At 33.3% G+C, this 57,671-nt stretch carries 40 protein-coding genes and 4 tRNA genes (2 of these 44 cut by a window edge); 7 read left to right on the top strand and 37 right to left on the bottom strand.

All coding sequences use genetic code 11. The features are described from left to right. The 17 genes from rpoC to J9309_RS06735 form a co-directional block, all read right to left on the bottom strand. Positions 1 to 4,053: the 5' portion of a DNA-directed RNA polymerase subunit beta' gene (rpoC, locus tag J9309_RS06815; RefSeq protein ID WP_230475158.1), read on the bottom strand. Its footprint begins 222 nt before the window's first position; the window shows 4,053 of its 4,275 coding nt (coding positions 1–4,053); it begins with the start codon at positions 4,051 to 4,053; its stop codon lies off the left edge, out of view. Between the two features lie 61 nt (positions 4,054 to 4,114). Then, positions 4,115 to 7,957 (bottom strand): DNA-directed RNA polymerase subunit beta, encoded by a 3,843-nt coding sequence (gene rpoB / locus J9309_RS06810; RefSeq protein ID WP_230477829.1) that lies wholly within the window; start codon positions 7,955 to 7,957, stop codon positions 4,115 to 4,117. A gap of 101 nt (positions 7,958 to 8,058) precedes the next feature. Beyond that, positions 8,059 to 8,424, bottom strand: a complete 366-nt coding sequence (gene rplL / locus J9309_RS06805) for a 50S ribosomal protein L7/L12 (protein WP_230477828.1) — start codon at positions 8,422 to 8,424, stop codon at positions 8,059 to 8,061. A gap of 39 nt (positions 8,425 to 8,463) precedes the next feature. Next, positions 8,464 to 8,991: a 50S ribosomal protein L10 gene (rplJ, locus tag J9309_RS06800; protein ID WP_230477827.1), complete on the bottom strand. Its 528-nt coding sequence runs from the start codon at positions 8,989 to 8,991 to the stop codon at positions 8,464 to 8,466. 12 nt (positions 8,992 to 9,003) lie between these two features. After that, positions 9,004 to 9,699, bottom strand: coding sequence for a 50S ribosomal protein L1 (rplA, locus tag J9309_RS06795; RefSeq protein WP_230477826.1), 696 nt, complete (start codon positions 9,697 to 9,699; stop codon positions 9,004 to 9,006). Between the two features lie 16 nt (positions 9,700 to 9,715). Further along, positions 9,716 to 10,156 carry a 50S ribosomal protein L11 gene (gene rplK / locus J9309_RS06790; protein ID WP_230477825.1) on the bottom strand — a complete coding sequence of 147 codons (441 nt, stop codon included), beginning with the start codon at positions 10,154 to 10,156 and terminating at the stop codon, positions 9,716 to 9,718. Positions 10,157 to 10,227: 71 nt separating this feature from the next. Beyond that, positions 10,228 to 10,776, bottom strand: a complete 549-nt coding sequence (nusG, locus tag J9309_RS06785; protein WP_230477824.1) for a transcription termination/antitermination protein NusG — start codon at positions 10,774 to 10,776, stop codon at positions 10,228 to 10,230. 38 nt (positions 10,777 to 10,814) lie between these two features. After that, positions 10,815 to 11,003, bottom strand: a complete 189-nt coding sequence (gene secE, locus J9309_RS06780; protein ID WP_230477823.1) for a preprotein translocase subunit SecE — start codon at positions 11,001 to 11,003, stop codon at positions 10,815 to 10,817. A gap of 16 nt (positions 11,004 to 11,019) precedes the next feature. After that, a tRNA-Trp gene (locus J9309_RS06775) sits at positions 11,020 to 11,090 on the bottom strand. A 65-nt stretch (positions 11,091 to 11,155) separates the two neighbouring features. After that, complete coding sequence (gene tuf / locus J9309_RS06770) at positions 11,156 to 12,343, bottom strand: elongation factor Tu (protein WP_230477822.1); 1,188 nt, start codon at positions 12,341 to 12,343, stop codon at positions 11,156 to 11,158. Between the two features lie 154 nt (positions 12,344 to 12,497). After that, positions 12,498 to 12,570: transfer RNA gene (locus J9309_RS06765), tRNA-Gly, on the bottom strand. Positions 12,571 to 12,648: 78 nt separating this feature from the next. Beyond that, positions 12,649 to 12,729: transfer RNA gene (locus J9309_RS06760), tRNA-Tyr, on the bottom strand. Positions 12,730 to 12,757: 28 nt separating this feature from the next. Continuing rightward, a tRNA-Thr gene (locus J9309_RS06755) sits at positions 12,758 to 12,831 on the bottom strand. Positions 12,832 to 12,967: 136 nt separating this feature from the next. Next, positions 12,968 to 13,267 (bottom strand): ribosome hibernation-promoting factor, HPF/YfiA family, encoded by a 300-nt coding sequence (gene hpf, locus J9309_RS06750; protein ID WP_230477821.1) that lies wholly within the window; start codon positions 13,265 to 13,267, stop codon positions 12,968 to 12,970. A gap of 2 nt (positions 13,268 to 13,269) precedes the next feature. Continuing rightward, positions 13,270 to 14,169 (bottom strand): tyrosine-type recombinase/integrase, encoded by a 900-nt coding sequence (locus J9309_RS06745; RefSeq protein ID WP_230477820.1) that lies wholly within the window; start codon positions 14,167 to 14,169, stop codon positions 13,270 to 13,272. 84 nt (positions 14,170 to 14,253) lie between these two features. Beyond that, positions 14,254 to 14,448, bottom strand: a complete 195-nt coding sequence (rpsU, locus tag J9309_RS06740; RefSeq protein WP_230477819.1) for a 30S ribosomal protein S21 — start codon at positions 14,446 to 14,448, stop codon at positions 14,254 to 14,256. A 68-nt stretch (positions 14,449 to 14,516) separates the two neighbouring features. Continuing rightward, positions 14,517 to 15,659, bottom strand: a complete 1,143-nt coding sequence (locus J9309_RS06735) for an acyl-CoA dehydrogenase family protein (protein ID WP_230477818.1) — start codon at positions 15,657 to 15,659, stop codon at positions 14,517 to 14,519. Between the two features lie 261 nt (positions 15,660 to 15,920). On the opposite strand from J9309_RS06735, the gene J9309_RS06730 reads away from it, so the two are divergent. Then, complete coding sequence (locus J9309_RS06730) at positions 15,921 to 16,556, top strand: OmpW/AlkL family protein (protein ID WP_230477817.1); 636 nt, start codon at positions 15,921 to 15,923, stop codon at positions 16,554 to 16,556. Positions 16,557 to 16,626: 70 nt separating this feature from the next. Here J9309_RS06730 and J9309_RS06725 read toward each other — a convergent pair whose 3' ends face one another. After that, positions 16,627 to 17,535, bottom strand: a complete 909-nt coding sequence (locus J9309_RS06725) for a cation diffusion facilitator family transporter (protein WP_230477816.1) — start codon at positions 17,533 to 17,535, stop codon at positions 16,627 to 16,629. 47 nt (positions 17,536 to 17,582) lie between these two features. Further along, the gene (gene pruA, locus J9309_RS06720) at positions 17,583 to 19,211 is read right to left on the bottom strand and encodes an L-glutamate gamma-semialdehyde dehydrogenase (RefSeq protein ID WP_230477815.1); all 1,629 of its coding nucleotides are present in this window, start codon (positions 19,209 to 19,211) and stop codon (positions 17,583 to 17,585) included. Between the two features lie 114 nt (positions 19,212 to 19,325). Here pruA and J9309_RS06715 point away from each other — a divergent pair, with 114 nt between their 5' ends. Beyond that, positions 19,326 to 19,781 (top strand): hypothetical protein, encoded by a 456-nt coding sequence (locus J9309_RS06715; protein ID WP_230477814.1) that lies wholly within the window; start codon positions 19,326 to 19,328, stop codon positions 19,779 to 19,781. A gap of 40 nt (positions 19,782 to 19,821) precedes the next feature. Here the strand turns inward: J9309_RS06715 and J9309_RS06710 are convergent, their stop codons facing one another. The 4 genes from J9309_RS06710 to J9309_RS06695 all read right to left on the bottom strand — a co-directional run bounded on the left by J9309_RS06710 (position 19,822) and on the right by J9309_RS06695 (position 27,163). Then, positions 19,822 to 22,356 carry a hypothetical protein gene (locus tag J9309_RS06710; RefSeq protein WP_230477813.1) on the bottom strand — a complete coding sequence of 845 codons (2,535 nt, stop codon included), beginning with the start codon at positions 22,354 to 22,356 and terminating at the stop codon, positions 19,822 to 19,824. Then, complete coding sequence (locus J9309_RS06705) at positions 22,356 to 23,342, bottom strand: hypothetical protein (protein ID WP_230477812.1); 987 nt, start codon at positions 23,340 to 23,342, stop codon at positions 22,356 to 22,358. The genes J9309_RS06710 and J9309_RS06705 overlap by 1 nt, the downstream gene beginning before the upstream one ends. Positions 23,343 to 23,391: 49 nt before the next feature. After that, complete coding sequence (locus J9309_RS06700) at positions 23,392 to 24,657, bottom strand: type IX secretion system plug protein (RefSeq protein WP_230477811.1); 1,266 nt, start codon at positions 24,655 to 24,657, stop codon at positions 23,392 to 23,394. An 88-nt stretch (positions 24,658 to 24,745) separates the two neighbouring features. Further along, complete coding sequence (locus tag J9309_RS06695; protein WP_230477810.1) at positions 24,746 to 27,163, bottom strand: alpha-ketoacid dehydrogenase subunit alpha/beta; 2,418 nt, start codon at positions 27,161 to 27,163, stop codon at positions 24,746 to 24,748. Positions 27,164 to 27,280: 117 nt separating this feature from the next. Between J9309_RS06695 and J9309_RS06690 the strand changes: the two genes are divergently transcribed. After that, positions 27,281 to 30,022 (top strand): M16 family metallopeptidase, encoded by a 2,742-nt coding sequence (locus J9309_RS06690; RefSeq protein WP_230477809.1) that lies wholly within the window; start codon positions 27,281 to 27,283, stop codon positions 30,020 to 30,022. Positions 30,023 to 30,138: 116 nt separating this feature from the next. Next, on the top strand, positions 30,139 to 31,089 hold the full coding sequence (locus J9309_RS06685; RefSeq protein WP_230477808.1) for a hypothetical protein: 951 nt from the start codon (positions 30,139 to 30,141) through the stop codon (positions 31,087 to 31,089). Positions 31,090 to 31,148: 59 nt separating this feature from the next. Here J9309_RS06685 and J9309_RS06680 read toward each other — a convergent pair whose 3' ends face one another. The 11 genes from J9309_RS06680 to J9309_RS06630 all read right to left on the bottom strand — a co-directional run bounded on the left by J9309_RS06680 (position 31,149) and on the right by J9309_RS06630 (position 49,467). After that, the gene (locus tag J9309_RS06680) at positions 31,149 to 32,744 is read right to left on the bottom strand and encodes a class I SAM-dependent methyltransferase (protein ID WP_230477807.1); all 1,596 of its coding nucleotides are present in this window, start codon (positions 32,742 to 32,744) and stop codon (positions 31,149 to 31,151) included. Positions 32,745 to 32,895: 151 nt separating this feature from the next. Next, complete coding sequence (locus tag J9309_RS06675) at positions 32,896 to 33,417, bottom strand: PepSY-like domain-containing protein (RefSeq protein WP_230477806.1); 522 nt, start codon at positions 33,415 to 33,417, stop codon at positions 32,896 to 32,898. Positions 33,418 to 33,509: 92 nt separating this feature from the next. Next, entirely contained in the window at positions 33,510 to 34,892 is a 1,383-nt protein-coding gene (locus J9309_RS06670) for an alpha-amylase family glycosyl hydrolase (RefSeq protein WP_230477805.1), read from the bottom strand. A 17-nt stretch (positions 34,893 to 34,909) separates the two neighbouring features. Next, entirely contained in the window at positions 34,910 to 36,565 is a 1,656-nt protein-coding gene (locus J9309_RS06665; protein ID WP_230477804.1) for an alpha-amylase family glycosyl hydrolase, read from the bottom strand. A gap of 22 nt (positions 36,566 to 36,587) precedes the next feature. Further along, a complete protein-coding gene (locus tag J9309_RS06660) occupies positions 36,588 to 38,957 on the bottom strand; it encodes a glycoside hydrolase family 31 protein (RefSeq protein WP_230477803.1) in 2,370 nt (789 codons plus the stop codon). Between the two features lie 293 nt (positions 38,958 to 39,250). Then, on the bottom strand, positions 39,251 to 41,356 hold the full coding sequence (locus J9309_RS06655; RefSeq protein ID WP_230477802.1) for a glycoside hydrolase family 97 protein: 2,106 nt from the start codon (positions 41,354 to 41,356) through the stop codon (positions 39,251 to 39,253). 356 nt (positions 41,357 to 41,712) lie between these two features. Beyond that, on the bottom strand, positions 41,713 to 43,569 hold the full coding sequence (locus J9309_RS06650; RefSeq protein ID WP_230477801.1) for a glycoside hydrolase family 13 protein: 1,857 nt from the start codon (positions 43,567 to 43,569) through the stop codon (positions 41,713 to 41,715). Between the two features lie 387 nt (positions 43,570 to 43,956). Beyond that, on the bottom strand, positions 43,957 to 46,251 hold the full coding sequence (locus J9309_RS06645) for a glycoside hydrolase family 65 protein (protein ID WP_230477800.1): 2,295 nt from the start codon (positions 46,249 to 46,251) through the stop codon (positions 43,957 to 43,959). Between the two features lie 29 nt (positions 46,252 to 46,280). After that, positions 46,281 to 46,937, bottom strand: a complete 657-nt coding sequence (gene pgmB, locus J9309_RS06640; protein WP_230477799.1) for a beta-phosphoglucomutase — start codon at positions 46,935 to 46,937, stop codon at positions 46,281 to 46,283. A gap of 5 nt (positions 46,938 to 46,942) precedes the next feature. Continuing rightward, the gene (locus J9309_RS06635; RefSeq protein ID WP_230477798.1) at positions 46,943 to 48,289 is read right to left on the bottom strand and encodes an MFS transporter; all 1,347 of its coding nucleotides are present in this window, start codon (positions 48,287 to 48,289) and stop codon (positions 46,943 to 46,945) included. A 158-nt stretch (positions 48,290 to 48,447) separates the two neighbouring features. Continuing rightward, positions 48,448 to 49,467, bottom strand: coding sequence for a LacI family DNA-binding transcriptional regulator (locus J9309_RS06630; RefSeq protein WP_230477797.1), 1,020 nt, complete (start codon positions 49,465 to 49,467; stop codon positions 48,448 to 48,450). 223 nt (positions 49,468 to 49,690) lie between these two features. Between J9309_RS06630 and J9309_RS06625 the strand changes: the two genes are divergently transcribed. From J9309_RS06625 to J9309_RS06615, 3 genes are read left to right on the top strand one after another with little or no spacing between them, the layout of a single operon-like run. After that, positions 49,691 to 52,609, top strand: coding sequence for a SusC/RagA family TonB-linked outer membrane protein (locus J9309_RS06625; protein ID WP_230477796.1), 2,919 nt, complete (start codon positions 49,691 to 49,693; stop codon positions 52,607 to 52,609). Between the two features lie 11 nt (positions 52,610 to 52,620). Beyond that, positions 52,621 to 54,240, top strand: a complete 1,620-nt coding sequence (locus J9309_RS06620) for a RagB/SusD family nutrient uptake outer membrane protein (protein WP_230477795.1) — start codon at positions 52,621 to 52,623, stop codon at positions 54,238 to 54,240. Between the two features lies 1 nt (position 54,241). Beyond that, on the top strand, positions 54,242 to 55,297 hold the full coding sequence (locus tag J9309_RS06615; protein ID WP_230477794.1) for a SusE domain-containing protein: 1,056 nt from the start codon (positions 54,242 to 54,244) through the stop codon (positions 55,295 to 55,297). Between the two features lie 334 nt (positions 55,298 to 55,631). Here the strand turns inward: J9309_RS06615 and J9309_RS06610 are convergent, their stop codons facing one another. The 3 genes from J9309_RS06610 to pnuC all read right to left on the bottom strand — a co-directional run. After that, the gene (locus J9309_RS06610) at positions 55,632 to 56,351 is read right to left on the bottom strand and encodes an LOG family protein (protein ID WP_230477793.1); all 720 of its coding nucleotides are present in this window, start codon (positions 56,349 to 56,351) and stop codon (positions 55,632 to 55,634) included. Positions 56,352 to 56,416: 65 nt separating this feature from the next. Continuing rightward, positions 56,417 to 57,112 carry a Bax inhibitor-1/YccA family protein gene (locus tag J9309_RS06605; protein WP_230477792.1) on the bottom strand — a complete coding sequence of 232 codons (696 nt, stop codon included), beginning with the start codon at positions 57,110 to 57,112 and terminating at the stop codon, positions 56,417 to 56,419. Positions 57,113 to 57,132: 20 nt separating this feature from the next. Further along, on the bottom strand, positions 57,133 to 57,671 hold the 3' portion of the coding sequence (pnuC, locus tag J9309_RS06600) for a nicotinamide riboside transporter PnuC (protein ID WP_230477791.1). The gene runs 133 nt beyond the window's last position; only the last 539 of its 672 coding nucleotides appear in the window; the start codon falls outside the window, past its right edge — the gene reads right to left on this strand; its stop codon occupies positions 57,133 to 57,135.

The raw sequence follows: 57,671 nt of genomic DNA, 5'->3' as shown, positions 1-57,671 counted from the left end.
TAACGATGCTCTTGTAATACCTTGTAAAACTGCCTGCGCTGTAGCTGGCATAGCTTCACGTGCTGTTACTAAGTTTTTATCTTCACGTTTTAATTTAGAGTTTTCATCACGTAACTCACGTGCTGTGATGATTTGACCTGCATGTAATTCTGTAGAATCACCTGCATCTTCAACAACCTTCATACCGAATAAACGATCATTTTCAATCATGAAGTCATCTTTATGCTCTAAACTATCTTCTAAGAAACGAGAATCTCCTGAGTCAACAATTCTAACCTTACGTAACATTTGACGTACGATGATTTCGAAGTGTTTATCGTCGATTTTTACCCCTTGTAAACGGTAAACATCTTGGATTTCATTTACTAAGTATTCTTGAACTGCTGTAGGCCCTTTAATTCTTAAAATATCCTCTGGAGTAATTGCTCCATCAGATAATGGTTCACCCGCACGGATAAAGTCATTTTCTTGAACTAAGATTTGAGCAGATAATTTTACTAAGTAACGACGAATTTCTCCGTTTTTAGATTCTACAATAATCTCACGGTTACCACGCTTAATTTTACCAAAAGTTACCACACCATCCATCTCACAAACTACTGATGGGTTAGATGGATTACGAGCTTCTAATAACTCTGTAATACGAGGTAAACCTCCTGTAATATCCCCTGTTTTAGCAGATTTACGAGGGATCTTAACTAATACTTTACCAGCTTTAATTTTGTCACCGTCATTAACCATTAAGTGGGCTCCAACTGGTAAGTTGTAAGTTTTTTCCTCTCCATCTGACGTGATAACACGTAACGCAGGAACTAATTTTTTATTACGTGATTCAGAAATTACTTTTTCTTGGAAACCTGTTTGCTCATCGATTTCAATTTGGAATGTAATACCTTGCTCTAATTGTTCGTATTCAATACGTCCAGTAGATTCAGCAACGATTACCCCATTATATGAATCCCAGCTACCGATTTCTTGACCTTTAGTAACTTTACTTCCGTTTTCTACTAATAAGATTGTACCATAAGCAATATTAGTTGTTTGACGAACATTTCCTGCTGCATCAATTAACTTCATCTCTGTAGAACGAGAAACTACAATATCAACGATATTTCCATCCTCAGTTTCAGATTTAACTGTACGTAAATCATCAAATTCTACTGTACCATCTACTTTAGCATTTAAAGTATTTTGCTCAGAAACGTTTCCGGCAGTACCCCCAACGTGGAAAGTACGTAACGTTAACTGTGTACCTGGCTCACCAATAGACTGTGCTGCAACAACACCAACAGACTCACCTCGTTGAACTAATTTACCAGTAGCTAAGTTACGTCCGTAACATTTAGCACAAATACCAGTTTTAGCCTCACAAGTTAATGGAGAACGAACTTCAACTACTTCAATTCCTGCTGCTTCAATCGCATCAGCAATTTCTTCCGTAATTAATTGTCCACCATCAGCAATTAATTCACCATTTTCTGGGTTAAATACTTCTTGTAAAGATGTACGACCTAAGATACGATCAGAAATTCTTTCAACGATTTCTTCTTTTTTCTTAAGTGCTGTAACTTCTAATCCTCTTAAAGTACCACAGTCTTCAGACATTACGATAACGTCTTGTGCAACGTCAACTAAACGACGAGTTAAATACCCGGCATCGGCAGTTTTTAAGGCAGTATCGGCAAGACCTTTACGCGCCCCGTGCGAAGAAATAAAGTACTCTAAAATTGATAAACCTTCACGGAAGTTAGAGATAATTGGATTTTCAATGATGTCCCCTCCTGATGAACCAGCTTTTTGAGGTTTCGCCATTAATCCACGCATACCTGATAACTGACGAATTTGCTCTTTAGATCCACGTGCTCCAGAATCAAGCATCATGAATACAGAGTTAAATCCTTGTTGGTCTTCAGTCATACGCTTCATTACAATTTCAGTTAAAGTTGCGTTTGTTGTTGTCCAAACGTCAATAACTTGATTGTAACGCTCATTATTTGTAATAAGACCCATGTTATAGTTCATCTTGATGTTTTCTACTTGAGAAATTGCACCAGAGATAAGGTCTTTCTTTTGTTCTGGAATTAAGATATCACCTAAAGAGAATGATAAACCACCTTCAAAGGCATTACGGTATCCTAGACCTTTCATATCGTCTAAGAACGCAGCTGTTGTAGGGAAATCAGTAATCTTGATGATTTTATTAATAATAGTACGTAACGATTTTTTCGTTAATACCTCATTAATATATCCTACCTGTTTTGGTACGATTTGGTTAAATAAAACACGTCCAACAGAAGTTTCGATAATTTTAGAAACTAACTCTTCTCCTTCACGAACGATTGTTTTAACTTTAATCGGTGCATTTAAGTCAATTGCTTTTTCGTTGTAAGCAATTTGAACTTCCTCATCAGAATAGAATGTTAATCCTTCACCTTTAACTTTTACTTCCTCTGTAGAATAACGGATTTTAGTCATGTAATATAGACCAAGAACCATATCCTGAGAAGGTACAGTAATAGGAGAACCATTAGCAGGATTTAAGATGTTTTGAGAAGCTAACATTAATAATTGCGCTTCTAAAACAGCCTCAGGTCCTAATGGTAAGTGAACGGCCATCTGGTCACCATCGAAATCGGCATTGAAGGCAGTACACACTAATGGATGTAAACGAATCGCTTTACCTTCGATTAATTTCGGTTGGAATGCTTGGATACCTAAACGGTGTAACGTAGGGGCACGGTTTAATAAAACTGGGTGACCTTTAATTACATTTTCTAAAATATCCCAAACAACTGGCTCTTTTCTATCGATAATTTTCTTAGCAGACTTAACTGTTTTAACAATTCCACGCTCGATTAATTTACGAACAACGAATGGTTTGTATAATTCAGCTGCCATATCTTTAGGTAACCCACACTCGTGTAATTTTAAAGTCGGTCCAACAACAATTACAGAACGAGCAGAATAATCTACACGTTTCCCTAATAAGTTTTGACGGAAACGACCTTGTTTACCTTTTAATGAATCAGATAATGATTTTAACGGACGGTTACCATCAGCTTTAACAGCAGATGCTTTACGTGTGTTATCGAATAATGAATCAACTGCCTCTTGTAACATACGTTTTTCATTACGTAAGATTACTTCTGGCGCTTTGATCTCCATTAATCGTTTTAAACGATTGTTACGGATAATTACACGACGGTATAAATCATTTAAATCTGACGTTGCAAAACGACCACCATCTAATGGAACTAATGGGCGTAATTCTGGTGGAATAACCGGAATAACACGCATTACCATCCACTCTGGACGATTTACGTGGTGCATATTTGATTCACGTAACGACTCAACAACTTGTAAACGTTTTAACGCTTCAGTACGACGTTGTTTAGAAGTTTCGTGATGTGCTTTGTGTCTTAATTCGTAAGATAAAGAATCTAAATCTACGCGAGATAATAAATCCTCAAGAGCTTCAGCTCCCATTTTCGCTACAAACTTATTAGGATCTGAATCTTCTAAATATTGATTCTCGATTGGAAGAGTTTCTAAGATGTCTAAGTACTCTTCTTCAGATAAGAAATCTAATTTATTTAATTCTTCACCTTCTGGTCCTTTTGCGATACCTGGTTGGATAACTACATATCTTTCATAGTAAATTACCATATCTAATTTCTTAGATGGTAATCCTAGGATGTAACCAATTTTATTAGGAAGTGAACGGAAATACCAAATGTGTGCAATTGGAACAACTAAGTTAATGTGTCCAATACGCTCACGACGAACTTTCTTTTCTGTAACTTCAACCCCACAACGGTCACAAACAATACCTTTATAACGGATTCTTTTATATTTTCCGCAGGCACATTCGTAATCCTTTACAGGTCCAAAGATACGCTCACAGAATAAACCGTCACGCTCTGGTTTGTGCGTTCTATAGTTAATCGTTTCAGGTTTTAAAACTTCACCTTTAGATTCTTGAAGAATCGATTCTGGAGAAGCTAACCCAATACGAATTTTTGAGAATTGACTTGTTTTGTTTTTTGTTGACATATAGAAATGTATCTAACAATTATATTATAGTAACGAAAATGGAGAATAATAGGTTACCCTATTATTCTTCCAAGTTTATGTCTAATCCAAGACCTTGTAACTCATGTAACAATACGTTAAATGATTCTGGAATACCAGGTTCTGGCATTGGTTCTCCTTTTACGATTGCTTCGTAAGTTTTAGCACGTCCGATAACATCATCCGATTTTACCGTTAAGATTTCACGTAAGATATTAGCAGCACCGAATGCTTCTAATGCCCAAACCTCCATCTCTCCGAAACGTTGACCTCCGAATTGTGCTTTACCTCCTAATGGTTGCTGAGTAATTAAAGAGTATGGTCCGATAGAACGCGCGTGCATTTTATCATCTACCATGTGTCCTAATTTCAGCATATAAATTACACCAACTGTTGCTTTCTGAGCGAATCGCTCACCTGTATTACCGTCGTATAAGTACGTTGTACCAAAACGTGGTAATCCAGCTTCTTCAGTTAATTCATCGATTTGTTCTGCAGTTGCACCATCGAAGATAGGTGTAGCGAACTTACGACCTAATTTCATACCAGCCCATCCTAATACCGTTTCATAAATCTGACCGATATTCATACGAGAAGGTACCCCTAATGGGTTAAGTACAATGTTTACTGGTGTTCCGTCTTCTAAGAAAGGCATATCTTCATCACGAACGATACGAGCAACAATACCTTTGTTACCGTGACGTCCGGCCATTTTATCCCCTACTTTTAATTTACGTTTCTTAGCGATGTAAATTTTCGCTAACTTAACAATTCCTGCTGGTAACTCATCACCAACTGAAATTGTGAAACGCTCACGGTTTAATGCACCTTGTAAGTCGTTGTATTTAATTTTATAGTTGTGTAATAACTCTTTTACTAATTCATTCTTATCTTCATCAGTCGTCCACATAGTTTCAGCACCTGATAAGTTTAAGAATTCATCAACACTAGATAAGATTTTTTGAGTGTATTTAACTCCTTTCTTGATAACTTCTTCATTCAAGTCGTTGTATACACCTTGAGATGTTTTACCGTTTAATAAAACGTAAAGTTTTTCTAGTAAAATCTCTTTTAATTCATTGAATTTAACATCGTATTCAGCTTCGATGCTATCAATAATTGCTTTATCTTGAGAGCGTTTACGCTTATCTTTAATACTACGAGAGAATAATTTCTTATCGATAACAACACCACGTAATGATGGAGATGCTTTTAATGAAGCGTCTTTTACATCACCTGCTTTGTCACCAAAGATCGCACGTAATAATTTTTCTTCTGGAGTTGGATCTGATTCACCTTTTGGAGTAATCTTACCAATTAAGATATCACCAGGTTTAACTTCAGCACCGATACGGATCATACCGTTTTCGTCTAAGTCTTTAGTAGCCTCTTCAGAAACGTTAGGAATATCAGAAGTTAATTCTTCCATACCTAATTTAGTATCACGTACATCTAATGAATATTCATCGATGTGGATAGAAGTAAACCAGTCCTCACGAACAGCTTTTTCAGAGATTACAATGGCATCCTCGAAGTTGTACCCTTGCCAAGGCATGAAGGCAACAACCATGTTACGACCAATTGCTAATTCTCCATTTTCAGTAGCATAACCTTCAGATAATACTTGACCTTTTTCTACTCTATCTCCAACTTTTACAATTGGTTTTAATGTGATAGTAGTACCTTGATTCGTTTTACGGAATTTAGTTAAATGGTAAGTTTTTTCTGCAACGTCAAAACTAACTAACTCTTCGTCTTCAGAACGATCGTATTTTACAACAATTTTGTTTGCATCAACGTAAGTTACAATTCCTTCACGTTCAGCATTGTTTAAGATACGAGAATCTTTAGCTACTTGTTTCTCTAAACCTGTACCAACAATAGGCGCTTGAGGTTGTAATAATGGAACAGCCTGACGCATCATGTTAGATCCCATTAACGCACGGTTGGCATCATCGTGCTCTAAGAATGGAATTAAAGATGCAGAAATAGAAGCGATCTGGTTTGGAGCAACGTCCATTAAATCTACTTCTGATGGCTCTACAACTGGGTAATCACTGTCTTCACGAGCAGTAACACGTTCAGTTAAGATTTGTCCGTTATCAGCGATATCAACGTTTGCTTGAGCAATTACTTTTTCTTCTTCCTCTTCAGCAGATAAATAGATTGGTTCTGATTCTAAATCAACAACACCATTTTCTACTTTGTGGTAAGGAGTTTCAATGAAACCTAAGTTATTTACTTTAGCAAATACACATAAAGATGAAATTAAACCAATGTTTGGTCCCTCTGGAGTTTCGATTGGACATAAACGACCATAGTGTGTATGGTGAACGTCACGTACCTCGAATCCAGCTCTCTCACGAGATAAACCTCCTGGTCCTAATGCCGATAAACGACGTTTGTGAGTAATCTCTGATAATGGATTTGTTTGGTCCATGAACTGAGATAACTGATTCGTACCAAAGAAAGAGTTAATAACAGATGATAATGTTTTCGCATTGATCAAGTCAATTGGCGTAAACACTTCATTGTCACGAACATTCATTCTTTCGCGGATAGTTCTAGCCATACGAGCTAAACCTACACCAAATTGAGAAGCCATTTGCTCACCAACTGTACGAACACGACGGTTTGATAAGTGGTCGATATCATCAACCTCTGCTTTAGAGTTGATTAATTCAATCAAATATTTAATGATAGAGATAATATCCTCTTTCGTTAATACTTGAATTTCTTCCGAAATATTTAAACCTAATTTTTTATTTAATCGGTAACGACCTACTTCACCTAATGAGTAACGTTGATCAGAGAAGAATAATTTTTCAATGATTCCACGTGCTGTCTCCTCATCTGGTGGCTCAGCGTTACGTAATTGTCTATAGATATACTCTACTGCCTCTTTTTCAGTATTAGTAGGGTCTTTTTGTAAAGTATTGTGGATAATGCTGTAATCAGCAGAATTAATATCCTCTTTGTGTAATAAGATTGTTTTAACCCCTGAATCAACGATTTGATCAATGTGATCTTTTTCGATGATAGTTTCACGATCTAAAATAATCTCATTACGCTCAATAGATACTACTTCACCAGTATCTTCATCTACGAAATCTTCATGCCATGTGTTTAATACACGAGCAGCTAACTTACGTCCAATCGCTTTCTTTAAGTTTGCTTTATTAACTTTAACTTCTTCAGCTAAGTCGAAAATCTCTAAGATGTCTTTATCTCTTTCGTAACCGATTGCACGTAATAACGTCGTAAGAGGTAATTTTTTCTTACGATCGATGTATGCATACATTACGCTGTTGATGTCTGTAGCAAATTCAATCCATGATCCTTTGAATGGGATGATACGAGAAGAATATAACTTCGTACCATTAGCATGAAAAGATTGACCGAAGAAAACACCTGGAGAACGGTGTAATTGCGAAACGATTACACGTTCTGCACCGTTGATGATAAACGATCCTGAAGGAGACATGTAAGGAATAGTTCCTAAGTATACGTCTTGTACTACAGTTTCGAAATCTTCGTGCTCATCATCTGTACAGTAAAGTTTTAGACGAGCTTTTAACGGCACGCTGTAAGTTAATCCTCTTTCAATACACTCATCAATAGTGTAACGAGGTGGATCTACGAAGTAGTCCAAAAATTCTAAAACAAACTGATTGCGAGTATCCGTAATTGGGAAATTCTCAGCAAATGTTCTATAAAGACCCTCGTTTCCACGTTGGTCAGGTCTTGTTTCCAACTGGAAAAAATCTTCGAAAGATTTAATCTGTATGTCAAGGAAATCAGGGAACTGAGCTACTGCTTTTGCAGATGAAAAACTCAATCTTTGCTTTTTCTCAGTCGAGTTGTTTGTTGTTGCTTTAGTGGCCAATTTCGAATGAATTTTGGTTTATATAATGACTTTATGCGTAAAAAGGTTAAGACCTTTCACTAGCTGTGAAGGCCCTAACCTATATCTTGTTTGAAGTAAAATTACTTTAATTCAACTACTGCACCAGCTTCTTCAAGCTGTTTCTTTAAAGCTTCAGCTTCATCTTTAGAAACTGCTTCTTTAACTACTGCTGGAGTAGAATCAACTAAATCTTTAGCTTCTTTTAATCCTTTACCAGTTAATTCTTTAACTAATTTAACAACTCCTAATTTAGAAGCTCCTGCCTCTTTTAAGATTACGTCAAATTCTGATTGCTCCTCTGCAGCTTCACCTCCAGCAGCAGCAACAACAACTGCAGCAGCAGCTGGTTCGATTCCGTACTCGTCTTTTAAGATTGTAGATAATTCGTTAACTTCTAAAACTGTTAAGTTTACTAACTCTTCAGCTAATTTTTTTAAATCTGCCATTTTGTTTTTTTTTACTTTATTATAATATATGAGTGCGTCTTATTCAGCTGTAGCTTCTTCAGTAGCTTCAGCAGTTGATGCATTTTCTTTGTTCTCTAATTGAGAAACAACTGTCTTGATTGGAGACTGAAGTAACATGATGATATCTGCGATTAATTCTTCACGAGATTTCAATGCTACTAATTGAGGTAATTTATCATCACCTACATATACATTATCTTCAATCCATGCACCTTTTAATAATGGTTTTTCAGCTTTTTTTCTGAAAGTATCGATTACTTTAGCAGGAGCGTTTCCTACTTCAGCAGTCATTAATGCAGTGTTACCTTTTAAAGATCCATAAAGTTCTTCGAAGTTTTTGTCTTCGATGTTCTCCATAGCTTTCTTTAATAAAGTGTTTTTTACAACGCGTAAAGAAACATTGCTTTTAAAGCAAGCTCTTCTTAATTCAGTAGAATTAACAGCGTTTAAACCTTCGATATCTGCTAAATAAATGATTTTAGAAGAATTTAATACACCTTGTAATTCTTCAATCATTGATGCTTTATCTTGTTTTGTCATTGCCATAGTCTACTAATTTTAAGCGTTTACACTTTTTGGATCAACTGGAACACCTACTGATTGAGTTGTAGAAAGCGTAATGCTTTTTACGTAAGTACCTTTTGCAGCAGTTGGTTTTAATTTAATTAAAGTTTGAACTAATTCGTTCGCATTTTCTTTAATTTTATCAGCATCGAAAGATACTTTACCAATACCTGCGTGGATAATTCCGTAACGGTCTACTTTGAAATCAATCTTACCTGCTTTTACTTCAGCGACAGCTTTACCTACTTCTAAAGTAACGGTACCTGATTTTGGGTTTGGCATTAAACCACGAGGTCCTAAAACACGTCCTAATGGTCCTAATTTACCCATAACAGCTGGCATTGTAACGATAACGTCAACATCTGTCCAACCTTCTTTAATTTTTTGTAAATATTCGTCTAATCCAACATAATCAGCACCTGCAGCTTTAGCTTCTGCTTCTTTATCTGGAGTAACTAATGCTAAAACTTTAACATCTTTACCAGTTCCGTGAGGTAATGAAACTACACCACGAACCATTTGGTTTGCTTTCTTAGGATCTACTCCTAAACGAACAGCGATATCTACTGATGCATCAAACTTTGCGTAGTTAACTTCTTTTACTAATGAAGATGCATCTTCAATTGAGTATAATTTGTTTTTTTCTACTTTAGCTTGTGCTTCCTTTTGTCTTCTTGTCAACTTTGCCATGTCTAAATGTTTTTAATTATTCTGGAGCTTGACCACCTTTTACAGTTATACCCATAGAACGTGCAGTTCCAGCAATCATTTTCATTGCAGACTCAACAGTAAAACAGTTCATATCTGCTAACTTGTCCTCAGCAATAGTTTTTACTTGATCCCAAGTAACAGTACCAACTTTTTGACGGTTTGGAACACCAGAAGCTTTCTTTAAATTCGCAGCATCCATTAACTGCACTGCAGCTGGAGGAGTTTTAATTACGAAATCAAATGATTTATCTTGATACACAGTAATAACAACAGGTAAAACTGCTCCTTGTTTGTCTTGTGTACGTCCGTTAAATTGTTTACAAAACTCCATAATGTTAACACCAGCAGCACCTAATGCAGGACCTACTGGAGGTGAAGGATTTGCTTGTCCTCCTTTAACTTGAAGTTTTACAACTTTTTCAATTTTTTTTGCCATTTTTTTTATCTTAAAATTAAGCGTTATGTGGAAGCAGCCTAAATTTATTCTACTTTAAATTTGTTGATTGATTAAACAATCTTCTCAACTTGGTTGAAGTTTAACTCTAAAGGTGTTTTTCGTCCGAAGATTAAAACCATAACCTCTAATTTGCGTTTATCTTCAATAATTTTCTCAACAGTTCCGTTGAATCCATTGAAAGCACCATCAATTACCTTAACGGTTTCACCAATGATATACTGTGCCATGTAAGAGTTATCCACGTTTACAGCTAATTCATCAGCAATACCTAACATACGGTTCACCTCTGATTGTCTCATTGGAACAGGATCACCACCTTTAGTTGCACTTAAGAAACTAATAACACCTGCTATGTTTTTAATCACGTGAGGCACCTCTCCTTGAAGAGCTGCTTCTATCATTACATAACCAGGAAAGTGTACTTTCTCCTTTTGATATTTTTTACCGTTTCTAGTTTGAATCACTTTTTCCATAGGAACTACAATTTGTCCTATATAATCATTCAAATTTTGGTATTGAATTTCTCTTTCAATATAATCTTTAACCTTAAGCTCTTGACCAGCTACAGTTTTGATTACATACCATTTTTTATCACTCATGATTCTTCTATTACTGAACGGGTAATTTGTTTAAACAATTAAAATGCGCTATAAACAACATCTAATAGCTTAGCAAAAGATGTATCTACCGCATACAAAAATATAGCTAACAAAACTGTAGCTATTGCAACAATTAATGTATCTTGTTGTAGTTTAGAGAATGTTGGCCATGTTACATTGTCTTTAAACTCCACATAAGATTCTTTAATGTAATTTACGATTTTCATATCGTTGTGAAATTAGCACGGGCACAAGGATTCGAACCCTGATCAACGGTTTTGGAGACCGCTATTCTACCATTGAACTATGCCCGTAGAATAAAAAGAGTGGTAGTCTTTGGAAGACTACCACGTCTTCTGATTATATTTTAAAACTATAATTAGTCTAAGATTTCAGTTACCTGACCAGCACCAACTGTACGTCCACCTTCACGGATTGCGAAACGTAAACCTTCGTTTAATGCGATTGGTTGTAATAATTCAACTGTAATAGTTAAGTTATCTCCTGGTAATACCATCTCAACACCTTCTGGTAAAGAGATTTCTCCTGTTACGTCAGTTGTACGTACGTAGAACTGTGGACGGTAACGGTTGTGGAATGGAGTGTGACGACCACCTTCTTCTTTAGTTAAGATATAAACCTCAGCTTTGAATTTTTTGTGTGGAGTTACAGATCCAGCTTTAGCGATAACCATACCACGACGGATAGATTCTTTATCAATACCTCTTAATAAGATACCAACGTTATCACCAGCTTCACCACGATCTAAGATTTTACGGAACATCTCAACCCCAGTTACAGTAGAAGTTAATTTTTCTTCTCCCATACCTACGATATCAACACCATCACCTGTATTAATAACCCCAGCTTCGATACGTCCTGTAGCAACAGTACCACGACCTGTAATTGAGAATACATCTTCGATTGGCATTAAGAATGGTTTGTCAGAGTCACGAACTGGCTCTTCAATCCACTCATCAACAGAGTTCATTAAGTTTAATACAGTTTCAACCCACTGAGGCTCACCGTTTAAAGCTCCTAAAGCAGATCCTTGGATAACTGGAGTGTTATCTCCGTCATACTCGTAAGAAGATAATAAATCTCTTACTTCCATATCAACTAACTCTAATAACTCAGCATCGTCAACCATATCAACTTTGTTTAAGAAAACAACGATACGAGGAACGTTTACCTGGCGACATAATAAGATGTGCTCACGAGTTTGAGGCATTGGACCATCAGTAGCAGCAACTACTAAGATACCACCATCCATTTGAGCAGCTCCTGTAACCATGTTCTTTACGTAATCCGCGTGACCTGGACAGTCAACGTGAGCGTAGTGACGGTTAGCAGTTTCATATTCTACGTGAGACGTGTTAATTGTAATACCACGCTCTTTCTCCTCTGGAGCATTATCGATTTGATCGAAAGCTTTTGCTTCTGAATAACCAGCATCAGCTAATACTTTAGTAATCGCTGCAGTCAAAGTTGTTTTACCGTGGTCAACGTGACCAATAGTACCAATATTTAAGTGCGGCTTATTACGGTTGAAAGTTTCCTTTGCCATTTTACTTTTTTATTAATTTCTATTGTTATACTTAAAATAAATATTATATCTAAAATGATATTTAAACATCAGGCTTTAGATAAAGTATTTCACTTTGAAGAGCTCATGATAAAATTCATTTACCTGCAAGCGCTCAACTTTGTATAAAAAGTTGAGCGGGAAACGGGACTCGAACCCGCAACATTCAGCTTGGAAGGCTGACGCTCTACCAATTGAGCTATTCCCGCATACTTCATTTAAAGCTTTGCAAATTTAATCATTAATTTAAATCTACAAAACCTTTTTAGATTAAAATTAAGTTAATGTGGGGAGAGCAGGATTCGAACCTGCGAAGGTTACCCAACGGATTTACAGTCCGTCCTCGTTGGCCGCTTGAGTATCTCCCCAGTTTTATTACTTAATTTTTAATTACCGAGCCGATAGAGGGATTCGAACCCACGACCTGCTGATTACAAATCAGCTGCTCTGGCCAACTGAGCTATATCGGCAATTATCTGTTATTTCAAAAGAACAGTCCATTAAACTAGACGTTGTGTTTCTTTGTTTAACGGACTGCAAATTTACGCTGATTTTTGAATAAACCAAATTTATCGTAAAATAATTTAGATTTTTTTTTGAATCTTATTATCTATCGCTAACCTTTTCTTTTTTACGAACAATTAGCTTTTTTAATGTATCTACCGATAAATCAATACATTCCTCAAATGATTGACCACATTTCTTCACGACAATATCATCACCTGGTACTTCTAAAATAATATCAACACATTTATCATTTTTATCTGATGTGTTCTCCACTTTCATGGTTACATGTGCAGAAATAATCTTATCTGATAAGGTTTCTAACTTTGATAATTTCTTTCCTAAATACTCTTCTAAACCTGGTTTAAAATCGAAGCCTACTGCTTGTACATTAATTGTCATAGTTACTCTTTTTTTTGCTCACGTGGATGAGCTTGATTAAACACTTTTTTAAGATTCTCTATGCTCCCATGTGTATAAACCTGAGTCGACGACAAACTTGAATGCCCTAATAAATCTTTTACAGCATTCAGATCCGCACCGGAATCTAACATATGAGTTGCAAAAGAGTGCCTCAACATATGAGGACTTTTTTTATGTTTTACACTTATTAAACTAAGATAGTATTTTACTTTGGAATAAACAAGAGTGTCGTACAATGGTTTATCCTTTAATGTAACAAATAAATAGGGTGTAGAAGTTAAATTAAACTTTATTTTTTCTTGTTTGAAGATTTCAATCTCTTGTAATAAGTATTTAGATATAGGAACTAAACGCTCTTTATTCCTCTTACCTAAGACTTTGATAGATAATTGAATTGGATCTATATCTGACTCTTTCAAATTAATTAATTCTGCGCGTCGAATTCCTGTTTGATATAATAAATCTATCATTAAACGATCACGAACTCCATCAAAATCTTTTGTAAAATATTCTTCTGTATCCAACAAAGTACCTATTTCTTGCTCAGTAAAAGGAACAACAACTTCCTTTTTACGCTTCATCGAATGCACTTGCTCTATCGGATTGATAATTAATACTTTTTCTTTAATTAAATATTTATAAAAACTGCGAAGTGTGCTAAGTTTTCTATTGATTGTTTTTTCAGATTTATCCAACTGAGATAAATACATTACAAATGATCGTATATGCGTTTTTTTCGCAAGATGAATTTGTTCACTTTGCTCTTCTTGCGCATAAAATGTAGTAAAATCCTGTAAATCTTTTTGATAGCTCGTTATTGTAAGAGAAGAATAGTTCTTTTCGAGCGCTAAGTAATCTAAGAATCGTTGAGTATAAACCATAAAAAAACCTATTTATCAAAGATAAAACTTTAACAAATAGGTTTACAGAAAATCTGAGGATTTCCTATTTTATTTTGAAAACAATTAAGCTTCTTCGTTAGCTAATAAAGATTGTTTGTAGATAGCTCTACTCATCTTAATTCTATTTGTAACAGAAGGCTTTGTAAATTGCTGACGTGCTCTTAATTGACGTACAACACCTGTTTTATCAAATTTTCTTTTGTATTTTTTAAGAGCTCTTTCAATTGACTCTCCGTCTTTTACTGGTATAATCAACATAATTTTATCTATTTCTTTTTAAGATTGCAAATATACAACTCTTTAATAATTAAACAAATCCTTTTTAATTAATCTTTTAAAATATTTCGTCCAATTACTAATTTTTGGATTTCAGTAGTTCCCTCACCAATTGTACATAACTTAGAATCACGGTAGAATTTCTCTACTGGGAAATCTTTTGTATATCCGTATCCTCCAAATACTTGTACAGCATCATTCGCTACTTTAACACACACTTCTGATGCGTAATATTTCGCCATAGCACCTTCTGTTGCCATTGGTAAATGATTATTTTTAAGGTAAGATGCTTTTCTGATTAATAATTCAGATGCTTCAATTTCTGTAGCCATTTCAGCTAATTTGAAGTTAACAGCTTGGAAATTCGCAATTGCTTGACCAAATTGGTGACGCTCTTGCGCATACTTTAATGCTGCTTTATATGCACCTTTAGCGATACCTAATGATAATGCCGCAATTGAAATACGTCCTCCGTCTAAGATTTTAAGCGCTTGTTTAAACCCTTCTCCTACTTCACCTAAACGATTTGCATCAGAAACACGAACATTATCAAAGATTAACTCTGCTGTTTCTGAAGCACGCATTCCTAATTTATTTTCTTTTTTACCTGAAGTAAAACCTGGCGTACCTTTCTCAATTACAAAAGCAGTTGCATTATTTTTTGCACCTTTCTCTCCTGTACGAGTCATAACAACAGCAATATCTCCTGAAATTGCGTGTGTAATAAAGTTTTTTGCACCATTAATTACCCATTCGTCCCCATCTTTTACAGCAGTTGTAGACATACCTCCTGCATCTGATCCTGTATTATGCTCAGTTAATCCCCAAGCTCCAATCCATTCAGCAGTTGCTAATTTTGGTAACCATCTTTGTTTTTGTTCTTCGTTTCCGAAAGTCAAAATATGATTTGTACATAATGAATTATGCGCTGCAACAGAAAGACCAATAGATGGATCTACTTGAGAAATTTCATCTACAATAGTAACATATTCATCATAAGATAATCCACTTCCTCCATATTCCTCAGGTACAACGATTCCCATGAATCCCATTTTACCTAATTCTTTAAAGCATTCAACTGGAAAAGTTTGAGCTTCGTCCCACTCCATAATATTTGGACGAATGTATTGTTCTGCAAATTCTCTTGCAGATTGTGCTATTAATTTTAAATTTTCGTTTTCTAAATAATCCATTCTTTTGTTTGGTTTGAATAGTACCAAATTTAACAAAATATAATCAACTGCAAAATTAACAGATTATGTAAAATTTTCATCACAATATATTAGAGTTATTTTTAATGAGTTAAAATAACTGACTATCAACGCATTGAATATAATAATCATTTTAAATCTAAACAATGTTAAGTATCATTTATGTTTATGATTTATGACATTTTAATTCGGATGTTTTTATCCGAGATTTGAATCATAATAATTTTACTAAAAATACACAACATGAAAAAATATTTAATCTTAGCGACATTATTGGGATCAGTAGCAACATTTGCACAAAATGCTGGTGAATTACATATGAGAGTTAGAGCTACTGGAGTTGTTCCGATGGAAGATGCTACGATAGGTGCGATTGGTGGAAATGTATCTGTTACAAATAATTTAATTCCAGAAGTTGATTTTACTTATTACTTCACTAAAAATGTAGCAGCTGAATTAATTTTAGGAACATCAAAACATGAAGTTGTTGCTACAAATACAACTTTAGGAAACGTAGATTTAGGACGAGTTATGTTGTTACCTCCAACTTTAAATTTACAATACCACTTCTACCCTACTCAAAAATTAAAACCTTATGTTGGTTTAAGTGCTAATTATACAGTTTTCTACAACGAAGGACAAGGTAAAGGACGTAATGCAGCTGTAACTGATGTTGCTTATGATAACGCCTTTGGATATGGATTTCAATTTGGATTAGATTACAAAATCACTGATAAAATGTATTGGAACGTAGATGTAAAGAAATTATACTTAAATACTGATGTTACAGTAGCAACAGCTTTAGATGTAACAGTACCTGCGGATGTAGATTTAAATCCATGGTTAATTAGTACAGGTATTGGATTTAAATTATTCTAAAAAGAATTCCATTTTTATTTCTAAATATATATAACAAAAAAAGAGAACTTTCAATTCTGGAGTTCTCTTTTTATTTTTTAAAGTTTCTATTATATTCTTCGATTGAAACAAAATCTGGTTCGATGTGTACCAATACATCTTGTACTTGAGGAATAGATTCCATTACACGATCTTTTATTAAATGGCTTATTGCATGACCTTCTGCTACCGTAAGATTACCACCAACAACTGCATGCATATCTACAAAATAAACCATTCCTGATTTTCGAATTACACATTTCTCAACCGCTTTAACGCCAGGAACTTTTCGTGCAATCACTTTTATATCTTCATTTTCTTGACCGTAAAGATCTTCATCCATCATTTCACCTAAAGCTGGTCTCAAAATCTTATAAGCGTTATAAATGATCAATCCAGAAGCTAACAAGGCTGTAATATCATCTGCAATTTCCCATCCTTCGCCCATCACCAAAGAAACAGAAATACCAACAAAAGCCATCAAAGAGGTAATTGCATCCGAACGATGATGCCAAGCATCTGCTTTTAAAGCTGAACTATTCGTTTCTCTACTTTTTTTCATCACATACTGAAATGAAATTTCTTTGAAAAGAATAATTCCACCAAGGATTAGTAAAGTAAAATGTTTCGGACTTTCGTGAGGTGTAAAAATATTATTAAAACTCTCATAAGCTATAACACAAGCAGCTATAATCAGGGAAAGAACAACTAAGAAAGTAATTAAAGCCTCCGCTTTTCCATGTCCGTAGGGATGATTATCGTCCGCTGGACGAGAAGAGTATTTTAACCCTAAAAAAACTAAAATTGAAGAAAATACATCCGTTGTAGATTCAATTCCATCTGCTATCAATGCGTATGAATTACCGAAATAGCCTCCTAAAAATTTTATAGCAGCTAAAGAAGCATTTCCCAGAATACTAAATATAGATGCGTTTATAGCTTTTTCAGAATTTTTACTCATTATCAAAAAAAATAGCCCTACAAATGTAGGGCTACAAATATACGTAATTATTTCGCTAAGAATGGGTATCGATAATCTTTTGCAGGTACTAAAGTTTCCTTAACAGTACGAACAGAAACCCAACGTAATAAGTTCATTGCTGAACCTGCTTTGTCATTAGTTCCTGATGCACGAGCACCACCAAATGGTTGTTGTCCTACAACAGCACCAGTTGGTTTATCATTAATATAGAAGTTACCAGCCGCATTTTCTAATGCTTTGTAAGCAATTTCAACAGCTGAACGTTCTTGTGCGAAGATAGATCCTGTTAATGCATAAGCTGATGTTTCGTCAACTAATTTTAAAGTTTCTTCGAATTTATTTTCATCGTAAACGTAGATTGATAAAACTGGTCCAAAAATCTCATCTGTCATCGATTCGTAAGTTGGATTTGTAGTAACGATCACTGTTGGATCAATAAAATAACCAACTGAATCATCGTATGTACCACCAGCTATAACTTCAGCTTCAGAAGATTCTTTTGCTCTTTCAATAAATCCAGTGATTTTTTTGAATGAATAAGCATCGATAACTGCAGTTACAAAATTCGTTGGATCTTCTGGAGTTCCTACTTTAATTGTAGCTAACATTTCTTTCATTTGTTTCTCAACTTCAGGCCAAATGTTTGAAGGGATGTAAGCACGAGATGCAGCAGAACATTTTTGTCCTTGGTACTCGAATGCTCCACGAACTAAACCTACAGCTACTTCAGTTGGACAAGCAGATTTGTGAGCTACCACGAAATCTTTACCTCCTGTTTCACCTACTACGCGTGGATATGTTTTGTGAATATCTACATTATTTCCGATTTGTTTCCATAAATGTTTGAAAACATGTGTTGATCCTGTAAAGTGTAATCCTGCAAAATCTGGATGAGAAATACACGTATTAGCAGTTTCTGCTGGATCTGCTAAAACCATATTAATTACACCGTCTGGTAAACCAGCTTTTTTGAAGATTTCCATTGTTACTTGTGCAGAATAAACTTGTTTATCTGATGGTTTCCAAACCACAACATTCCCCATTAAAGCCATACAAGATGGTAAATTTCCTGCGATTGCAGTAAAATTGAAAGGTGTAATTGCGAAAGTAAAACCTTCTAATGGACGGTATTCTACTTTATTCCAAACTCCAGGAGAAGAAATTGGTTGATCTGCATAAATTTCAGTCATGAATTTCACGTTGAAACGTAAAAAGTCAATTAACTCACATGCTGCATCAATCTCTGCTTGCATCGCATTCTTTGATTGACCAATCATTGTTGCTGCATTTAATTTTGCACGGTAAGGACCAGCAATTAAATCAGCCGCTTTTAAGAAAATTGCTGCACGATCTTCCCAAGCCATCTTTGCCCAAGATGATCTAGCTGCTAAAGCTGTATCAATAGCTTTTTGTACATCAGCCTGAGTTCCTTCGTGGTAGTAACCTACAACTTTTTGGTGATCATGTGGTGGACGAATTTCTTTCTTTACTCCACTATAAATCTCTTCAGAACCGATGTATTGAGGCACTTCAATAACCTCATTATACATTTGTTTGTATGTTTCTAATAATTGTGCTCTTTCTGGTGTTCCAGGTGCATACGATTTTACCTCTTCATTAACAACAGAAGGAATTTGAGCAAATGATTTAGCCATTTTTAATACTAATTATGGGTTTGTTTGTATTATTATTTGATGTATCAAAATTAGTAAAAATAAATGGATTACATTTGATACTTTAATGTTAATGTATAATTATACGTTTAAGCGATGAAGTACATCTTTTATTTAATTCCTATACTATTAATTTTTAGTTGTTCGATGGATAATAAAGCTTATCATCTACGAATGGAATCGTTGCAGAAAACAGAAAACAAATATCAATTAACTGTTTCGACTGAAGTTAATTTAGATGAAATTAAAAATAAACATCAATTTAATCATCAAGAATTTATTGGTTCATTAAAAAATCGTGATTTTAAAGATAAAAGCATTATTATAGTTGGAAATTTTGATACTAAAAATCAAAAAATCATAGATAAAAGATTTTATTATACGGTTGATTTAATGATTACCAATCGTGATGAACAACTTGATTTAACCAATCAATTAACAGAAAAAGATACAATTTCTGGTTTTTTACAACTTTCATATGATATGGGGAGAACATATCCCACAAAAAATATTGATTTACCAGCTAGAATATTTATTGAAGCTTCTAAATAAAAAAAGTCCTCGTTCGAGGACTTTTTTATTTTATCATATTTTAAAGATTAACATAAGTATCAAAATATTTACAATTTGATTTTACTTCTTTGTAAACTTTTGTATTTACCAAAGACTTTAATTGATTAAAATACGTTCGATGATTTTTAACTTTATAAGCGATAAATTTTGGTTCGTCATAAGGAACATACCAACTATCATCCGTTAAATAATTGCTTGCATAAGTATAAAATTTTCCTTGATCAGCTTTTGCAGCAGTAAACAAAATCTGTGCTTTCAATTCAGGATCTTTCACTTTTGCTAACGCTGCTTTGGCATAATCTAAACTCAAATCAAAATTATTAATGTACTGCGCATTCATCGTATAATTTTTATAATAGTTTACAAAAATCAAATTCCCAGCTTTGTTTTCGTCTTTAGCTTCAATAAAATTATGGAATTTTGGACCATTCCAATTGTTTCTATCAAACGAAAGTAATTCTCTAAAATATCCTAAAGAAGTCGTATTATAATAGAAATTCGCCAATAAATAATTTGCCTTCACTCCTTTTTCATCATTCTTTTTAGCCAAATCTGATAACTGAATTAATATATCAGTTAACTGAAGTTTATTCATTTCTTTCGGAATAAAATTAAATTCGTTCACATAAGGTTTGGCAATCACTTGAATTTCTGAACAAGTAAAACATTCTATTCTATTGTAGCCAAAAACTCCGTTCGAAATATGACTGTACCAGTTATATGGATTTGTATCTTCATCCGAATAATATCCTACTTCTTCAAAGTTAAAATCTTGTGGCAACTTCTTGAATTCAGCTTTCGCTAAATCAAATTTTCTTTCTTTTAGATATAATGTTCCTTTATAATTCGCAATAAAATCAGCCAATTTAAATTTAGATTTCTGATAAGTTGATTGATACGTTGTTGAATTATATTGAAAGAAATTAATATTAGAAACTAAATATTGTTCAAAACTATTTTTGTTTGATTTTTTATCAAATTCATCAATAGAATTTAATAAATCCCAATTAACATTCGATGCAAGATCATAAATTGTGTTATGCAACAAGAATGCTTTTGCTTTATCGCCTTGTAAAAAATAACGATTGGCTAAAATATCTTTCGCAACGTCTTTAAATCTATCTTTTAATATTTGTTCGTCTGTAAAAATTTTTTCACCGTATTCATATTCGGCTGGATAAATCAATTCTGACATTAATATATCACCATATTTTGTCATAATTGTACGTTCAAAAGCGGGTGTAATTTTATCTTGCTGATTCAAATCAATCAACATTTCAATCATTTTTTTGTGTAAAACAAAATCAGATTGTTTACTATTAACTTTTGATAAATACGAATTTGCTTCTTTAAAATTTTTATTAAAAGTTGATAAATAAGCCACCGAAAGATTCCAAAAATCTTTTTCGTTTGTTTTATTCGCTTGTTCTTTTCCTAAAGAAATGGCTTCCAAAATAAAATTCGCAGGTAAATCAGATCCATAATCATATTGTGATAAAGCGGGTAATTTCATTGGTTTGATATTAGATTCGTTCCAATTACTACCGTTTGCATATTGATTTAAATAATGTCTTTCTACCAAATTAATTGCACGCGCATATAAAACCTTCGCTTGTTCAGCATTAGCATCTAACTTTAAAATTTGACGCATGGCAGCCAACGGATTATTAAAATCTTTATAACCAATTAGTAAATATAAATCGAGCTTTTCTTGATTGGTTTTCGCATTATTCAACAATTGTTCATAATCCAAATCTTGAGTCACTTTCATCGAATTGAAAGCACTTTCTTTTCGGTTTTTAGTATGAGAAAAAACTTCGAAAAAATCATAATTTGCTTGTATAAAATTACCAACCGCTCGTTCGGCTCCAGCTTTCTGATCCAAAGCATAATAATACATCACCGATTTCTGATTTAACGGCACAACGTATTTATTAAACAAATTAATAGCCTCGATGTATTGATTAGAATAATGCGCAAATCGAACCATTTGATACGCATAACGCATTTTTAAAGCAGGATCTGATTCCGCTTTATAACTACGTTCCAAAACATTCATCACTTTTAAATTGTCTAATTGCGATGCATTTTTTCCACTACGATCAACGTAACTCCACGAATCACCAGTATCAATATAATTGTGATTCATGTAAGGTTCTAAATATTTCGCGTACGATAAATATAAAAGTGATTGTTTGTGTTTTTTGATAAAATCTGCATTCGCAAACTTTAATTTAGAATCAGAAGTTTTACCTGATTTCACTAATTGATCAATCGAAGATTTAGTTGTTTTATAAACTAAATAATAAGCGTCATCATAATCGATTCCTAAATATTTTGACCAATCTTCAATTTTTTCATCCTTAATATTAACATCTGATGTGTCGTAAAAAGGACTATCCATTATCATTAAAAATGGCTGATATTCTGGTGAGTGAACAATGGACTGGTTAAATAAATTATAATAAGTATAATCTTCACTATAATCTGCGCATGCAAATCCTTGAAGATTAAATCCAAAAACTGCTGCTAGAGTTATCAATACTTTTTTCATTACTTTAGGTTATTAAGGTTATAGTTTTGAGTAAATTTTTCGTCTAAATGATAAAAAATTATGCGGTAATCATCTTTCAATTTTGAATCCAAAAATGACTTTGTTTCTATTAAAACATCTTCTGAAATGGTTTCTACTTTAATTTTGAAACCTTTACTTAAATAAAATTTTTCCAGAAAGAAATCATCTGTTACCTCATATATTCCGTTTCCTTTGTTGATAACAGGTTTACCAATTAAATCATCTTCCGAAAAAGAATTAATCAATTTTATTTTCCCCAGATGATTAGTTACAATCGCCCACGAATAAATGGGTAAAGCAACATCTAGTTGGATTGGATAATCATTTAAATTTTGCAAATAATCTTTAGCTAAATCTAAATCTAAAATCGAATTTTTATCCTGCACTTCACTTGGATTTTCTGTTGCGTAACACATTAAAACCATTTTATCTAAAGGCGGAACTCCTTCTCTTTCTTTAAATTTTACTTGATGTAATCGTAAAGTTGCTGAAAGTTTTTTATTGGAAATCTTCTTTAATTCTTCTAAAAATAAAAAATAATTGGCTTTGGTTGATTTTGTCCAATCGCAATCAATTTGAATTTCTGAAAAAGATTTTAATTCACTTGATAAAGCAATTTCATTAATCAACTTATTTACATTAGATGCTAATTTTTTAACTTCATCAGATGATAATCCTTGGAAAGTTCGATTTGTGATAAAAACAGTAGGAATATAATTAACAGCTAATTCTGAAGATTTGAAATTCTTTATTGTTCCGATCGGATTTGGATTATTTTCTTTCTTATCCACATCAAAAAATCGGATATAAATGTTCTCGACTTCTAAATTTTGAACAAGATTTTTTTCCGTTTCATTAACGCTAAAATTTGATCGCCAGTAATAAAAATCAATCGGATGATTTCTATCTTTAGAACAACTAAAAAGAAATAATGATAGTAAAAAGGTATAGATTGGATTTTTCATGATATAAATTTAAAATAAAAAACCTGATCAAGTTGATCAGGTTAACTATTTAATTTCTTGTGTTTACTTCTCCATATCCCATTAAGATATCGTAACGGCCACCCCAAGGTCGATAATAAAATAAACCTTGATACATATTTTCTGTTTGCCAAAAACTACCACTTACATAACTAGGTTCAACGCGCTTTGTCTTTGTATTTACAACAACGTATTGATAATTATAATATCCTTGTTTTAGAAAATATTCATTTTCCCAAAGTTGAGAATCTTTATTAAATTTTAGTTTTGAATTATCAGAAATTTCCCAATTATTAAATGCTCCAACAACATAAGGTTGGTACAATCCATTTTGATCTTCAAAAGCGTCTAAAGCAAAATAAATCCAAGTATAATCAGCTTCTGAAGCTGCTAAATATTCATTTCCGTAGCGATTACTACGGATATAAAAGTTACCATTTACATCTCCAAAATCATCATAAGGAAGATTATATTTAGGGAAATCAACTCGTAAAACGGTATGATAAACAGAATCTTTTCTAAAATTACGTTCGGTAGTTAAACCGGGAACATCTAAATTTTTAGTATCAAACCAGTTGTATTCGGCTCCACCTTCAAAAGTCCATTTTACATTATTATAAGTTAATTGATTTGTGCGAGTAAAATCTGGAGATAAATCTGTTATATGATCGTTCCAATTGTTATTTTTCATGATAAACAATTTTCCACCATCAGGGGATTCAGTAAAATTTTGAGATCCACTTGAAACAACAGTTTGTATCTTTTGGTTAATATCTTTCACACTTGGATTGATAAAACGAGAAAAACTCATCCCAACATCTACATTTCCTTCGTAAACAGCAAAACGTTTGGTGAATACAGGATTATTTTCGTCGTTAAAATAAACTTTCAATAAATAATTTCCACCCAATTTCACATTCATATCTCTGTTCGGAAACTGAATTTGATAATTGGTATATCTTTTATATGTATTGAATGAATTTTTGTAGGTACGAACATAGTCGTTATTAATACCAACTAAAAATTCTGATTGAAAAATCCCTGATTCAGACCAATCCGCATTTCTATGCTCAATTTTATAATTGTATCGTTTATATCCAGCATCTAAATCATCAAATAAAAAAAGTAAAGTTTCATTTGAATTTAAACGAATAATTGGAGTATTATCATTCTTTGATGGATTAAAAACTTGAACTGTTCCTATATTTCTTGGAGGTTTCACTTCAATCTCTTGTGCAAAAATTGTATTAGAAAAAACTAAAATTGCTACAAAAAATAATATTTTAAAAAACTTCATTTCTATATTTTTTACTAAAATACAACAATAAAAAAAGTGTCCAACTTTTCAGTTGAACACTTTATTATTTATAGTATCAATAATTTATTTAAAAAATTGAAGGATATTTTGTCGGATTTGACTCATTCATCATCGCATAAACACGCTCTACAATATCATCAACAGAAGGTTTAGAGAAATAATCTCCGTCTGTTGCATAAGGAGGTCGGTGTGCTTTAGCCGTAATTGTCATTGGTTTACTGTCTAAACTGAAGTAAGCCGATTGTTTTTCGATAATTTCTTGTAACAAGAAAGCTGTTGCACCACCAGGAACGTCTTCATCAATAATAGCTAAACGATTTGTTTTAGCTAATGATTTCGCCACATCATGCTTAATATCAAAAGGTAATAATGATTGCGCATCAATAACTTCAGCTGAAATACCTAATTGTTCTAATTCTTTAGCAGCTTCCATTACAATTCTCCATGTCGAACCGTAAGTTAAAAGTGTTACATCAGAACCTTCTTTCGTAATTTCAACCTCACCAATTGGAGTTGTAAATTCACCAATATTAGATGGTTTTTGCTCTTTTAATCGGTAACCATTTAAACTTTCTACCACAATTGCAGGTTCATCACATTGTAATAATGTATTATAAAAACCAGCAGCTTTTGTTAAGTTACGAGGTGTTAAAACATTTACTCCACGAACTAAGTTTAAAATTCCTCCCATTGGAGAACCAGAGTGCCAAACACCTTCTAAACGGTGACCACGAGTACGAATAATTAATGGCGCTTTTTGCCCTCCTTTTGTACGATAAAGTACCGAAGCTAAATCATCCGAAATTCCTTGTAAGCAATATAAAACGTAGTCTAAATATTGAATTTCAGCAATTGGACGTAATCCACGCATTGCCATTCCTATACCTTGACCAAGAATTGTAGCTTCACGGATTCCTGTATCCATAATTCTTTCGATACCATATTTTTCTTGTAAACCTTCTAAACCTTGGTTTACATCTCCAATATTCCCGGCATCTTCACCAAAAATTAAAGTATTAGGATATTTTTCGAAAATTTTATCAAAGTTATCACGAACAATAACACGACCATCTTCAACAACTTCTTCTCCTTCATACTTAATTTCAACTTGTGGAACTTGAATTGCTGTTCCAGAAACTAAGTGAGACGAATATATATCTTCTTGAATTTCTAATTGATTATTCAACCAATTAATTAATTCAGATTTTGCAGTTAAATTTTCTTCACGAACAATTCGTAAGACTTTACGAACAGCTGAGAAAATATCACGTTTAAATGGAGTTGATTTTGCTTTTAATTGATTGATTTCAATAGTTACAAATGCACCATTTGAACTTTCTTCAGCAACTTTTTCTAATAAAGAAATTGCAGCGTTTTTCAATTCAATTATTGGATTCAAATATAAATCCCAAGTTTTCTTTTGTGCATCACGCACTTCTTTTTTTACTTGGTTTTCTAAAGCTACTAACTCTTCTTCAGAGATAATTGGCTCAGGTCCAGTTTCTCCAAATTTAATCATCCATTCGCGGAATTTTGCAATTCCATCGTACTCTTTTTCCCAAGCTAAACGCTCTTCAGATTTGTAACGTTCGTGAGATCCAGACGTTGAATGTCCTTGTGGTTGTGTACACTCAGAAACGTGAACAATACAAGGTATGTGATGTATTCTTGCGTATTCTTCAGCTTTAGTATATGCATCAATTAAACCTGGATAATCCCATGCTTTTACAGAGATGATTTCGTAACCACGTTCTTGTTCTGTACGTTGGAATCCAGATAATAATTCTGATAAATTTGATTTTGTTCTTTGAAATTGTGCTGGAACAGAAATTCCGTATCCATCATCCCAAATTGAGATAATCATCGGAACTTGTAAGACTCCACCTGCGTTTACAGTTTCCCAAAAATGTCCTTCAGAAGTACTCGCATCACCAATTGTACCGAATGCGATTTCATTTCCATTTCTAGAAAATTGTTCTTTCACATCAGCATCCTTTACTTGACGATAAACTTTTGAAGCTTGAGCCAATCCTAATAAACGAGGCATTTGCCCAGCAGTTGGGGAAATATCAGAACTTGAGTTTTTTTGATCTACTAAGTTCTTCCAACTTCCATCTTCATTTAAAGATCGAGTAGCAAAATGAGATGTCATTTGACGACCTCCTGAAGCTGGTTCGTGCTCTAAATCAGTTAAAGCGTATAATTGTGCGAAAAAGTTTTCTACAGTTAATTCATTAATCGCAAACATAAAAGTTTGATCACGATAGTATCCTGATCTAAAGTCTCCGTTTTTAAAAACGCGAGCCATAGCGATTTGTGGTAACTCTTTTCCATCTCCAAAAATCCCAAATTTAGCTTTTCCAGTTAGTACTTCTCTACGACCAAGTAGACTCACTTCACGTGACAAAAAAGCTAAACGATAATCGTTTACGATTTGATTTTTGAATTCCTCGAAAGTAATTTTATTTACCTCTTGTGTTTCCATTTCATTTGTTTGTTGCAAAACAAATTTAACAAAAGATTTGTAACATAACCATACTATTTACAACTTATTAGACACTAAATTTAATAAATTTATAATCTAAACATTAATATTTATTCTATGAAAAAAACTCTATATAGCCTTGTATTCGCCTTTATACTAGGAACTGCACCATACGCAATTGCGCAAAAATCAACAACCAATACGGCGCAATTCGTTACTCAAGTAGAAGGAATAAAAGAATATAAATTAAACAACGGTTTGCAGGTTTTATTTATTCCGGACGCATCACAAAGTAATGTTGTTGTAAATATTACCTATCATGTAGGTTCTAAACACGAAGGATATGGTGAAAAAGGAATGGCGCATTTATTAGAGCATATGCTTTTTAAAAGCACCAAAAATTTAGGTGACATCAAAAAAATGTTATCTGATAAAGGTGGTAATGCCAACGGAACAACTTGGTACGACCGTACAAATTACTATGAAATATTCCCTTATTCTGAAGAAAATTTACGTTGGAGTATTGAGATGGAAGCTGATCGAATGATTAATGCTACCATTCTTCAAGAAGATTTAGATAAAGAATTTTCTGTTGTAAGAAATGAATTTGAAATTGGCGAAAATAACCCAATGGGTGTTTTAATGGAACGAGTGATTAATGCAGGATATGTTTGGCATAATTACGGAAATTCAACAATTGGTTCTCGTGAAGATATCGAACGTGTTAAAGCGCCACAATTAAGAAAATTCTACGAAAAATATTATCAACCTGATAATGCAGTGTTAGTCGTTGCAGGTAAATTTGACGAGAAAAAAGCTTTAGAATATGTAAACAAATATTTTGGTGCGATTGCAAAACCAGCCAGAGCTTTAGATGAGATACAAACTAAGGAACCTGCACAAGATGGAGAAAAGTTTGTAGAAGTAAAACGTGCTGGAGATAGTCAAGCGGTTGGAATCATGTATCACACAGCTCCATTTGCCGACAAAGACTACGCAGCATTATCTGTTTTAGAGGAAATATTAACTTCTGATCCTTCTGGATATTTATACAAATCTTTAGTAGATACACATAAAGTTTCTTCAATTTGGTCCTTTTCTCCCCAATTAAGAGATGCAGGATTTATGTTTATTGGTGCAGAAGTAAGCAAAGAAAAAAACATCAAACAAATACGCGATGAAGTTCGTACAGAATTAGATAAAATTGCATCAAACAATTATACAGAGGCTGATGTAAAACGTGCCCAATCTTCTATTGCTAAACAATTAGAAAATCTAAAAAATAATACAATCGGGCAAGCGGTTAACTTAACAGAAATTATCGGTTCTGGAGATTATCGCTTAAACTTTATTTACCGTGATAATGTTGAAAAAGTAACATTAGCAGATGTAAAACGTGTAGCAGAAAAATACTTTAGAGAGAATAACAGAACGGTTGGAATTTTTATTCCGACTAAAGATGAAATCCGTGTATTACCAAACGAAGTTTCTTCTAAAGAAATCAAAAATTTAGTTACTAATTATAAAGGTAGAGAAGTTGAAAAAGAAGCAAAAGCTTTTGAAGCTTCAATAGCTAATTTAAAAGCTAATTACGCTGAAGGAAAGTTAAATAATGGACTGAAATACGGAATTATCAATAAAGAGATTAAAGGTGAAAAAGTAATCATTTCTTTAAATTTACCTATCTCTAATGAAAAGGATTTAGCAGGAAAACAAGAAATTGGAAGTATGGCTGCTCAGTTATTATTGGCGGGAACAAAATCGATGACGAAAGAACAGATTAAAGATAAATTAGATGAATTAAAATCTTCTGTTTATTTTGGTTTTTCTGGTCAGAATTTAACTGTTAATATCAACACCTACAAAAAATCACTTGCAGAAACAATGAAAATTGTAAAGCAAATGATTACTGAACCTACGTTCCCAGAAGCTGAATTAGAAAAATTAAAAATCGAAAATGTTACTTATTTAGAAGGAAACATGAACGATCCACAATCTGTTGCTTTTACAGAAATTCAGCGTTTAACTAATAATTATCCTAAATCATCTTTATTTTATACCTCTACATTTCAAGAGATGATTGATGATATCAAGAAAGTAAAACGTACAGATTTAGTTAATTTCTATCAAAATTATTTTGGCGCAAATAATGGTGCTGCTTCAGTAATTGGTATGAATGAAAAAGAAAAAATTCAACAATTAATAGATGATACTTTTGGTAAATGGAATTCTAAATCAAAATACGAAAAAGCATATCCAACATATCATGCAACAGTTAAAAATGATAAAATCATTAACATTGCAGATAAAGAAAATGCAGCTGCAGTTGGTGGTTTAAATCTGAAAATGAATCAAAACCATTCTGATTATCCAGCTTTGGTTATTGCAAATGAAATTTTAGGTAGTGGAGGTTTCTTAGCAGCTCGTATCCCAATGCGACTGAGAGAAAAAGAAGGAATTAGTTATGGTGCTGGATCCTATTTAGACGTGCCTTCGGATCCTAAAAACGAATCTGCTTCTTGGGGTTATTATGCATTTCTTAATCCAACAAAACGTGATGCTGTAGAAAATGCTGTTAAAGATGAAATTATTAAAGCAGCAAAATCAGGTTTCACTGCAGAAGAATTAAAATCAAATATTTCTAGCTGGAAAACAAGCCGTGAAACAGCTTTAGGAAATGATGGTACTTTATTGGCTTTATCAACAAATTATTTATTAAATAATATTTCTTTTGATGAATTTACTGCATTAGAAAAGAAAATTGACAAATTAACTTTAAGCCAAGTAAATGAAGCAATGAAAAAATACATTGATTTAGAAAAAATCATTTCAGTTTACACAGGTACATTTAAAAAATAATACTTTAGATATCAATATTTAAGGCAGTCTTTAAGGGCTGCCTTCATTTTTGGAACTAATTTTGCATGAACACACATTGAAAAATATAAAAAACACAATAACTAAAAATCATTACAATGGAACAAGATCAAAAAAAATCAAATAACTCGACCCTTCCTATTGCATTAGGAGTTGGATTATTACTGAGTTTAGGTTTTAATGCTTATCAATTTATTGACAACAAAAACGATCAAGAAACTTTAAATAAATCTGTAAAAGAATTATCAGCAATTTCTTCTGAAAAATCTCAATTAGAATTTGATTATAAAAATTTACAAGACGAATTCGAGACTTTAAAGAGTTCTATTGTTGATAACGATGGTTTATTAGCAAATAAAGAGCACGATATTAAAATTCAACAAGAAGAGATTAACAAGATTTTAAATGATGCGAATGCATCAAAACAAGATTTAGCAAAAGCTGAATCGATGATTAAAAATTTAAAAGCTGAAATTTCTACCTATAAATCTGAAATTATTCGTTTAGAGAAAGAAAATGCAATCTTAGTAAAAAATAATGCTTTATTAACAACAGAGCGTGATAGTATTACTACAACATTGGCAAATGAGAGAACTGAACGTATCGTTGAAAAACAAGTTGCTCAACAAAAAGAAGAAGAATTAAGTACAACTTTATCTGTTTCTAACCATAAAATCGCTCCATTAAAAGTGCGTAATAACGGAAAAGAAGTAACTAAAAATAAAGCTAACAAAGTAGATAAAATTAGAGTTTCTTTTGATATTGATAGAAATTCTCGTGCAGTTAGTGGAAATAAAGAAATTTATGTTGCGATTCGTAAACCAAACGGTCAGATCGGAAAATTTGGTGGAGCTGAATCTGGAACATTAAAATTACATTCTGGTGACGAAGTTACTTACTCTGATAAAGTAAATATTAACTACCAAAACGGAGCTGGACAAACAGTAACTTTTGATTGGGAAGATGCTTCTTTTGAGCCTGGAACTTATAAAATTGACATTTACCAAAATGGATTTAAAATTAGTCAAGCTGACGTAGTTTTAAGATAATCCGAAAATTAAATAGTATAGATTTTAAAAAAGCGAGGTGGATTTCACCTCGCTTTTTTTTATGCTTTCAAGTAATTAATACTTACCGTTGCTAATTCATTATCAGGAAATTTCTTGAATAATTTATTATCCGGATTTAATCCTGCTTCCTGGCAAATTCTGTGAAAAACATCAACTTCTAGAATATATTGATCCGAGAAACCATGTGTCGCATCATAAGCTGTTGCAGCTGTATTTCCTATATTTTTAGCCACTAAATCTGGAGCTAACGTATGCAATTCTATCAGCAATAAACCGTATCGTTGTACATAAGGCGCCCATTTTTGTAAATGCTGTTTTAAACTTTCTTCAACATCGCCATTTAATAATCTTTTTCCTCTAAAAGCGTATGCTCCAGTTGAAGTTGATACTCGATTTGTAGCATCTATATCTGTCCAAATACGATTATGATCTAAGAAAGTTCTGATATTTAAAAGCTCACTTAATGAGATGTTATAATCGTTTTGTAAATCATTTGATAATCGTTCAGGATCACCAATATCTCCCCAAATTACTTTTGCCCAAATATCATTTTTAATCAAATTTGCTCGAGTAACTTTTAAAGCTGCTTGGTTATAATCTGCTCCAACTAAAAACAAAGGATAATCATCTAAATGACGACCACGTAACGTGTAACGTTCCACCACTTCGTAAAGATGTTGCAACAAAGCACCATTCCCACAACCCATATCCAAAATTCCTTTTGGTTGTTCTTCTAAAGGACGATTAAAAATATCCATGATAAATTCATCAATCACTTTAAAATAAGTAGCATGCGCTCCTCCACTACCCCACACATTCATCTCTCGATCTACATGAATTTCATCTTCACCATCTTTAATTTCTCTAATTTTTGATGGAGAACCATATAACAAATCATCTATTTTAGAGAACGTTGGTAAATAAGAAACCGTAACTCCGTAAGCCGAAGCACGACGAGCAAAAAATAATCCTGTTTCCGTAAATTGGTAATTTTTGCCTTGCTTTGTAAACCACTCAAGTTTTACTAAACAATCTAAAATTTTCTCAAAATATTGTGGATTTTTATGAAACTCATCTGCACTGAAAGATGCTTCCATAAAATATTTATGAAATAATCCACTCATTCCTAAACGAACGATTAACGGACCGACTAACGCACCTTCGATATGTTTACAAATCTGAAAATGTAAATGTTTATCTATAAATTCAGGTTCGTTACTTGATGTTAAATAAGATTCATATTTTTCAAATAAATGAGTCCATTTTTTACAAAAATCATCTGAAAAATCTTTACGATTAATTACTTCATCAGATTTTAAAAATGTTGCTAAATCTTCATAAATATCAAGATTCGTAAATGCACGTTCTGAATATTTATTAACTTCAATTAATACTTGATTATTTTCTGGCATTAATTGATAACTCAACATATTTTGAGAGGCCAACACACGTAATGCTACATTAAGATAACCTTCGTTGGTTTGAAATTGATTTGATAACTGAGAAATTGTTACTTTTTTATTTTCTACGATATAGTGCAAAACACCTTTGTGTGCTAAAGCTGCTAAAACTGGAGCAGTCACAATACCATCAAGATGTCTAAAAATTAACGATCTTAAAAATTTTTTATCCATATAACGATGAAATTAACCATGTAAAGATATTTAATAATACCTAAAACTCTATTGGATTAGTATAGTATTTTAGATAAAATAATTTAATCTTTATCTAATGTATTTATTTCTAAACATATAAAAAAACCTCTTTGTAAAAAGAGGTTCATAATTATTTATCTATTCTTAAAAAATTCCCGTTTGAATCGAGTTTTAGATCAACATTATTCAATAATTCTACATCAATTCCCGTTGCATCACGATCAATTGATTTGATTCCGATTTCTGGATAATTCTTTTTCAAATATTCGCGAGAAGCTTGAGGTAAAAATGAAGCATCAACAGATTGATTGGCTACACCAGCTTTCACCTCTTTCCATTCTCCATTCGCATCAAAATTAATTTTGATTCCATTAGATAATTGAATATTATACTCATCTCCAGAAACATCTGATTCTTTAATTACATTTTGAATTGTTTCACTTCCAAAATTCTGTTTAATAAAGTTTTGAGCTGATTGAGGCAAATCTGTTTGCTGCACTACAACTTCATCGTTATCTGTTGTGACAGCTTTTTGCTGACCATCTTCTTTAACAACCGTATAAGAATCGTTTGTTTTATTTTCTTGGGTTGAATTACAAGAAAAAATTGCTAATGAGGAAAGTACAATTATTGATATTACTATTTTTTTCATGATAATATGGTTTATTATGTTTATCACAATCATTATACCATAAAAAAAGTCGAATAGTTTCCTATTCGACTTAAGTATCAATATTTAATAAATTATTTCTGTACTAATATATAATATTGCCATGGCTGGAATTTAACTTTAGAATTTCCATCTAAATTAATTTCTTCACCCGTCATAAAATTTTTAAATGTTCCTGAAATCGGAACGATAACTTCTTGTGCAACTTTCGTAAAGTTTCCAACAAAATAAGCTTCAGTAGAATTCTTCTTACGTTTAAAAGCTAATATAGCTTGATCATCAGACGTTTTTAAACGCTCGTAAGAACCAGCATTTTTACCTCCATTAAACGCTTCGTTCGTGATTTTTAACTCACCTAATTTTTCATAAACACCACGCATTTTCGCATTTGGATTACGATCGATAGAATCTTTAACAAAGAATTTTAAACGACGATTGAAATCTTCTTCTTGTCCATTATAAATCAAAGGAACAGATGGTAAAGCATACGTTAAAGCTGCGAAAGTTTCAACTGCATCTCCCATTCTTTCAAACTCAGTACCAGCCCAAGAATTTTCATCATGGTTTGAAGTGAATAACATTTTATAATCATCTTTCTCCCATTTGTGTTGGATGCTATCCATGTAAACATCAACCGCAGAAACATTTTTCTTTCCTTTGGCAATATCATTCATGATATGATGTAATTCCCATCCATAAGCCGCATCAAAAACGCCATTTTTTAATAATTCTGGTTCTTCTGTTTCGCCTAACATAAAAATCTCGCGACCATTTGCCAATTCTTTCTTCGCTTCTGCCCAGAAATCTGTTGGTACCATGTGTGCCATATCGCAACGGAATCCATCAATGTTAAATTCATCCAACCAATATTTCATATCGGCAATCATGGCTTTACGTAATGCTGGATTTTTGTATTCTAACGAAACAACATCTGTCCAATCGTAAGGAGAAATAAAGTTTCCTTTTTCATCTTTTTCATAGAAATCAGGATTAGATTTCATCCATGGATGATCCCAAGCTGTGTGGTTCGCAACCCAATCTAAAATAACGTAAATTCCATTTTTGTGCGCCTCTTTAACCAAAGCTCTAAAATCTTCTGCTGTTCCAAATTCAGGATTAACTCCACGATAATCACTAATTGAATAATATGAACCCAAACCTTCTTTACGTTTTTCAACACCAATTGGATGAATTGGCATTAACCAAAGAACCTTAACACCTAATTTCTTGATATTAGGAATTTCTTTCGTTACTGCGGCAAAAGTTCCTTCTGGTGAGAATTGTCGCACGTTTACTTCATAAATTACAGCTGTTTCCGCCATATCTGCAGTAAAGGGAGCAATATTTTCTCCCGATTGTTCTGTTTGTACTGCTTCGGTATTAGTTTCATCCTTTTTACCACAACTTGTAATAAAAAGCCCAGCGACTAAACCTAAAGCTAAAAATTGTTTAACCATGTTTGTATTTTTTCCTTTTATTTTACTTTTTCCAATAAGACAATATCCGAAGTGGAAGCTAAAACAATTCTTCCGTTTTTTACTACTGAAACTTCGCCTGAATATGCATCTCTAACTTTAGTTCCATCTGTCCAAAGTCCAGCTACATCAATAACTTTTTCTTCTCTGAAATAATCCATTGCTATAATTACCTCATCCTCGTTGTATTTACGATGAAAAATATAAGGATCAGCTTGTAAAACCGTTTGTTTTCCTGCTCCTACCGCTGGATGATTATGACGGAATTGACCTAATTTTTGAAAATGGCTTAACAATTCTTTTGTTTCAGAATTTGATTGAATATCTTCCCAATTCATGAACGAACGAAGATTCGCATCACCATCTGCACCATCAACTTCTAATGGTCGAGCAATTTCATCCCCGTAATAAATTTGAGCCATTCCAGGCGTTAATAATAACTTTGTTCCAGCATCCCAAGCAACCTTACGTTTCTTATCGTATGGCGAACCATCATCGTGAGAAGAAATGTAATTCATCACCGTCTTCCCTTTCATTTCGTTGTGGATGATGTCATCGTAACGATTGAATAATTTTTGAAACGTTTCATTATGTGTTGAACGTAAATCAAAATTGATTAACGCATCAAATCCGTGTTCGAAATAGTTTACTTTCTTATCAGGAAATGAGAAATTTTGCCCTTCATTAATCGTATAATTATAAACTTCTCCTAATAAGAAAAACTCATTATTATCTAAAGCTTTGTGTGGATTTTTAGCTTTGTATTCATTAAATGCATCTTTACAAATCTCTGCAAATACCTTCCAAACTCCTTCTTCTGTATGCTTTACTGTATCGACACGATAGGCATCAATACCATAATCACGAATATAATCCGACAACCATTTCATGATGTAATATTTCGGCGCTTTTGGAAGATTATATTTCGCAAAAAATGTATTTAATTCTTCAATTTCTTGTCTTAATCGACCTTCTTTTTGCCATTTTTCCAACAATTGTGGCGGTAAAGTAACATCAGATTCTGACTCTGTTAAAATATCAGGAAGATTTTTAACCAAAGTACAAGCTGTTGTATTCACATAATTATCGTAGGTACAATGTGGCGAAACTCGAACCCAATCTGCTGGAAAAACCGCATCCAATTCCGTTACTGGACCTGTATGATTAATTACCGCATCCAACATGATACGAATTCCTTTCGTGTGAGCTTTATCAACTAATTCTTGTAAATCTTTTTCTGTTCCAAAATTACGATCTAAAGCTGTCCAGTCTTTTGTCCAATAACCGTGGAAACCGTAAGTTGGTCCTTGACCTTCATCAACCGCACCGTGAATTTGCTCCACCAAAGGTGTCATCCAAATTGCATTAACACCTAAATTTGTGAAATATCCTTCCTCTATTTTTTGAATAATTCCTCGAATATCTCCTCCTTCAAAACCTCTTAATTTCGCAGTTTCTTGTGTACGACCGTAATTGACATCGTTCGTAGAATCGCCATTATTAAAACGATCGGTTAATAAGAAATAAACGTTGGCTCCATTCCAAACAAATGGTTGGTCACTTTTTGTAATTTGTTGCGTGCTTTGTAAAATCGTTTTTGAACAAGATGTTAAAAACAAACTTCCTAAAGCTATACTGAATATTAATTTTTTCATTGTATTTGTTTTTTATTGAAGCTTAAAAACTGAAATTAATTTGTGATTTTCCTTCAGCTTGTAAAGCTACTTCTACGATAAAATGTTTTTTAGCCGCATCATAATTTCCATTTAAACCTTGATTTAATTTTAAGTTTGATGGAGCATTATGAATAATCACTTTCACTTTCTTATCCGAACCTTGATAGTTTTTACCTTTTATGGTTTCAATCTCTATTGATGCTTTTGATTTATCTAATTTTGATGAAAAATTAATTTTCTCAAACAATCCTTTTTCAAATGCATTTGGTGTTTTTCCATCGTCGTTATAGATATAATCTGATGATTGTTTCACTTCTACATCAAAGAAATAATGCACTTCGAATTCATCTAAATTATAATCTTCTGTCGTCTGAACCAATTTCGCCATCGGAATAAAACTTCCTCCACGCACATAAGTTGGGATAGAATTTTCGACAGTTTTAATTGCTTTAACTTGTTCACCTTCTACTTTTTCATCCGTATAAAAATCAAACCAATTTGCACCTTTTGGGAAATGTACTTGCTGTGTTTTTAAACCTTTTTCAACAATTGGAGACACTAAAAAGTTTTTGCCCCAAAAATAAGTCGTCGAAACATTTAATAATTCTTTATTCGAATCATCTTCAAAAAATAAAGGACGCATTAAAGGTTGTCCAGAAATACTATTCTCATAAACCAATGTATAATTGTAAGGCATTAACTGATAACGTAACTCAATCGCTTGTTTCGCTAATTCTTTTGTCGCTAAATTTTTGAAAATTGGTTCTGAAGGAACATCTTCTTGTGCGTGTGGACGGTAAATTGGTTGAAACACGCCGTATTGTAACCAACGCGTGTACAATTCATCGTCTTCGTAGTTTCCGGCAAATCCTCCTAAATCCGAATGCATATAAGGAATTCCTTGCATTCCCATTTGTAAACTGATTTCGGTTTGACCATGAAGTCCACCCCACGTACGGTTTACATCACCTGACCAAGGAATCATTCCGTAACGTTGTGCTCCAGAATAAGCCGAACGCATTAATATAAAAGGACGTTGTTCTGGAAAATCTTTCTTGTAGCCATCATACACCAATTTTGCCCATTCAGATCCATAAATATTATGCACCTCATCGGCAGAACCATTGATGTGTTGTAATGCTTTTGGATGAACTTCTGGTTCACCTAAATCTCCCCACCAACCATCAATTCCTTGATTAATGAATTTTTTGTACACATTCCAAAACCACGTTTTTGCTTCTGGTTTGAAAATGTCGATTAATCCTGTATTTCCGAAATAGAAATCGTAGGTAAATGGTTTCCCCTCTTTTGTTTTGGCTAAAATATCTTTTTGAACCGCTTCATTCCATTTCGATGAAGTCGTTAAAATAAAAGGTTCCGTTATTAAAACCGTTTTAACCCCATGCTTTTTGTTATAAGCAATCATTTCATCTGGGCGATTGAAATTATCTATATCCCAATCTAAATTCCCCATTGTTCCTTGCACCGTTTTTCCGAACCAATACAAATCTAAAATGATTCCATCCAACGGAATTGAATCTCGACGGAATTTATCCACCACAAACTTTACTTCGGCTTGATCGTGATAACCCATTCTTGACGCAATATTTCCCATTGCCCAACGCGGTAACATTTCTTGTTTCCCCGTAAGATTGGTATAATTGCTAACCATATCTGTCCACGAATCTCCTACGACCACTTGGTATTTTTTATTCCCTGAAATCGTTTCGTACGTTAATTCGTTTGCTTTTTTCGAATCAAAATCTAAGAATCCAATCGGTGCATTGTCAAAATGAATCATATATTGATTCGATGAAATAGCAATCGGCATTGTAAAGTTCATCAACTTCGATTCTGTCTCGTAACCATAGTGCGCACGATTGTATAATTCTAATCGATTTCCACGACGATTCATTCCTAAGACACGAGCTCCAGCACCGTAAAGCGCTTCGTATTTTGTTAAGTTGAATTGAATCGTTTCAGTCGAATCGTTCACTTGTTGATACCCTAACTTTTCAGAAGTGACTAATTTATCTTTGTAATAATATTTCACTTGAAACGGCGCCTTATTTATCACCGTTTTTAACCCTTTCGTTTCAATCACTAATTCTTTTTTCGAATCTTTAATTTTAGACGAAACAGATTGTGGTTTCATAATCACGGCGTGAGAACCATCTTTTGCTTGTTGACCATTTGGTACAAAAGAGGTTTCGACAATTTTCTCTGAATAAGGTTGTATATAATAAGTTCCATCATTCGTCTTTACCTCTACTCCATTCTGTACTTTTTTGTACGATTGGAAACTACGATTTGGGTTTTGTGCCCAAGCTATAGTAGAAAGTAATATGATTGAAAGTGTTAGTTTTTTCATTTTTTTACGTTTTACGATTTTGTCATTCTGAGCCTGTCAAAGAATTTTACATTACTCTTCGACAAGCTCAGTGTGACAGAATTCATTATTTCTATTTGTTTTCTAAATGCTTTTTTCTTGATAAAAAAGTATTCAAAAAATCAAGACTTCGATTTGTTTGTCAAGCTGAATTAATTTCAGCTTCGCATCCTAATTTGATGAGATCCTGAAACAAGTTCAGGATGACGTTAACTATCAATTCAAAGTTTTTCAAAGAATCCTTATTACTTAAGTCTTGTACTTTACAACTTCATCTATTTCACTGGAAAAATAGAAATTGCTGTTCCTCCACTCGCCGCTAAATTCAATTTCAGCTTTGATTTTGAATTGACTTTCAATTTTTTGATGTCGTACGCTTTTGGATTTTTATCCCAATGTGCATTTTTCGCATCTTGGTAAATTGTTGCTTCGTACGTTACTCCTGGCGTTAAGAAATCTAATTTAATTTCTGTCTGACGAGGATTTTCATCTGTAATTGCTCCTATAAACCAATTTTCAGATCCATTTGCTTTACGCGCTACTGTTAAATAATCACCTGGTTCAGCTTCTAAATATTTTGTATCGTCCCAATCTAAAGCTACATCTTTAATAAATTGGAAAGCATCTGCATACTTCTCGTAGTTTTCTGGTAAATCAGCTGCCATTTGTAACGGAGAATATAACGTGACATATAAAGCCAATTGTTTCGCTAAAGTCGTGTGTACTTTAGTATCACGACCAACATTGTACACTTTCATATCAGTTTCGAAAATTCCAGGTGTGTAATCAATTGGTCCACCTAATGAACGAGTGAAAGGTAAAATCGTTTCGTGCGCTGGAGGATTTCCATAACTCCATGCATTAAACTCATTTCCACGTGTTGCTTCTGCTGCGATGTAGTTAGGATAGGTACGGTGATAACCTGAAGGGCGAGAACTTTCGTGTGTGTTGACTAAAATTTTATTTTCTGCAAAACGCTCTACCGTCCAATTAAAGTGATTGACCATCGTTTGCCCATCGTGAAATTCTCCTCTTGGAATGATTCGACCCACATACCCTGTTTTTACAGCTGGATATTCATATTGTTTCATTACATCCATTGCACGATCAAAACGACGTTCGTAATTAGCTACTGAACCAGAAGTTTCGTGATGCATAATCATTTTTACGCCTTTAGCTTTTGCATAAGCTGAGATTTCTTTGATATCAAAATCAGCATAAGGAGTTGTAAAGTCAAAAACATCTTCTTTCCAGTTTCCGTACCAATCTTCCCATCCTTCGTTCCAACCTTCTACTAAAACCCCATCAAATCCGTGTTTTGCAGCAAAGTCGATGTAACGTTTTGTATTTTCAGTTGTCGCACCATGAGGAAATTTAATCGCCTCCTGCCCGACTTGGTTTTGTGCGTTCTGAGTTCCTTGACGATCCCAAGTTGATTTCCCAACGTGCATTTCCCACCAAATTCCGACATATTTCATTGGTTTTATCCAAGATGTATCTTCAATTTTAGAAGGTTCATTTAGATTCAAAATCATTTGTGGACCTTTCCCTACGATATCACGGGCATCATCCGACACCATAATCGTGCGCCAAGGTGTGTTGAAAGGCGCTTGTAAATAAGCTAAATCTCCGATTGCATTAGGCGCTAAATGCGATTGAAATTGAAACGTATTTTTATCAAATTCTAAATGCATTACGGGATAATTAACCACTGCTGCTTCAAAAATATTTAGGTAAATATTATCGTCAGTTTTCATTTGTAATGGTGTTTGAACTGAATTTGGTTTCCCAATTGATTTCACTCCAATTCCATTATTCATATCAATTTTGCTGTGATCGATTCCTGAAATTTTAGATTCGATGTAGGTATATTCTTGTGTATCGAAGTCACCAGGTAGCCAAAACGTTTGGTGATCTCCTGTTAAATTAAATTGTGTTTTTTCTTCTTTTACGACAAAATAATTTAAGTTTTGTTGCTTCGGAAATTCATAGCGAAAAGCTACACCTTCATCAAAAACTCGAAACGTAACATTTACATTTCTGTTGGTAGAAATTTGCGTTAATTGAAACGTACCTTCGTTATGAATATCTTTAATTTCTTTATATTCTCCTAAAACAGGTTGCCATGCGTCATTTACCGATTTAGTCGTATAATTTGTAACTGTAAATCCATTTTCTAAAGCTTTTGCATCTTTTAAAACGAAACCTAATGTTGAAGGTTTTACAATTTCTTTACCTTTATACGTTACCGTATACGATGGTTGACCATTAGCCGTTAATTCGAAATTAACTTTTAAATGCTTCGATGGCGATTCAATGGTTTGTGCATTTAATACTCCAATGGCTAGTAAAGTAAATATTGTTGTTGTTATTTTTTTCATTTTGTTTTTTTACGTGTTACGTTTGATGTTTTTCGTTGTACGATTTTTTTATTCTGAACTTTTTAAGAATTATTAATAACACTTCGACAAGCTCAGTGTGACTGAATTCATTAGCTCAAATTATAATTATATTTTCATTTTTGTCTTGACACAAAATGATTCATTTCTTCAATACTTTTTTCTTGATAAAAAAGTATTCAAAAAATCAAGTCTTTAAATCTATGACGTTAAGAAAATAAATCTCATTTAGTTTCGTTTTACTTCTCGATGCAAATTTTCTGTATTGCATTTCGAAAATTCACTCGAAGTGACGGAAGGCTACCTTAAGTCTTATAACTTAAGACTTACACCTCAAACTATTTTTTCAACTCAATAATCATTGAAGATTTTTCATCGATTGTAATTTCTCCATTTATATTAATCGGGAAAATTTGTTCTGAAATAATATCTTTTCCTGAATTGTATCCTTTAATTGCTTCTGCGAAACGATCTAATTTTAAAATTTGTTTTTCTGACTTATTATTTAAAATAACCATGACAGATTCATTTTCATTATATCTGAAATAAACATAAATATCATTTTGAGGAGCAAAATGTTTTGTTTTACCAGAATGAATTACTTCTTTGCTTTTACGCCAATTAAAAACTTTAGCGGTAAAATCATAATAAGCTTTTTGTGTTGCTGTTCGTGACTTTGATTCAAAAGCATTTTGAGCATCCGACTTCCAACCACCAGGAAAATCTTGACGAATTGCTGCATCTCCACCTTTCTTTTTATCCCCAGCCATACCTATTTCAGTTCCGTAATAAATCTGTGGTATACCGCGAACCGTTCCGATTAAAGTTGTAGCTAATTTATAGGCGTTAATATCACCTTTAAACATTTCGTTCCAACGTTCCGTATCGTGATTTTCGAAGAAAACAAACATGTTGTTCACATCTGGATATAAAAAATCACTTGTAAAAGTTTCGTAAATTTTAACCATTCCTTTGTCCCAAGATTCTTCTTCCTGAAATGCTTCAGTCATTTTACTGTATAAAGTAAAATCCATAATTGCTGGAAGATTTGAATTGTAACCAGCCATTTCACCAATTTTAGAATCTTTTTGCCAATAAGAAATATGAGCCGGAGAATACATCCACGCCTCTCCCACGACATTCAGGTTTGGATATTCATTGGTAATCGCTTTTACCCAAGTTGCCATCCCCTCTTTATTATTGTAAGGATATGTATCCACACGCAATCCACCTAATTCGGCATATTCTATCCACCAAATTGCATTTTGAGTGATATATTTCAAAACCAAAGGATTCGCTTGATTGATGTCTGGCATTGTGGTATCAAACCAACCATTTAACGCTCCGATTTTATCAATCTCTGAAGCGTTTGAATCAAATTGTGTTGTTGTTCTGTAATTTGAACGACGGAAACCATTTTCGCCTTCAGGAAATGTATGAATCCAATCTTTTGTCGGTAAATCCTGAATCATCCAATGTGAGATTCCCCAGTGGTTCGTGACATAATCTTGAATCAAGTACATTCCTCGTTGATTCAATTTCTGAGACAATTCACGGTAATCTTCATTCGATCCGTATCGTCCATCTATTTTATATAAATCCGTTTGGGCGTAGCCGTGGTACGAATATTCTTTTTCGTTGTCTTCATTAACTGGAGTTAGCCAAACCGCAGTGGCTCCCAAAATTTGGATATAATCTAAGTTGTTGATAATTCCTCGCAAATCTCCTCCGTGACGACCACCTGGCAATTGACGATTCATTTTCTCACGCAATTCTTTTTTTGAATCATTGCTTTCATCTCCGTTTGCAAAACGATCCGGCATAATTAAATACACCACATCTTTTGATGAAAACGACGAACGATTCGCTGAATTTGGTTGACGATTTTTTAACTCGTACGTATAAGAATCAACAATCTTGTTTTTATTCTTGATGTTAATCTTGAAAGATGAGGTATTGATTTCATTCGTGTTTAACGTTACAAAAACATAATTTGGATTCTCTGTTTTGGTGATGTCCTTGATTTGGATTTTGTCCGATAACTCGATGTTATATTTACTAATGTCTTTTCCGTACACTAAAATTTGTAGTTCCGGATTTTTCATTCCTTTCCACCAAAACATTGGTTCGACCCTTTGAATTTGAGCAAAGGCGAAGGATGATAATAAAGAAGTTAGTATGAATAGTTTTTTCATTCTCGTAATTTGTGTTTATTGATTTTCATTTTTGTCTTGACACAGAAACGATACATTTCTTCAATACTTTTTTCTTGATAAAAAAGTATTCAAAAAATCAAGGCTTTAAATCTATTTGACTAAAAATAAATTTCATTTCGGCAATGAATTAAATGATTCCCTACGGTCACTAATTCATTCTAATCCTTCACTCTATTTATTTTATTAACGTCATAGATTTAGAGGCCATTTTATTTATTTTAATATCCAAGCTGAATCTCGTTCAGCTTCACTTCCTAATTTATTGAAATCCTAAAACGAGTTCAGAAAAAAGGAAGTTTAATCTATAAATTGATAAAAAAATACCTCAAAAGCCGAAGCCTTCAAGGTATTCTATTTTTCCCTTTATTAAATAGAAGGCTGCACCACTACTTTTTGGTCGAATACATAAACCTCTAATGGTTCAGTACCTTCCAATTCGAAAGTTGTTTCACCTTTATTTACATTGACTTTTAGGATTTGATTACGGAAATTAATTTTGAACGAAAATCCTTCCCATTGTTCTGGTAAACGAGGTTCAAAATATAGCGTATCATTTTTCACACGCATTCCACCAAATCCTTCTACAATCGACATCCACGTTCCAGCCATTGATGTGATGTGTAATCCTTCGTGAACCTCTTTGTTGTAATCGTCTAAATCTAAACGAGAAGTTCTTAAGTAAAATGTATAAGCTTGTTCCATACGACCTAAAGTAGCAGCTTGAATCGAATGCACACAAGGTGATAAAGACGATTCGTGAACTGTTAATGGTTCATAGAAATCAAAGTGTTTTTCTAATTGTTCTTTTGAGAACTGATCCTCGAAGTAATAGAATGCTTGTAACGTATCCGCTTGTTTGATGTAAGCCGAGCGTAAGATTCTATCCCAAGACCATTTTTGGTTGATTGGACGTTCTTCTTTTGCTAATTCAGAAACAGGAGTTAAATCTTTATCTAAGAATCCGTCTTGTTGTAAGTAAATTCCTAATTCTTCGCTGTATGGGAAATAGATGTTAGCCGCTACTTCTTTCATTTCTGCTAATTCAGCATCTGTGATGTTTGTTTTAGCAGTGATACGAGCGAAATCTTCTGGATAATTCGCTTTTACATTTTCCACTTGTTCAATCAAATAATTCATACACCATTGTGCACAATAATTTGAGTGGAAGTTATTATTGACGTTGTTTTCGTATTCATTAGGACCAGTAACTCCTAACATGACGTATTGTTTTTTATCAGCAGACCAATTGACACGTTGTTTCCAGAAACGAGCGATTCCTAATAAAACTTCTAAACCAGCTTCAGGAATATACGATTGATCTCCTGTGAAACGTGTATAGTTGAAAATAGCAAAAGCGATAGCTGCATTTCGGTGAATTTCCTCGAATGTAATTTCCCATTCGTTGTGACATTCTTCTCCGTTCATTGTTACCATTGGGTATAATGCCGCACCTTTTGTAAATCCTAATTTCTCAGCATTTTCAATCGCTTTGCCCAATTGGTTGTAACGATATGTTAATAAGTTACGCGCCACTTCTTGGTTCTTCGTCGCCATATAGAATGGTAAACAATATGCTTCTGTATCCCAATATGTCGATCCACCGTATTTTTCCCCTGTAAATCCTTTTGGTCCGATGTTTAAACGAGCATCTTTCCCTGAATAAGTTTGGTTTAATTGGAAGATATTGAAACGAATTCCTTGTTGTGCTCTCACATCACCTTCGATAGTAATATCCGCCATTTCCCAAGTATTTGCCCACGCTTCTTTTTGGTTTATTAACAATTGTTCATAACCTAAAGCATTGGCTTGTGCTAATACATTTTCTGCAGCAGCAACTAATTCGTTTTCTTTATGATTTGTCGAAACTACATATCCACCAAATTTTTGGATCGTTGCTATTTCATTTGCTTTAACTTCTACTTCGTAAGTGAATTCAACTTTCCATTCTGTTTTTGTAGCTGTTGGAGTGATCGCTTGTTTTTCATCGTTAATGAAAATTGCATTCTCCATATACGTTACCACATTGTAATGTGTTTTGAATGTACGCGCTTGTACGAAACCTTGTTCTCCTTTGATTTCAGATCCGATCGACTCCCAGAAAATTTCTTCCCAGTTTGCATCTTCGTTCTTTACGTGAGCATCAACGTAAGGTTTAAAAACAATTTTAGCATCTCCGTTTAAAGGTTTGATGTCATATTTAATTGCACCTAATTCATCTAAATCAGCAGCTAAGAAACGACGCACAAAAACTTCAATTTCTAAACCAGAAGGTAAAGTCGCTACAAATGAACGATCTAAAATTCCTTCTTTCATATTTAATTCGCGACGGAAGTTTTTCACTTCTTTACACGTATTTAAATCGAATTGTTCTCCATTGATTTCAATGTTGATTCCGATCCAAACAGGTGCATTTAAAACTTTCGCGAAATATTCTGGATAACCGTTTTTCCACCAACCCACTTTTGTTTTGTCTGGATAGTAAACTCCGGCAATGTAACTTCCTTGGAACGTATCGCCTGAATAAAACTCTTCGAAATTGGCACGTTGCCCCATGGCTCCGTTTCCGATAGAGAATAAACTTTCAGACGATTTTACTCGATCTTTTTCAAACCCTTCTTCTATAATTGACCACGCATTCGGGATGATATAATCTTGATTCATTTTTGTTGTATTGTATGTTTGTTTGTGTACTATTTATTAATCAATTCTCTTAAGAATTCTTCTGTAATCTCCGTGAAGTTGTTGAATACAACATCTGCCTCATTTAAAACTGAAGCCTCACCTATACCGACACTCATCATTCCAGCGATATTTGCTGCTTGAATTCCAGCCACTGAATCTTCGAAAACAATCGCGTTTTCATTCGGTTGATTCGCTTTATTTGCTCCAACTAAAAATACTTCTGGATCTGGTTTTGCATTCGAAACATCATTTCCATCTACAATATCATCGAAGTAGTGTAAAATGTTTACTTTCTCTAATATTGGACGTGCATTTTTAGAAGCAGAACCTAAGATGATCGGTTGTTGATTCGATTTTAAAAATTCTAACACTTTCATTACACCTGGTAAAATTTCAGAATCATCCATTTTGTCGATGTACTGTAAATAATCTTCGTTTTTCTGAACTAACCATTCGTCTTTTTGTTCTTGAGTTGCTTCTACATTACCCAATCCAAGAATAATTTCTAATGATCGCACACGAGAAACTCCTTTTAATTCTTCGTTGTGTTCGTGTGTGAAATTGATTCCTAAAGACTCCGCTAATTTTTGCCAAGCCAAGAAGTGGTATTTTGCAGTATCTACAATAACACCATCTAAGTCGAAAATAAATGCTTTCGTTTTCAAAATAATTATGCTTTGATTGGTTTTTCATCGTCCTGAACGCGTTGAACTAGTAAAGCTGCTAAAATGAATGCAACACCACTCATCATGATTGCGTAAATTGGATTTCCACCATAGATGTATTTAACAATTGGACCTCCTAAAATCGAGTTGATAATTTGAGGAATACAGATAAAGAAATTGAAAATTCCCATATAAACTCCCATTTTCTTTGCGGGAATTGAACCTGCTAACATGGCATAAGGCATTGCTAAAATACTTGCCCAAGCGATTCCGACTCCTAACATTGATACTATTAGTAAATAAGGATTATCAATAAAATAAATTGAAATTAAACCAAGTCCTCCAGCAATTAAAGAAATAGTGTGTGTTGTTTTACGACCAATTTTTAATGCTAATGCAGGTAAGAAAAAGGCGAATACTGCTGAAACTGCATTATAAACTCCGAATATAATTCCGACCCAATCCCCTGCTTCGTTATATGTTGCAGAAGAGGTATCAGTTAAGGGTAATTTGTACACGTGATGCGCAATTGCTGGAGTCGCAAAAACCCACATTCCAAATAATCCGAACCATGTAAAAAACTGAACCCATCCCAATTGTTTCATGGTCGTTGGCATATTACCAAAGTCTTTGAAAATTTGAGAAAAAGTGGCTTGTTCTTCAACAACAGGTTCTTTCCCTTCTGCTCTATCGAAGGCATCTAATTCTTCTGGCGAATATTCTTTCGTAGTAGAAACTGTAATAATTACAGATAGAATTAAAATTAAAGCCCCAATTAAGAATGAAAAGATTAAGTGAAAAGGAACTTCTCCTTCAGCAGCAACACTTTCAACTCCAACCCAATTACTTAAAATGTAAGGTAACCAAGAACCTAAAACAGCTCCGAAACCGATTAATGAAGTTTGGATAGAAAATCCTAATGTACGTTGATCCGAAGGTAAAACATCAGCAACTAATGCACGAAATGGTTCCATCGCAATATTGAACGATGCATCCATAATCATTAAGAAACCTGCTCCCATCCATAATGCTGGAAGTAATGCGGTAAATGCACCAGCTTGAGGCATTAGGATTAATCCTAAACTTGCTAATACAGCACCAATTAAAAAGTATGGTTTACGGCGACCGAAACGTCCCCATGTTTTATCAGAATAATGTCCAATGATAGGTTGTACAATTAAACCCATTAAAGGAGCTACAATCCAAAACCAAGACAAATGATGCACATCTGCACCAAAAGTTTGAAGGATTCTACTTGCATTTGCATTTTGTAACGCAAATCCCATTTGGATACCAAAGTATCCGAAACTTAAATTCCAGATTTCCCAGAATCCTAGTCTACGCTTTTCCATTATCGTAATTAGAATTAATTATTTACGATAAGCGTTGCAGCTTATCAAAACTATATTTTTGGTTTGAGAAGTAAAAATATGTTTTGATTAGACTACAATTTTAAGACTTTTTTTTGGGATTATAATAAGTTAATCAATTATTTAACTCAAAAAATTAACTATAACGATGTAGTTTCTCGGTGTAGTAATTCGGTACCGATAACCTCCGTTATATAATGTTCGTGTTCGCTTTGTTCTTCTAATTTATTGATTAATAATTTAGCAGAAATTTCGCCCATTTTAAAAGCATTTTGTTTAACGGTAGAAATTGAAGGAGTTGAATGTTGAGAAATAATTCCGTCTGTAAAACCTATGATATTCAAACCTTCAGGTACTTTGATTCCTCGTTTTAAAGCAACTTTTAATGCTGCAACAGCATATATTTCATTTACAGCCATTAATGCATCAAATTGTTGCGTATCGAATAAATGCTCTAGTTGTTCAGTTAACTTCGTTTCATCTTCGATTCTTAAGATTAAATCTTCGTTTACTGGAATGTCATTTTGTTCTAAAGTTCGCATATAACCTTCAGTGCGTAAGCGACCAACGGAAATATAATCAGGTGTAGAAATCATGGCAATTTTTTTACGTTCCTTGCTCAAAAAGAATTGGATAGCCTCTTGTGTAGCAAGTACATCATCAATAATTACTTTATCTGTATACACTTCTCTTGTTACACGGTCAAACATCACCACTGGCATGCCTTGATTAATTACCTCTTTAATATGGTGATAATCCTTTTTTTCTTGCGACTCTTTTGCTAAGGAAATAATAAACCCATCGATACTACCTGAAGCTAACATTTCCATATTGATTACTTCTCGTTCGTACGACTCGTTCGATATACAAATAATTACATTATATCCTTTAAGATTGGCTACATGCTCTATTCCACTAATAACCATTGCAAAAAAGTGATGAACAACTTCTGGAATAATCACCGCAATCGTTTTCGTTTTTCTATTCTTTAAACTTAGTGCAATATTATTAGGTTTGTAATTGTATAATTTTGCAAATGCTTGAATTTTTTGACGAGTTGCTTCACTAATTTCTTCACTATTTTTTAAAGCTTTAGAAACTGTTGAAACAGAAACTTCTAACTCCTTTGCAATTTGTTTTAACGTTAAGTTTTTTTTCATTTTATTACAATTACATTTAATTCAATCTACATCAACTAAAATCACTCGAAAATTTAAGTAATCTAAGTTTCCTTAACTAATATTTTAATTTTTTATTAACACGAAAACGATTTCGTTATAGTAATTAGTGTAACTTCTACACAACTAACGATTTAAATAACTAATTTCGTAATGAGAAGTAAAAATATAATTTAAAAATAACACAAACAAAAACAAATAACATATGAGAGTTTTAAAGCAATCTCTTATCGCTTTAGTTTTTTCATGCCCAGCCATTTTAATGGCACAAAATATTGTTAAAGGATCTGTTACAGATCAAACTACAAATACTACATTAAGTGGTGCGGAAGTTACAAATATTACTTCTGGAAATTCTGTAGTTGCTGACGAAAAAGGAAGCTTTACAATAGAGGCAAACGACGGTGATATAATTGTAATCAGCTATTTTGGTTACGATGATCAAGAATATACTTATACAGGGCAAGACCAAATTCAATTTTCATTAATAAAATCTTCTGAAACTAATCTGGAAGAAGTTGTTGTAATTGGATATGGTACTGCGAAAAAAGAAGATGTTACTGGTGCTGTAAATCAGATTTCTGAAAAGGACTTCAACAAAGGTTCTATCACATCTGCACAAGAATTAGTTACAGGTAAAATAGCTGGTGTTGTAGTTACATCTGCTGGTGGTGCTCCTGGAGACGGACAAAACATTATTATCCGTGGAAATAGCTCTTTATCTTTAACTTCTCAACCATTATATGTAATTGATGGTGTTCCTATTGAAGGTGGTGTTGCTGGATCTCGTAATGCTTTAGATTTCATTAATCCAAATGATATTGAAACGATGACTATCTTAAAAGATGCATCAGCTACAGCTATCTATGGATCTCGTGCTGCAAATGGAGTAGTTTTAGTTACTACTAAAAAGGGTAAGGGAAAGAAATTTACATATAACTATAACGCAACAACATCTATTTATCAACCAACTGATTTTGTAGATGTAATGGACGGAAATGAATTCCGCACGTTAGTACAACAAGTAGGAACTCCTGCTGAAATTTCTCGTTTAGGAAATGCAAATACAAATTGGCAGAAAGAAATTTATAAAATAGCTGCTGGTTTTGATCATAGTTTCAGTGCAATGGGTAATATTGGTGGTAAAATGCCTTCAAGATTCTCATTATCTAACACTGATCAAAATGGTATTTTAAAAGGAGATAATTTGAATAGAACAACAGCTTCTATGTCGTTAACTCCATCTTTCTTTGATGACCATTTAAAATTTGAGTTAAACGCTCGAGGTTCTTATATCGAAAATATTTTCGCTAACAGAGGTGCAATTGGTGCGGCAGTAGAATACGACCCAACACAACCAATTTATTCTGGTGCTGATATTTACGGTGGTTACCACACATGGATGGATGGTCCTGTAAAACACAATTTAGCGCCTACAAACCCAGTTGCTTTATTAAACGAACAAAATGATACGGCAGAGGTTAGACGTTTTGTGGGTAATGCAAAAATGGATTATAAATTACATTTTTTACCTTCTGTAACTGCAACTGTTAATGTAGGTTACGACATCGCTAATTCTAACGGTAGAAATATTGTTTCTGCAAACATGCCAAATCCATCTTTATCATGGGATGGTTCTTATTACAAATACAACAACCAAAATTATAACAAGTTACTTGACGCATATTTAACTTTCAATAAAGATTTTGGTTTACATAATTTAAACGTTGTAGCTGGATATGGATACCAATATTTTAACTTCTATAACGATAGCTATAATAGTGAATTACGCGAACAAGGAAATCCTCAATACGAATTCGTAGATAGAGATCACTACAGTCTATTATCTTACTTCGGACGTTTCAACTACAACTTCGATAACAAATATATCGTTACCGGAACATTACGTGCAGATGCTTCTTCAAAATTTGACATAGGAGAAAAATGGGGTTACTTCCCATCTGTTGCAGTTGCATGGAATATGACAAATGAAGAATTCTTAAAAGGATCTTCTGTAGTAAGCGATTTAAAATTAAGAGCTGGTTTTGGTCAAGTTGGTAACTCTAATGGTTTAGGTACTTTCAAGTACATGACACGTTACGACATCTCTCAATCAACAGCTTATTACCAATTCGGAAATCAATTTTACCAAACTTACCGCCCTTCTCCACGAAGCGAAGGTTTAAAATGGGAAGTTGCACAAACATTAAATATTGGTCTTGATTACTCTTTATTCAAAAATAGAATTTACGGTTCTATCGATGTTTACCAAAAGAAAACAAAAGATTTAATTGCTAATGTTTACATAGATCCATTTACAAACTTTGGAAATATGATCGATAAAAATATCGGTGATATGGAAAATAAAGGGATCGAATTTAGCATTAATGCTGATATCGTAAAAAGTAGAGATGTAGATTTTAAAGTTGGTTATAATATCGCATTAAACGACAACGAAATCACTAATTTATCTACAGATAACTACGTTGGAGGAATTGATGGTGCTACTGGTAACAACATTCAAATTCACCGTGAAGGTAATGCACCTTACAGTTTCTACGTTTACAAACAAGTTTACGACGCAAATGGTCGCCCAATCGAAGGAGCTTATGTAGATATTAACGAAGATGGAATTATCAACGATAAAGACCGTTACATTCATAAAGATCCTTATGCTGATATCACAATGGGATTCAATACTTATTTCCGTTACAAAAACTGGGATTTAGCTGCATCAGCTCGTGCTAATATCGGTAACTACGTTTATAACAATACAGCTTCTGCAAAAGGATATAGCCGTAAAGCAACTGGTAACGGACAAAATTATTTATCTAACGTTCATAGAGATTTTTACAATACTGGTTTCGTAAACATTACAGAATCTAATTTATTAAGCGATCACTATATCGAAGATGCATCATTCTTACGTATTGATAATATTACATTAGGTTACAACTTAAACGAGCCTATCAAAGGAATGAATGTACGTTTATACGGAGCGGTACAAAACGTTGCAGTATTTACAGATTACAGTGGTATTGATCCTGAAATCTTTGGAGGAATTGATAACAATGTTTATCCAAGACCTAGAACATTTGTATTTGGTTTAAATGTTAAATTCTAATCAAACAAGTCATGAAAAAAATTAAATTAACAAAATACTTATTAGCAGCTGCATTAGCATTCTCAATTTCATCTTGTCATGATGATTTAGATTTAATGCCTAATGATCCAGATATGTTCACAGAAAATGACGTATTTGCAGATGCTACTCAGGCTAAATTCGCTTTAGCTAAAGTTTATGCTTCATTAGCAATCACAGGACAAACCGGAGCAGCTGGTAACCCAGATATTCAAGGAGTTGATGAAGGTGCTTCACAATTTTCACGTTCATTATTTACACTAAATGTTGTTACAACAGACGAAGCTATTATAGGTTGGGGAGATCCAGGTTTACCAAACATGCATGCTATGACTTGGGGATCTAACAATAGTTTTATTGAAGGAATGTACTATCGTTTAGCAACTACAGTTTCTTTCGCAAACTCATTCATTAAAAATGCAGAAGGTTTAGCTGAAGCTAACCCAGAAGTAAAAAAATACATTGCTGAAGCTCGTTTTATTCGTGCATACGCTTATTACAACTTAATGGATTTATATGCAAATGTTCCATTAGTTAAAGAAATTTCTAGTACAACTCCAATGCAAAGTAATCGTCAAGAGATTTTCAACTTTGTTGAATCTGAATTATTAGAAATTCAAAATGAATTAGCTGAAGCAAGAGCAAATGAATACGGACGTGTTGATAAAGTTGCTTCTTATGCTTTATTATCTCGTTTATATTTAAATGCAGAAACGTGGATTAATGAGGCGAAATACTCAGAATCTATCGCTTATTCAAACTTAGCTATTCAATCAGGATATTCATTACACACTACTGATGTTAATGGTAACGGTACAGCTTATGACGAATTATTCTTAGCTGATAATGATTCGAACGGAGCACAAAACGAATTTATTTTCGCGTTAAACTTCGATGGAAATAATTCTAAAACATACGGTGGTTCTACATTCTTAGTAAAAGCAGCTATCGGTGGTACTATGCAACCAGCAAACTCAGGTGTTAATGGTGGTTGGGGAGGTCCTCGTTCAACTAAATCTTTAGTAGAGAAATTCCAAGCATCACAAAATGACGCGGACGGAAATCCAATCGCGTGGTCTGATAAACGTGCAATGTTCTATACAGATGGTCAAACTTATGAAATTGCTAACGTAAGTACATTTAACGAAGGTTATGCTGTAAATAAATTCTCTAACAAAAAATCGAACGGGACTAACGGTAACGACGCTACAGGTGAATTCGTAGATACTGATGTACCTATGATTCGTTTAGCTGAAGTATATTTAAACTATGCTGAAGCTGTTTTACGTGGTGGAACTGGTGGTGATAGAGCAACTGCTTTATCTTACATCAATGCTTTAAGAACTCGTGGATACGGAAACACAACAGGTAATATCTCTAATGCTGATTTAACATTAGATTTTATCTTAGACGAACGTTCAAGAGAATTATACTGGGAAGGTACACGTAGAACGGATTTAATTCGTTTTAACAAATTTGTATCTGGATATGATTGGCCATTTAAAGGTGATGTCCAAAACGGAACATCTGTTTCAGACATCAGAAAAATATTCCCAATTCCTGTAAACATTATTGCGATTAATCCAAATTTAACTCAAAATCCTGGTTACTAAAATGAATAAATTTATCAAATATATGGCAGCAGCTTGTTTAGGGATTGTATCTCTAACTAGCTGTTCTGAAGATGACGAAAACGTGATCTTAAATGATGGTGATTTTGTTGCTCCAACAATTAATACCACTACAAATGCAGTAGAATTATCAGAAGAAACACAAACTGAAACTGCTATTACTTTCGAGTGGGCAGCTGCAAGCTATGGTATTTCTACTATTCCTAAGTATGAAATTGAACTTGCTAAAGCTGAAGATACTTTTGATCAAGCTAAGGTTTTAACATCTACAACAGAAACTTCATACGCTATTAATGGAACAGATTTAAATGTTTTCTTAGTTGATCAGTTAGGATTAAGTGCAGGAACAGAAGCTACAATTCAATACCGTATTGTATCTTCATTAGGAACTTTTGGTACTGAAAAATTATATTCAGAAACTAAAACTTTCACTGCAACTCCTTTCACTACAGACTTATCTACACCTTGGGGTGTGGTTGGTTCTATCACTGGTTGGGGAAGTTCTGCAGATGTTCCATTTTGGAAAACGACAACTCCAAACGCTTTAGTTGCTTATACAAGTTTAGCTGTTGGTGACGAAATCAAATTCCGTAAGGATTCTGATTGGGCTGAAAACTTCGGTAGTGAAAATGTTACAACAAATGCAAACGGATTTGGTGGTAGTTTAGCTTCAGGTGGTTCTAATATTGTAGTTCCTACTGCTGGAAACTTCAAAATTACAATGGACTTAAACAACAATACTTTTGTTGCTGAAAAATTTCAATGGGGATTAGTTGGTAGCGCTACTCCTAATGGTTGGGATGGTCCAGATGCTCAAGTTTTATCATTTGACGGAATCAACGAAGTTTGGTATGCAAACGGAATTGTTTTAAACGCAGGAGAACTTAAAATCCGTAAAAACAATGCTTGGGATGAGAACTTCGGAGGAGCTAATGGAAATTTAGTTGCCGGAGGAGACAACATCACAGTTGCAGCTGGTACATATAATATTGTAGTTGATTTTAATAATTTAACTTACTCTATTACTCCAGCACAATAAATAATACTCTAAATAAAATTTAGATAAAATTAAAGCCATTAAAATTCATTTAAGAATTTTAATGGCTTTTTTAATCACTTATTAATCCTTTTAATTACCAAATTGGATTTTATTAAAATTTTACAATTAGCAATATATAAAGTTGAATAACACGTATTTATTGTTAATTTTTACAATTAATTTGAAGTTTTTTATTAAAAAAGAAAACTCTATATAATTTTTATTTATATTTTTACCTCAGAGAAGTTACTGCCAAGGATTTCTCCATTTAACACTAAAACTTTTATAAACTAATGTTTAAAACTTCGAGCTAATTACTCGGAGTTTTTTTTATTTAGAAATTTAATTTGATGTTATGCTTATCATAAAATGCTTTGATATGCCCCACAGCTTCTTCTGCAGTATCAACCAAACGATATAATTCAAAATCTTCTTCCGAAATATATCCTTCTTCAAACATTCTATTTTTGATCCAATCAAATAAACCTGCCCAATATTCTTTTCCAACTAAAACAATTGGAAAACGACCTGTTTTCTTTGTTTGTACTAAAGTTAAAGCTTCAAACAATTCGTCTAAAGTTCCAAAACCTCCAGGCATGACGATAAAACCTTGAGAATATTTTACAAACATTACTTTTCGTGCAAAGAAATAATCAAAATTAATTTCGTAATCACGATCTATGTAATCATTCAATTTTGTTTCGAAAGGTAGACGAATTCCTAATCCAACAGAAGTACCTCCTCCTCTTTGAGCTCCTTTATTAGCCGCTTCCATAATTGCTGGTCCACCTCCTGTAATTACACCAAAACCAATTTTAGTTAATTCAAAAGCAACTTCTTCAGCTATTTTATAATGTGGATGATCTGGTGATGTGCGTGCCGATCCGAAAATAGATACGCAAGGTCCAATTCTAGACATTGTTTCATAACCTGTAACAAACTCATTCATAATCTTGAACAATGCCCAAGAATCATTAGTTCTAATCTCATTCCAATCCTTTGGACGGAAAGGCGATTGTATTCTATCTTGTTCTTTTTTCTCTTTATCTGTCATAATTTCAAAATTAAAAAACCGTAACAAAAGCCACGGTTTTTAAAGTTATAATTATTAATTTCTTATTAATCTCTGCTCATAAAAATTCGTAGTACATACCAAAATAATAACATTAACGAAGAAAATAATCCTAACGCTGCTGGAACATATTGGTTTGTTGAATATTGATATTGGATTTGTTGTGTTTCGTATAAAATAGAGCCAGCTGCTAATAAACACATTGCAATTGAAAACCATAAACCTAATGAAAATCCGAAAATCATACCTGCAACTATTGTTCCTAAAGCAAGAATAAATCCTATTGTTAAAATTTTCTTCATGAAAGAAAAATCAACTTTAGACATAAAAGCAATAGCTGTTAATGCTATAAATAAAGCTCCGGTAACTGCAGCTGCTTGTTTTAAAACTATTGTACCTGTATAATTAATTACGATGTACAACATTGGTACAAATAACAATGCCTGACCTACGATGTATAAAAAGTAACCTAAATATTGTTTCGGTCTAGAAACCTCATCCATTGCCATTTTTTGTGCAACCCAAGAAATTCCCATAAATCCTCCAATTAATACAAGCCAAAGATAACCTTGTGTAAAACTTAGCAACGTATTAACAATAAAAGGTACTTGTAAAAAAATAGTTTCTAAAATCATAAAAACTAAAACTCCACCAGCTACGTGTCCATAAGTATGCTTATAAAATGTAGCTTTTTCCTCAGATGTAGACATTGCTACAACTTCTTTATATTCTTGTGATATCATAATATTTTAATAACTGAATCTTACGAAGATAATACATTTATTTTTTTCGCGTTTTTTTTCCATTCTATCAATCCTAAAATAGCTAAAATAGTTAGGAACAAATACTGAAATGATGATATTGCATATCCTTTATATAGAAGCAACGGAATCATAACTAAATCACCAATTATCCAAAAAATCCAGCTATCAACTTTACGTTTTGCCATAAACCACATTCCGATTAAAAATATACCTGTTAACGAAGCATCTATAAAATCTATAGCAGTGTAATTCCAGGTTAATGAATTTATCTCGCTAAAACTTTTTAATCCATCAATTATTGGTCTGAAGTGGTAAAGGATTAATATAAAAATAAATGTTCCGAAAAATAATCCGATTGATTTTAAATATTCTTTTCTGGTCGCCCATTCAACCTCAACATGTAAATTATCATCTTCAGTTTTTTTATTCCAAAGAATCCACCCATAAATTGACATAGATGTATAGTAAAGATTGATTAAAGTTTCGCCATACAAACCCCATGTAAAAAATAAATAGATATATAAAAAAGTAGAAATAA

Source organism: Faecalibacter bovis, assembly GCF_017948305.1.
Classification (GTDB): domain Bacteria; phylum Bacteroidota; class Bacteroidia; order Flavobacteriales; family Weeksellaceae; genus Empedobacter; species Empedobacter bovis.
The sequence above is the reverse complement of the archived record's forward strand: the minus strand, read 5'-3'. Positions and strand labels throughout refer to the sequence as shown.

Excerpts from the sequence above, each read along its gene's own strand:
- rplL (WP_230477828.1), bottom strand. The coding sequence starts at position 8,424 with ATGGCAGATTTAAAAAAATTAGCTGAAGAGTTAGTAAACTTAACAGTT.
- rplJ (WP_230477827.1), bottom strand. The coding sequence starts at position 8,991 with ATGGCAATGACAAAACAAGATAAAGCATCAATGATTGAAGAATTACAA.
- rplA (WP_230477826.1), bottom strand. The coding sequence starts at position 9,699 with ATGGCAAAGTTGACAAGAAGACAAAAGGAAGCACAAGCTAAAGTAGAA.
- rplK (WP_230477825.1), bottom strand. The coding sequence starts at position 10,156 with ATGGCAAAAAAAATTGAAAAAGTTGTAAAACTTCAAGTTAAAGGAGGA.
- nusG (WP_230477824.1), bottom strand. The coding sequence starts at position 10,776 with ATGAGTGATAAAAAATGGTATGTAATCAAAACTGTAGCTGGTCAAGAG.
- secE (WP_230477823.1), bottom strand. The coding sequence starts at position 11,003 with ATGAAAATCGTAAATTACATTAAAGAATCTTATGTGGAGTTTAAAGAC.
- tuf (WP_230477822.1), bottom strand. The coding sequence starts at position 12,343 with ATGGCAAAGGAAACTTTCAACCGTAATAAGCCGCACTTAAATATTGGT.
- hpf (WP_230477821.1), bottom strand. The coding sequence starts at position 13,267 with ATGACAATTAATGTACAAGCAGTAGGCTTCGATTTTAAACCAGGTTTA.
- J9309_RS06745 (WP_230477820.1), bottom strand. The coding sequence starts at position 14,169 with ATGGTTTATACTCAACGATTCTTAGATTACTTAGCGCTCGAAAAGAAC.
- rpsU (WP_230477819.1), bottom strand. The coding sequence starts at position 14,448 with ATGTTGATTATACCAGTAAAAGACGGAGAGTCAATTGAAAGAGCTCTT.
- J9309_RS06735 (WP_230477818.1), bottom strand. The coding sequence starts at position 15,659 with ATGGATTATTTAGAAAACGAAAATTTAAAATTAATAGCACAATCTGCA.
- J9309_RS06730 (WP_230477817.1), top strand. The coding sequence starts at position 15,921 with ATGAAAAAATATTTAATCTTAGCGACATTATTGGGATCAGTAGCAACA.
- J9309_RS06725 (WP_230477816.1), bottom strand. The coding sequence starts at position 17,535 with ATGAGTAAAAATTCTGAAAAAGCTATAAACGCATCTATATTTAGTATT.
- pruA (WP_230477815.1), bottom strand. The coding sequence starts at position 19,211 with ATGGCTAAATCATTTGCTCAAATTCCTTCTGTTGTTAATGAAGAGGTA.
- J9309_RS06715 (WP_230477814.1), top strand. The coding sequence starts at position 19,326 with ATGAAGTACATCTTTTATTTAATTCCTATACTATTAATTTTTAGTTGT.
- J9309_RS06710 (WP_230477813.1), bottom strand. The coding sequence starts at position 22,356 with ATGAAAAAAGTATTGATAACTCTAGCAGCAGTTTTTGGATTTAATCTT.
- J9309_RS06705 (WP_230477812.1), bottom strand. The coding sequence starts at position 23,342 with ATGAAAAATCCAATCTATACCTTTTTACTATCATTATTTCTTTTTAGT.
- J9309_RS06700 (WP_230477811.1), bottom strand. The coding sequence starts at position 24,657 with ATGAAGTTTTTTAAAATATTATTTTTTGTAGCAATTTTAGTTTTTTCT.
- J9309_RS06695 (WP_230477810.1), bottom strand. The coding sequence starts at position 27,163 with ATGGAAACACAAGAGGTAAATAAAATTACTTTCGAGGAATTCAAAAAT.
- J9309_RS06690 (WP_230477809.1), top strand. The coding sequence starts at position 27,281 with ATGAAAAAAACTCTATATAGCCTTGTATTCGCCTTTATACTAGGAACT.
- J9309_RS06685 (WP_230477808.1), top strand. The coding sequence starts at position 30,139 with ATGGAACAAGATCAAAAAAAATCAAATAACTCGACCCTTCCTATTGCA.
- J9309_RS06680 (WP_230477807.1), bottom strand. The coding sequence starts at position 32,744 with ATGGATAAAAAATTTTTAAGATCGTTAATTTTTAGACATCTTGATGGT.
- J9309_RS06675 (WP_230477806.1), bottom strand. The coding sequence starts at position 33,417 with ATGAAAAAAATAGTAATATCAATAATTGTACTTTCCTCATTAGCAATT.
- J9309_RS06670 (WP_230477805.1), bottom strand. The coding sequence starts at position 34,892 with ATGGTTAAACAATTTTTAGCTTTAGGTTTAGTCGCTGGGCTTTTTATT.
- J9309_RS06665 (WP_230477804.1), bottom strand. The coding sequence starts at position 36,565 with ATGAAAAAATTAATATTCAGTATAGCTTTAGGAAGTTTGTTTTTAACA.
- J9309_RS06660 (WP_230477803.1), bottom strand. The coding sequence starts at position 38,957 with ATGAAAAAACTAACACTTTCAATCATATTACTTTCTACTATAGCTTGG.
- J9309_RS06655 (WP_230477802.1), bottom strand. The coding sequence starts at position 41,356 with ATGAAAAAAATAACAACAACAATATTTACTTTACTAGCCATTGGAGTA.
- J9309_RS06650 (WP_230477801.1), bottom strand. The coding sequence starts at position 43,569 with ATGAAAAAACTATTCATACTAACTTCTTTATTATCATCCTTCGCCTTT.
- J9309_RS06645 (WP_230477800.1), bottom strand. The coding sequence starts at position 46,251 with ATGAATCAAGATTATATCATCCCGAATGCGTGGTCAATTATAGAAGAA.
- J9309_RS06635 (WP_230477798.1), bottom strand. The coding sequence starts at position 48,289 with ATGGAAAAGCGTAGACTAGGATTCTGGGAAATCTGGAATTTAAGTTTC.
- J9309_RS06630 (WP_230477797.1), bottom strand. The coding sequence starts at position 49,467 with ATGAAAAAAAACTTAACGTTAAAACAAATTGCAAAGGAGTTAGAAGTT.
- J9309_RS06625 (WP_230477796.1), top strand. The coding sequence starts at position 49,691 with ATGAGAGTTTTAAAGCAATCTCTTATCGCTTTAGTTTTTTCATGCCCA.
- J9309_RS06620 (WP_230477795.1), top strand. The coding sequence starts at position 52,621 with ATGAAAAAAATTAAATTAACAAAATACTTATTAGCAGCTGCATTAGCA.
- J9309_RS06615 (WP_230477794.1), top strand. The coding sequence starts at position 54,242 with ATGAATAAATTTATCAAATATATGGCAGCAGCTTGTTTAGGGATTGTA.
- J9309_RS06610 (WP_230477793.1), bottom strand. The coding sequence starts at position 56,351 with ATGACAGATAAAGAGAAAAAAGAACAAGATAGAATACAATCGCCTTTC.
- J9309_RS06605 (WP_230477792.1), bottom strand. The coding sequence starts at position 57,112 with ATGATATCACAAGAATATAAAGAAGTTGTAGCAATGTCTACATCTGAG.